A 57,671-nucleotide genomic window follows, 5' to 3' on the forward strand; every position below is an offset into this window, starting at 1 on the left:
CGATAGAAAACCTCAGGACAGTGCCGCTTCTTCCTTCGCCGCCCGCCGATTGTCCAGCCAGCCTTTCATGCGCCGGTACAGCCCCTTCTCGATCCATTCGTAACTCAGCCAGGCGCCCAGCGCGATCACTGGCACGCAGACCGCAAACGCGACGTACGGATTCAGGCGATAACGTTCGCTCGCCAGCCAGCCGCCGTATAACACCAGCACGTGCAGCAGGTAGACCGAGTACGAACAGTCGCCCATGGTTTTCAGCAATTTGCTGCCACGCAAGTACGGTTCCAGTGAAATACACGCCACCACGATCACCGCGCTCGGCAAGCCCCAGTTGATGATGCGGATGTCGGGTGGCAATTGCTTGATCGCCAGCAGCGCGCCGCCGATGGCCAACAGCGGCAACCACAGCCGCTCGGTGATCCAGCCACGGCGATACATGACCCCGACGCCAATACCGAGCAGGAATTCATACACGATGTCGTTGGCGTAGAACCGACTGACCAGCCCTGAACGCCCCAGTACGTCCGTCACCGCAAACAACGCGGCGGCGATGATCAGCGGACGCAAGCGTTGCTGGAACAGGAACACCATCGAAAACAGCACGTAGAACAGCATTTCGTAGTTCAGCGTCCAGCCGACGTTCAGCGTGGGGTACAACCCATAACCGCCGGGGTTTTCCGAAGGGATGAACAACAACGAGAGAATGAAGCTTTGCCAGTCCACCACTTGATGGGGCAACAGTGGATGAGCGACCACCACCAACAGCCCCATCACCAGCGTGTATAGCCAGTACGCCGGGACGATCCGGATGATGCGATTGAGCATGAAGCGCCCGGCGGGAATGTCCTTGTCCACGGTGGACAGGTAGATCACCAGGCCGCTGATGACGAAGAAGATGTCGACGCCCACGGCGCCTTTCTCGGTAAAAAAGCGGCCAATCGGGCCGCTGGGATGGAAGTCGAAAAAAATCTGCATGAAGTGGTGACACACAACGACCCACGCGGCGAGTGCCCGCAGGGCTTGAACCGAAATCAACATCTGCAACCTCTTGCTTACACCGTTTTGACCCACATTCCGGGCCTCAAAAAAGGCCTGGCATCGACGGGCGACTCACAGGGTCCGAGTCGGTGTTTGGCAAAAGGTTCGCGGGGACTGACGGGCTGCATAATGGCTGCAGGCCATGTTCTATAAGGGTTTTCGGGGTTTGACCCGTATAGACAGGAGCGAGCGCTATGTACTGGCAGACACAAATCTTGTGGAAGTCGGCTTGTTGGCGAATGCATTCTGTCAGTTGACTCATTCGTCTCTGATCCAACGCGTTCGCCAGCAAGCCGGCTCCCACAAGGTGACCACGTACAGTCAATAGCTCCGCTTAAAGGTTCTCATACCGATTCATATCCAACACCCCCGCCTCCTGCGGTTCGGTCTCCTGAATGTAGCGGTCCAGATCATGGAAATACATCCAGAACTGCGGGTTGCTACGGCGAACACCCCAACGCTCGACGATTTTCTCGAACGCGTCCTTGTGATCGTGGGCTTTCTCCATCGCATCGACAAACGCGCTGACGTCATTGGCCGGAATGTTGAAGATGAAGTTCGGGTAACTGGTCAGCACGCCCGGATAGATGGTCAGGTTGTCCAGCCCCGGTTCATAGCGGTATGCCTCGCCCAGCAAGAACGCCACGTTGGTGTGGGCACGGTTGCGCAGCATGCTGTAGACGATCCGTCTGCCGTTGCCATCCTGAATCCGCAGCAGAGTGGCCTCCGGCAGTTGATTGATCACTTTCAGCCCCGCCGCCGGGCGCGACACCAGACGACTCAGTGCCTGTTCCACGTCGCTGAACACTGGTCCGATGCCCGGTCTGGAGCAGTAGGCACCCGAGCAACGGTTGATCGGGTCTGGCGCGACGTTGAGGGTCCCGGCGCGCTCGATCAATTTGCGCTGGAAGTCGCGTTCGGGGTCTTTCTCGTCCAGTTTCATGCCGGTCGGCGTGTCGTCGTCGATGGCCTGATAGTCCATCCACATCTTCACCTTGCCGCTGTTCTGGTACCAGCTGCCCAAGATGTCATCCCGCTTGTCGGCCGGCATCAGGCGCAGGAAGTTGACCTCGGCGCCATTGCGGATCAGGTCGAAATACAGACGGGTCTGCACCTGATGCGAGACGTTGCCGTAGACGTCGAAGTTCACCACCAGCTGGTAATAGGTGCGCTCCAGCAGCGGGTAGTCGAACAGCCAGACCGTGGTCGGCAAATCGCCAATCAGCCCTTTGTTGACGGTCGCGCTGTCGAAGTGGCGGAAGATGGTCAGCAAGGCATTGTCGTTGCCCGCCCACAGCGTGGCCCAGCCCGGTGGCGGCATGTGCGCATAGGCGTCGCTGCGCAGGTCTTCATAGGCGTTGCGCTTGTTGCGGTAATCGAGCCATAGGCTCAGCACGCTGCCCACGTCGTCGTTCTGCCCCGGCATCGCCAGCAAGGGCGTGGCCTTGGCGCGGTACGCCGCATCGGTGATGTAGCGGTCGTGGGCCGGCTCCTGGAACAGCGCCCAGAAGTGGTCGCGGATGACGTCGGTGGCAATCTGGCCACGGCATACCGGCCCGCGAATGAAAGTGCGCACGAAGTATTCGGCGTTATCCAGCATGAACTGGTAACGCGCCACTGCCGGGATTTCCTTGAAGGTGTCGAACGGGTTCGCACGGCGCTGCGGGCCGTAGCCCGGCAGTTCGGTGGCATGCCAGTCGCCGCTGTAGAACAGTTGCTTGACCCGCGCCAGCTTGTCCGGCCCCATTGGGTAAGTGATGTGGGTCTTGTGCACGATGACGCCTTGCACTGGCATCAGGCGGTAGTAAAAGGTGGTGCCCGGGTCATCATCGGGGCGGCGGGTGGCGATCAGATCGACCGGCTGGCCACCTGGCGTGCGCGAACGCACCCACTGGAAGAAATGCCCCGGTTCGCCACCGGTGAAATAGATGTGGGCCAGGAACAGGTGCTCATACAGCCAGCGGGCGACCAGGGCCTCGGTCGAGCCGGGACGGTTGAACAGGTTTTCCCACTCGGTGATTTGCGCCGCCTCGCCCGCACTGGGCTGCACCGGGGATTGCTCCACCGGTGCACCTGCCGCCAGCCAGCTTTGCAGGGTGTTGTATTGCGCCTCGGTCAGCCCGGTGACCGCCAGCGGCATGCCTTGGCGCGGGTGCGATGCAGCGTAGCCGTCGAACTCTTGCGGCAGTGGGCACATGTTCTCGCGATTGAGGCCCAGCACGATGTCATCCGGCAGCTTGGCGTTGGGCACCAGCGGGGTGCTGTGACCGAATTCCAGCATGCGGGCCATCAGCGCCGCCTGATTGCTCTGGCCGTCGAGCACCGAATAGAAGCCCTTCTTGCGCCATTCTTCCGGGCCTTCGGCGTCGTAAAAAATCCGCGTCGGGGCGATGGCCTTGCTGCGCTCGCCCTGATACACCGGCACCTTGGACGCCCCGCGCAACACACCCTCGCCACTGCCCAGATTCAACTGGCAGGCCGCATCATTGCAGGCATGGCAGGCCACACACTTCTCGGTGAAGATCGGTTGAATGTCACGGCTGTAGGAAATGGCCGGATGGGGAATGGTGGATGACGCAAAGGGTGACTGCGCGAACGCTGCACCGCAAAAGAAAACAGCCAAGGCTGTGGCGAACACGCGACGCAACATGGAACGGACGTCCTGAAGAGAAAAAACCGGAAACGATTCTACCCGTGGCGAGCGGCCATCAACATGAACAGAATTCATCTAAATCGCGCCACGGTTTAAAAGCGTACAGGTTTGGTATCATTTCGCACCTTTCATCGTCACCTTTTTCGTTTTTCTTCATCCGGGTAGCCCTATGTCAGATCGCAACGCGCGTCTTAAAGCACTTCATCAAGCACTCAAGGAGCGCATCCTGATCCTTGATGGCGGCATGGGCACCATGATCCAGAGCTTTCGTCTGGAGGAAGAAGACTACCGCGGCAAGCGCTTCGCTGACTGGCCGAGCGACCTCAAGGGCAACAACGATTTGCTGGTGCTGACCCGCCCCGACGTGATCGGCGCGATCGAAAAAGAGTACCTGGACGCGGGCGCCGACATTCTCGAAACCAACACCTTCAACGCCACGCAGGTGTCTCAGGCCGACTACGGCATGGAAGCGCTGGTGTACGAACTGAACGTCGAAGGCGCGCGCCTGGCCCGTCAGGTCGCCGACGCCAAGACCTTGGAAACCCCGGATCGTCCGCGCTTCGTCGCGGGCGTACTCGGTCCGACCAGCCGCACCTGCTCGCTGTCGCCTGACGTCAACAACCCCGGCTACCGCAACGTCACCTTCGATGAACTGGTGGAGAACTACACCGAGGCCACCAAGGGCCTGATCGAAGGCGGCGCGGACCTGATTCTCATCGAAACCATCTTCGACACCCTCAACGCCAAGGCGGCGATCTTCGCCGTGCAAGGCGTGTTCGAAGAAATCGGTTTCGAGCTGCCGATCATGATCTCCGGCACCATCACCGACGCCTCGGGCCGCACCCTCTCCGGCCAGACCACCGAAGCATTCTGGAACTCGGTGCGTCACGCCAAGCCGATTTCCGTGGGCCTGAACTGCGCCCTCGGCGCCAGCGAACTGCGTCCGTACCTGGAAGAACTGTCGAACAAAGCCGACACCCAGGTCTCCGCTCACCCGAACGCCGGTTTGCCGAACGAATTCGGTGAGTACGACGAATCTCCAGCAGAGATGGCCAAGGTCGTCGAAGAATTCGCCCAGAGCGGCTTCCTCAACATCGTCGGCGGTTGCTGCGGCACCACCCCTGCGCACATCAAGGCCATCGCCAATGCCGTGGCCAAGTACGCGCCGCGCGCCATTCCGGACATCCCGAAAGCCTGTCGCCTGTCGGGCCTTGAGCCGTTCACCATTGATCGCAGCTCGTTGTTCGTCAACGTCGGCGAGCGCACCAACATCACCGGTTCCGCCAAGTTCGCCCGCCTGATCCGTGAAGACAACTACACCGAAGCGCTGGAAGTCGCCCTGCAACAGGTCGAAGCCGGTGCCCAGGTGATCGACATCAACATGGACGAGGGCATGCTGGATTCGAAGAAGGCGATGATCACCTTCCTCAACCTGATTGCCGGTGAACCGGACATCTCCCGCGTGCCGATCATGATCGACTCCTCGAAATGGGATGTGATCGAAGCCGGCCTCAAGTGCATTCAAGGCAAGGGCATCGTCAACTCGATCAGCATGAAAGAAGGCGTCGAGCAGTTCATCCATCACGCCAAACTGTGCAAGCGCTACGGCGCGGCGGTGGTGGTGATGGCCTTCGACGAAGCCGGTCAGGCCGACACCGAAGCGCGCAAGAAGGAAATCTGCAAACGCTCCTACGACATTTTGGTCGATGAAGTGGGCTTCCCGCCGGAAGACATCATCTTCGACCCGAACATCTTCGCCATCGCGACCGGCATCGAAGAGCACGACAACTACGCCGTTGACTTCATCAATGCCTGTGCTTACATCCGCGACGAACTGCCCTACGCGCTGACCTCCGGCGGCGTGTCCAACGTGTCGTTCTCGTTCCGGGGCAACAACCCGGTGCGTGAAGCGATCCACTCGGTGTTCCTGCTGCACGCGATCCGCAACGGCCTGACGATGGGCATCGTCAACGCCGGTCAGCTGGAAATCTACGACGAGATCCCGGTCAAGCTGCGCGACGCCGTGGAAGACGTGGTGCTCAATCGCACTGACGACGGCACCGAGGTGCTGCTGGCCATCGCCGATGAGTTCAAGGGCGACGGCTCGGTCAAGGAAGCGGAAACCGAAGAGTGGCGCAACTGGGAGGTCAACGAGCGTCTCAAGCACGCGCTGGTCAAGGGCATCACCACCCACATCGTCGAAGACACCGAGGCGTCGCGCCTGACCTTCGCACGCCCGATCGAAGTGATCGAAGGCCCGTTGATGGCGGGCATGAACGTGGTGGGCGACCTGTTCGGCTCGGGCAAGATGTTCCTGCCGCAAGTGGTCAAATCCGCCCGCGTGATGAAACAGGCCGTGGCGCACTTGATTCCGTTCATCGAAGCGGAAAAAGGCGATAAGCCGGAAGCCAAGGGCAAGATCCTCATGGCCACGGTGAAGGGCGACGTGCACGACATCGGCAAGAACATCGTCGGCGTGGTGCTGGGCTGTAACGGCTACGACATCGTCGACCTGGGCGTCATGGTGCCTGCGGAGAAAATCCTGCAAGTGGCCAAGGAAGAGAAATGCGACATCATCGGCCTGTCCGGCCTGATCACCCCGTCGCTGGATGAGATGGTGCACGTGGCCCGCGAAATGCAGCGCCAGGACTTCCACCTGCCGTTGATGATCGGCGGTGCGACCACCTCCAAAGCCCACACGGCGGTGAAGATCGAGCCCAAATACAGCAACGACGCAGTGGTTTACGTCACCGACGCCTCCCGCGCCGTCGGTGTGGCCACGCAACTGCTGTCCAAGGACCTGAAAGCCGGTTTCATCGAGAAAACCCGCGCGGAATACATCGAAGTCCGCGAACGTACCTCAGCCCGCAGCGCCCGAACCGAGCGCTTGAGCTACAGCGCCGCCATCGCCAAGAAGCCGCAATTCGACTGGGCCAGCTATGCGCCGGTCAAACCGACCTTCACGGGCGCCAAAGTGCTGGAAGACATCGACCTGAACGTGCTGGTGGATTACATCGACTGGACGCCGTTCTTCATCTCCTGGGATCTGGCCGGCAAATACCCGCGCATCCTCACCGACGAAGTGGTGGGCGAAGCGGCGACCGTGCTGTTCCAGGACGCTCAGGAAATGCTGCGCAAGCTGATCGACGAAAAACTGATTCGCAGCCGCGCCGTATTTGGCTTCTGGCCGGCCCATCAGGTCGATCACGACGACATTCAACTGCTTGACGACAACGGCCAGCCGCTGGCGAAGCTGCACCACCTGCGCCAGCAGATCATCAAGACTGACGGCAAGCCGAACTTCTCGCTGGCCGACTTCGTGGCGCCGAAAGACAGTGGCGTGACCGACTACGTGGGCGGCTTCATCACCACAGCAGGCATTGGTGCCGAGGAAGTCGCCAAGGCCTATCAGGACAAGGGTGACGACTACAACGCGATCATGGTCAAAGCCTTGGCCGACCGCCTGGCCGAAGCCTGCGCCGAATGGCTGCACCAAGAAGTGCGCAAGACCTACTGGGGTTATGCCAAGGACGAGCACCTGGACAACGAAGCGCTGATCAAGGAGCAATACGTCGGCATCCGCCCTGCCCCCGGCTACCCGGCCTGCCCGGACCATACCGAGAAAGGTGTGCTGTTCGACCTGCTTGATCCGACCCAGGGCGATGGCAAACCCGGCATCAGTGGCGTGTTCCTCACCGAGCACTACGCGATGTTCCCGGCGGCAGCGGTCAGCGGCTGGTACTTCGCCCACCCACAGGCGCAATATTTCGCCGTGGGCAAGGTCGACAAGGACCAGGTGGAAAGCTACAACGCCCGCAAAGGCCAGGAAATGCGCGTGACCGAACGCTGGCTGGCGCCGAATCTGGGGTATGACGAGTAAGTCACGCCGCCGCCCCCTGTAGCCGTAAGGCCGGGCGGCGTTGCGCTTGTCGGCGGTGGCGACTTCATGAACGCCACCGCAGGCGAGCCATGCGGCAACGGCACATGGCCGCTTGCGGCCTGCATCGTTGATGAAAGTCAGGGCAGTTCAGGTTCGATCCGGTCTCGCCCACCCATCTTTGCGGCGTAGACCCCGGAATCGGCGCGCAGTAACAACGCATCGCCACCCTCGCCTTCACGCCAACTGGCAATTCCGAAACTGGCCGTGACCCGACCCACACCATCCACCGGTTCGGCGCGCAAGGCCGCCCACAGCTCGGCGGCCAGCGCGTAGGCCTGATCGCCGTCGGTGTCCGGACACAGGACCATGAACTCTTCGCCACCGAGCCGACAGAACACGTCACTGCGGCGCAGGCGATGACACAACCGCTGACAAATCGCTTGCAGCACGTGATCACCCACGGCGTGGCCCAGCTGGTCATTGATGCACTTGAAGTGATCGATATCGAGCATGACCACCGCGAAGGTCCCGCCGTGTCGCTCCACCCTCAGCATTTCGGTTTGCAGGCGTTCCTGAAAGTAGCGCCGGTTGTAGACCCCGGTCAGCGCGTCGGTCACCGACATCGTGCGCAACTCCTCTTCCACGCGCTTGCGCTCGGTGATGTCCACGCACACCGCCAGATAGCCCACCCACTGGTTGTGCTCGTCCAGCACCGGGCTGACTTGCATGTTGACCCGCAGGTGGCTGCCGTCATGGCGCACGAACGTCCAGTCGTTGGCCTGATGGCTGTGCTCCTCGACCGCCTCGACCAGCATCGCGTCGCAGGTTTCGACCGGCCGCCCGTAGCGCTGACTCAGCTCGCAGACATGTTGCGCCAGCTCCGACGGCAGGTGCAACTGGCGCAACGTCAGGATGCCGCAGACGTCGGCGCTGTCGTAGCCGAGCATCTTTTCGGCGCCGATGTTGAACGTGGTGATCACACCATTGAGATCAGTGGCAATGATTGCCACCTGCGTCGTGGCGTCCAGCACGTTGCTCAACTGACTGTGAGCACTGCGCAGTTGTTGCTCGCGCTGGCGCAGTTGCAGCGTGCGCTGCTCGACCAGCCGAATGGCGCGCTGCCGCTGGCTGATCAGGACATACAACAAGGCGCTGAGCATGAAACTGAGCAGCGCGCCTAGGATCACCACGCTGTCGTTGGACGACGGATTGGCGCCGACGAACACCGCCGTGGGCCGCACCTGCAATTGATAACTGCGACCGGCAAAATTGAGGGTCTTGGTGATGAGCAGATCGCTGTCGACCGGCGCGGCGTCCGATTGATAAAGCGCTTCAGGCTCCTGCGCCGAGGTGATGTCCTGAAGGGTCAGCGCCAGGTTGTCCTGCTCGATGGGCGGCAAGCCTTCGGTCATCATCTTGCGCAGGCTGATCACCGCCATCAAGAAACCCTTCAGCGCACCCGGCTCGGCAATGCCTGCCTGGGCACGCAGAAACACCGGCGTCACCAGCAGCACCCCTTGGCGGTTTTCAGACTCCAGCCCCACCAATTCCATGCGCGGAGACGCGGCCATGCCACCGGATCGCAACGCCCGCTCCAAGGTCGTACGGCGCACGCTTTCAGAATTCACGTCAAACCCCAAGGGCAATGGAACGGTGCTGCGGCTTTGGGTAAAACGCACCGGAAAATACACCGGGCGCACACTCGCCACCGCCAGCCCGCTGTCACCCTTGAGTTCGCGAACGGAATAATCGGCGTGCCCGCCATCACGGGCCTGTCGCTCGAACTGCGCGCGCTCGGCGTCGGCCAGTCTGGGCGCCCAGGAATAGGCTTGCGTGAGGATCAGCAGCGGATGAGCGAAGCCGTTGAATTCTTCTTCGGAGACATCATCGGAATAGACGAAGAACCGGCGCAGGCCGTCCAGGCGACGAATTTGCCCTTCCAGGCGATCCTGAATACGACTGACCCGCTCGGCCGCCAGCAACTCGAAACGCTGACGCAGCTGACGCTGATACACCTCGACATTGGCCAGCGCCAGCAATGCCGTCAGCATCGCGCCTGCGGAAAATACAAGCGCGGCCACCACCCAGGACGAGGTGTCTTCACTGATCAGGCCAAGGATCTTGGCATGGGTCCGGTTAGACGACATAAACAGCACTCAAGGCGCCACAGTGTTGCCGCGACACGTGGCCAGACTTCACTTATAGCCATTCGCCATTAGTTTGCCTAGTGCTACGTGTCGCCCGCTTCAGATGCCGCAGTCAACGGCCGGCTCTGAAGCGGTTTGCTTCTGGCTCAACGCGCGGTGATCTTCCAGGCGCGGTGAATCTTGCCATTGCGGGCGAAGTCCGGATCGATGGTCTGGGCAGTGATTTCCTCGACCGCGTAGCGCTGCGACAGGTTCTCTTCCAACTGGAACTTGCGGAAGTTGTTGGAGAAATACAGCACGCCGCCGCTGGCCAGACGCGCCATGGCCAGGTCGATCAATTGCACCTGATCACGCTGCACGTCGAACACCCCTTCCATGCGCTTGGAGTTGGAGAAGGTCGGCGGGTCGATGAAGATCAGGTCGTACTCGTCGCGGCTGCTTTCCAGCCAAGCCATCACGTCACCCTGTTCCAGACGGTTCTTGTCCGAAAATCCGTTGAGCGACAGGTTGCGACGTGCCCAATCCAGGTAGGTTTTGGACAGGTCGACGCTGGTGGTGCTGCGCGCGCCGCCCTTGGCCGCGTGCACCGAGGCGGTGGCCGTGTAGCAGAACAGGTTGAGGAAGCGCTTGCCTGCCGCTTCACGCTGAATACGCATACGCATTGGGCGGTGATCGAGGAACAGACCGGTATCGAGGTAATCGGTCAGGTTGACCAGCAGCTTGATGCCGCCTTCGCTGACCTCGTTGAACTTGCCCTGAGCGCTCTGACGCTCGTATTGCTTCGTCCCGCTCTGGCGCTCGCGGCGTTTGACGATTACGCGGCTCTTGTCGATGTTCAGCGCCTGGGGGATGGCCGCCAGCGCGTCGAACATGCGGATCGAGGCCTTTTCCGGGTCGACCGACTTGGGCGCTGCATACTCCTGAACATGAACCCAGTCGTGGTAGAGGTCGATGGCCATGGCGTACTCCGGCATGTCGGCATCGTAGACGCGATAGCAATCGATACCTTCGCGCTTGACCCACTTGCCCATGGCCTTGACGTTCTTTTGCAGGCGGTTGGCGAACATCTGCCCGCCTTCGCTCAAACGCGGCTGCTCGACCACCGGGGCCGGGGCTGGCTTGATCGGGTTGCCGTTCTTGTTGAGCTTGCGCTCCTGCGCCACGTCCGGCAGCTGGTCGTAGGCTGCCTGCTCACGCTCGGCCTGACGTTGTTCGGGGGTACGACGCTCGCCGGTCACGAATTGATCCGGTTGCACCTTGATCAGCAGCAGTTTGCACGGCAAGGCGCCGTTCCAGAACGCGTATTGTTTGTGGCTGCGGATGCCCATGCGCTTGCCCAGATCCGGCGCGCCAGTGAACACTGCCGCTTCCCAGTTCAGGCAGGCCTGACGCAGACGCTCGCCCAGGTTCTGATAGAGGTACAACAGGCTCGCTTCATCGCCCAGACGCTCGCCGTATGGCGGGTTGCAGATCACCAGGCCTTTCTGGTTCTGGTCCGGACGCGGCTCGAAGGTCGCGACTTCGCCTTGATAAATCTTGATCCATTCCGACAGCCCCGCGCGCTCGACGTTGTTGCGCCCCGGCTGAATCAGACGCGGATCGGCCTCGTAACCACGAATCCACAGCGGCGGCTTGGCAAGCCCCGCCTCGGCACGGGCCAGTGCTTCATCATGCAGCTTGCGCCACAGCGCCGGTACGTGACCGAGCCAGGCCGAAAAGCCCCAACGCTCGCGCTTGAGGTTCGGCGCGATATCGGCGGCGATCATCGCCGCTTCGACGAGGAACGTGCCCACGCCGCACATCGGGTCAGCCAGCGCCCCGCCTTCGGCAGCGATGCGCGGCCAGCCGGAACGAATGAGTACGGCAGCCGCGAGGTTTTCTTTCAACGGGGCGGCGCCCTGCTGCAAGCGATAGCCGCGCTGGTGCAGGCTGTGGCCGGACAGGTCCAGCGAGAGAATTGCCTCGCCCCGGTCCAGACGCAGATGAACCCGCAGGTCCGGGTTGAGCTTGTCGATGGAGGGTCGCGCCCCGTCAGGGGTGCGCAGCTTGTCGACGATGGCGTCCTTGACTTTCAACGCGCCGAAATGGGTGTTGTCGATCCCCGAGCCATGGCCGCTGAACTCCACGGCCAGGGTGCCGTCCGGTTCCAGATGGTCCGCCCAATCGATGTCGTGTACGCCGTGATACAGGTCCTCGGCATTCTTCATCGGGAAGCGCTTGAGCACCAACAGCACCCGGTTGGCCAGGCGCGACCACAGGCACAGCCGATAGGCGGTTTCCATGTCGGCGCTGCCCCGAATGGTCGAGGTGTGTTCGCGGGTGTCTTCGAGGCCAAGCGCAGTGGCTTCCTCGGCGAGCAGGCCTTCAAGGCCTTTGGGACAGGTGAGGAAGAGTTCGTAGCGGTCCGACATGAGGATTCCAGAGCCTTGGGCTTGTGTGGCGGGACAACGCATTGTCCGGCCCGATTCAAAACAGGCGTCTTTCGTGGAGAACGCCTGCGTGGCACACCGGTTGTGCCTATTCGCCGCAACGATACAAGTCGAAAGCGGCAGTAATGCCTGTCAGAACATTCCGACAGGCACATGGATATTGAAAACTGATATTAAAAAACCACTATTCAGCACGACAACGGCGGTAATAAAAAGTCACATCACTGACCCTTCGTCGTTTTAAATCTGACGTCAATCAGCCATCAGCCGTTCATGAGAACGAGTCGCAAAATGCATGAAGACCCTCGTATCAGGGGCCTTCGCGAAAAAATTACACTCGAAACGCTTCAACGCTTATGGTCTTAAAGTTCCACCGGTTACGTTCTTATGACAAAACGGTCATTCACACCGTCCGGTGCATTGGTTAGAAATCATCTCAGGCCACCGACGCAACGACGGTGGTACACGCCCGCGACGCCGGCAGCGGGCACCGAAACGGCAGAAGATTTCTGCCCGACCTCAACCTGAGGTCTCCAAGGACATAACAGTCAACAGACGAGGGCAACACCCTATGAGAAGACTTAAGCGTGATCCGTTGGAAAGAGCTTTTTCGCGCGGATATCAATACGGCGTAACTGGAAAATCCCGTGAGCTTTGCCCATTTACTCTACCGTCGGTACGTCAAGCCTGGATCAACGGCTGGCGAGAAGGACGCGGCGACAACTGGGACGGTATGACCGGCACTGCGGGTATCCACAGACTCAACGAACTTCACGCGGTCGGCTGACACACCACAACACAGGTAACCCGACTCAATAAGGTTTCTTACGAGAATTTACAAACAGATTCGCTTCACCACCGCACCATGCACGTCCCATCCGGACGGCGGGCAAGCGCCCAAAGAGGGGTTCCATTCCGGAACCCCTCTTTTTATTCGAGCGCCTTACCGGCCCATCGCCGCAATGGCATCGACCGACTCGCGAATCAGCGCCGGCCCCTTGTAGATAAAGCCCGAATACACCTGCACCAGACTGGCGCCGGCCGCGATCTTCTCGGCAGCGTGCTTGCCTTCGGTGATCCCGCCTGCGGCGATGATCGGCAATTTGCCGCCCAACTCTCCCGCCAGGACCTTGACGATGTGGGTGCTCTTCTCGCGCACCGGCGCACCCGACAGGCCGCCCGCCTCGTCGCCATGGGGCAGGCCTTCGACGCCTTCGCGGCTCAGGGTGGTGTTGGTGGCGATTACCGCGTCCATGCCCGATTCGAGCAGGGCGCTGGCCACCAGCGCCGTTTCTTCGTCGCTCATGTCCGGCGCGATCTTGATCGCCAGCGGTACGCGCTTGCCGTGAGTGTGGGTCAGGGCTTCCTGACGCACGCGCAGGGCTTCGAGCAATTGCTTGAGCGAATCACCGAATTGCAGGCTGCGCAGGCCCGGCGTGTTCGGCGAGCTGACGTTGACGGTGACATAGCTGGCGTGGGCGTAGACCTTGTCCAGACAAATGAGGTAGTCGTCCACGGCGCGCTCGACCGGCGTGTCGAAGTTCTTGCCGATGTTGATGCCCAGTACACCGTCATACTTGGCGGCCTGCACGCGGCTGACCAGATTGTCGACGCCCAGGTTGTTGAAGCCCATGCGGTTGATGATGCCCTCGACGTGAGGCAGACGGAAAATCCGTGGTTTTGGATTGCCCGGCTGTGGGCGTGGGGTCACGGTGCCAATCTCGACGAAGCCAAAACCCAACTGGGCAAAGCCGTCGATGGCCGCGCCGTTCTTGTCCAGACCGGCCGCCAACCCCACCGGGTTGGGAAACTGCAGGCCCATGACTGTCACCGGCAAGCGCGCAGGCGCTTTGGTGAACAGGCTGTTGAGGCCCAGCCGACCACCCGCACCGATCAAGTCGATGGACAAATCGTGGGAGGTTTCCGGGGAGAGTTTGAACAGTAACTGGCGGGCCAGGTTATACATGGGCGGGCGCGGCTCGTTTGAGGCTGAAGTCAGCGGCGGATTATAGACGGGGGCAAGGGTGGAGCGCGAGGCATGTCGTGAAGTTTGCGCGAATGCACCGCTTCACTGGCATATGGCTTGCTTGAGTCAAGGTATAGCGTGCGGTCCAACGGCGGATCGCACCCGACAATGACGTCGTCACCGTCCTGGTCTGTACCCGGAGGGTTGCGGCGTTTTTTTATGGAAGGCCCAGTGCTTCGCACACGCCTTCATGCGGAACAACAACCATGAATGACAGCCTCAACACCTCACTGGCCTGGGTCAACGGCAGCGATGCGCCGGAACTGAGCAGTATCGATGTCGGCTTCATGCCGCTGACGGACAGCGCGTCTCTGATCGTCGCCGCCACCCAAGGCTTTTCTCAGCCTTATGGCCTGAACATCCAATTGCGTCGGCAAACCTCCTGGAGCAGCCTGCGCGACAACCTGGTCAATGGCGAACTGCACGCGGCGCACAGCCTGTACGGTCTGGTCTACGCCGCCCAACTGGGCCTAGGCGTGGCGGCCAAAGACATGGCCGTGCTCATGGGCCTGAACCAGAATGGCCAGAGCATCAACCTCTCCGCTGCACTGCAAGCGGCAGGTGTGGTCACTCCTGAAGCACTGGATCGATGCACGCACCAAAGCGGGACAAAACTGACGTTCGCCCAGACCCTGCCCACTGGCAACCACGCCATGTGGCTGTATTACTGGCTCGCGAGCCAGGGCATTCACCCGCTTCAGGACGTCAACAGCGTGGTCGTGCCGCCGCCGAAAATGGTCGAACACCTTGAGGCCGGACGTATCGACGGCTATTGCGTCGGCGAACCATGGGGCGCCCGGGCCGTCAATCAACGATTGGGCTTCACCCTGGCCACCAGCCAGACCATCTGGCCCGACCACCCGGAAAAAGTGCTGGGTTGTAGCCTGGAATTCGTCCAGCAATACCCCAATACCGCGCGGGCACTGGTGATGGCGGTCCTCGATGCCAGCCGTTTCATTGAAGAGAACCTCGACAACCGCCGCAGTGCCGCGCAGATGCTCGGCGGCAGTGAGTACGTCAACGCGCCAGTGGAGGACATCGAGGGCCGTCTGCTGGGACAGTACACCGACGGTTTGGGCCATCATTGGCAGGATCACCACGGGGTCAGCTTCCACCGTAACGGCGAGGTGAACATGCCGTACCTGTCCGACGGTATGTGGTTCATGACCCAGTTCCGTCGCTGGGGCCTGTTGCGCGAAGACCCGAACTATCACGCCATCGCACGTCAGGTGCAGCAACTCGATCTTTACCGCCAGGCCGCCGAAGCACTGAACATCAAGGTGCCTGCTTCGCCCATGCGCAGCAGCCAGTTGATCGACGGCAAGGTGTGGGACGGCAGTGACCCGGTGGGCTATGCCCACGGCTTCAAACTGCATGCGCTGGCCGACGCCGCGCCTGACATCAACCAAGGCTGAGGGGCGGGATATGTTGCGCATCCTGCTGATCAACGACACGCCGAAAAAAGTCGGCCGCCTCAAAGCTGCGCTGATTGAAGCGGGTTTCGAGGTGATCGACGAGTCCGGGCTGATCATCGACCTGCCCCAGCGGGTGCAGGCCGTGCGCCCGGACGTCATCCTCATCGACACCGAATCCCCTGGCCGCGACGTGATGGAACAGGTGGTGCTGGTCACCCGTGACCAACCCCGACCGATCGTGATGTTTACCGACGAGCATGATCCCGGCGTGATGCGCCAGGCGATCAAGTCCGGGGTCAGCGCCTACATCGTCGAAGGCATTCACGCACAGCGCTTACAGCCCATTCTCGACGTGGCCATGGCGCGTTTTGAAAGCGATCAGGACCTGCGCGCGCAACTGCACGCCCGGGATCAGCAACTGGCCGAACGCAAACGCATCGAGACGGCCAAGGGCCTGCTGATGAAAATGAAGAACTGCAACGAAGAAGAGGCCTACACCCTGATGCGCAGACAGGCCATGAGTCGTCAGCAAAAGCTGATTCAGGTGGCCGAGCAGATTATTGCGATGAATGAGTTGTTGGGCTGACCGCTCGTTAGCCCTGGCTTTTGATTCTGGGCAAGCGCCGCGCTCACGGCCTTCGGCCAGAAGCATAAACATGGACCTTCTGGCCCAGCTTTTGCTTATTCTGCTTATTGCAACACACAGGTAGCCAACGGCGGTTACCCCACTCACGACAAAGACGTCGCTCACCCTTTTTGCCCTGCGCGAATCGGGTGGCGACGTCTTTTCGTTTTGGCCCCGAAACGGGCCGGGTGGAGCGCCGTGGGCCGCTCCACCTGCAAGACCTGACCCGTGGAGGTACAAGCGGCTTCAGCGACTTGGCCACCGACAACGATTTCCTGCAGATGAGGTGCGACATGAATACGAGTTTCTGGAAGGCCGGCCACAAACCCACGCTCTTTGCAGCGTTCCTTTATTTCGACCTGAGCTTCATGGTCTGGTACTTGCTCGGCCCGCTGGCGGTGCAGATTGCCAGCGACCTGCACCTGACCACCCAACAGCGCGGCCTGATGGTGGCTACGCCGATCCTGGCCGGGGCCTTTCTGCGCTTTTTGATGGGCATGCTGGCGGATCAACTGTCGCCCAAGACGGCAGGCATCATCGGCCAGATCATCGTCATTGTCGCCCTGTTCAGCGCCTGGCAACTGGGCATTCACAGCTATGAGCAGGCCCTGCTGCTGGGTGTATTCCTCGGCATGGCAGGCGCTTCGTTCGCCGTCGCCCTGCCGCTGGCCTCGCAATGGTACCCGCCGCAACACCAGGGCAAAGCCATGGGCATCGCGGGGGCCGGCAACTCAGGCACCGTATTCGCCGCATTGATCGCACCCGTACTGGCCGCCAGCTTCGGTTGGGGCAACGTGTTCGGCTTTGCGGTCGCGCCGCTGGTGATCACCCTGATCGCCTTTTCTCTGATGGCCCGTAACGCACCAGAACGCCCAAAAGCCAAATCCATGGGCGACTACTTCAAGGCACTGGGGGACCGGGACAGCTGGTGGTTCATGTTTTTCTACAGCGTCACGTTCGGCGGGTTTATCGGCCTGGCCAGCGCCCTGCCCGGCTATTTCAATGATCAGTACGGCCTAAGCCCGGTCACGGCGGGTTACTACACCGCCGCCTGTGTGTTCGGCGGCAGTCTGATGCGTCCTTTGGGCGGCGCACTGGCGGATCGTTTTGGCGGCATCCGCACATTGTCGGGCATGTATGCCGTCGCTGCCGTCTGTATCGCAGCCGTTGGCTTCAACCTGCCCAGTTCATGGGCGGCGCTGGCACTGTTCGTTGCAGCCATGCTCGGTCTCGGGGCCGGCAATGGCGCCGTGTTCCAGTTGGTGCCACAGCGCTTTCGCAAGGAAATCGGCGTGATGACCGGTCTGATCGGCATGGCAGGCGGCATCGGCGGCTTCCTTCTCGCGGCGGGCTTGGGCGCAATCAAGCAAAATACCGGCGATTATCAGTTGGGGTTGTGGCTGTTCGCTTTGCTCGGCGTGCTGGCCTGGTTCGGCTTGATGAACGTCAAACGTCGCTGGAGAACCACGTGGGGTTCGGCAGCGGTCACCGCAGCCCGTGTCTGATCCGGCTTTCATGAACGTCCCCGTTTCGCAGAACGCGCCGCTGTTACAGCTGCGCTTCGCCGAACACAGCGCCAGCGGACCGAGGGCGGACAATCAGGACGCCACGCGATTGGTCACCCCTGCCCCCGCTCTGGCGGCCAGCAAAGGTTACCTGTTCGCACTGGCGGACGGCGTTAGCCAATGCGCGGATGGCGGTCTGGCGTCACGGGCGACAGTGCAGGCCCTGGCGCTCGACTATTACTCGACGCCAGAGACCTGGGGCATTGCCCAGGCGCTGGACCGCTTGCTGTCGGCGCAGAATCGCTGGCTGCAAGCCAACAACCTGTTGACCACCCTCAGCACGGTAGTCTTGCGCGGATGCCGCTTTACCCTCGCCCACATTGGCGACTGCCGTGTGTACCGATGGCTGGACGGCGATTTGCAACGCATCAGCGAGGATCATGTCTGGGACCAGCCCGACATGCAGCACGTCCTCAAACGTGCACTGGGGCTGGATCAACATGTGGTCATGGATTATGTCGACGGCCAACTGCGTGAAGGCGAACGCCTTCTGCTGGTCAGCGATGGCGTCTGGGCCACATTGGGTGACGAGCGAATCCGCTCGGTCCTCCACGAGCAGAATGATCTGGACAGCGCGGTGCGCGCGCTGGTCTCAGCAGCCCATCTGTCGGGCAGCCGGGACAACGCAACCGCCCTGCTGATTGAAGTCGAGCACTTGGGCGCCGATGGGCTGGGCGACACACTGGCCCAATTGCAACAATGGCCGACCCCGCCTGCACTCAAGGCAGGCCAGCCGTTCGAAGGCTGGCAGGTCGAGGCGAGACTGGGCGACTCACGGCAATCGCGGATGTACAGGGTGCATGACGCTCACGGGCAACCCTGGCGACTCAAGACCCTGCCCGAGGCGCGGCAGGATGACCCTGCAGCAGGTTCGGCGCTGCTGATGGAAGAATGGTTTCTGCGTCGGGTCAGCGGGCGATTCTTTCCCGAAACCCACCCGCTGCCTGAACGTCAGCATCTTTACTACGTGATGCGCGAGTATCCAGGCCAGACGCTGGCACAGGTCTTTGCTCAGGGCGGTCCGATGGCGCTGAATCCTTGGTTGAGCCTGGCGCGCGACCTGATCGGCGCCATTGGCCTGCTGCACCGACGTAACATCGTGCACCGTGACATCAAGCCAGAAAATGTGCTGATCGAGGAAGACGGCGGGTTGCGGGTGCTGGATTTCGGTCTGGCATTCTGTCCCGGCCTGTCGTCCGACACCCCGGGGGATGTCCCCGGAACACCGAGCTATATCGCGCCGGAAGCCTTCGAAGGTGCAAGCCCCTCCCCGGCGCTGGACCTGTATGCCGCCAGCGCGACCCTGTATTTCTTGCTGTGCGGGCATTACCCCTACGGCGAAATCGAAGCCTTCCAGCATCGGCGCTATGCCAACCCGATCCCCGCGAGCCGCTATCGGCCGGACATGCCCGAATGGCTGGATCGACACCTGCAACAGGCTTTGCATGCCAATCCTGCAAAGCGCTTCGAGACCGCCGAAGAGTGGTTGCTGCAACTGCAGCAGGGCGAGCTGGCGACACTGAACACACGCCCCAAACCTTTGCTGGAGCGCGAACCCCTCAGGGTGTGGCGCGCGATTGCAGTGCTCTCTCTGGCGATCAATCTGTTGTTATGGATCTGGTTATTCAAGCACTGAAACGGCGTCGTTTAATCACATCCAACCGTATAAATCCCGCTCCACTCCCAATCTGCACCCTCACGGCGCACCGTGAAAAAGAAAAACCCGGCCTGGGCCGGGTTTTTCGCAAAGCGTGGGCTAATTACTTAGCTTGGGCTTCGACTTGTGCTTCTACGCGACGGTTAACAGCGCGGCCAGCTTCAGTAGCGTTGTCAGCCACTGGGCGGGTTTCGCCGTAGCCAACCGAGTTCACGCGGTTAGCGCCAACACCGTACTGGTTAACCAGAACTTGTTTAACGGCGTTTGCACGACGCTCGGACAGTTTCTGGTTGTAAGCGTCAGGACCGACGGAGTCAGTGTGACCTTCAACAGTGGTGGTGGTTTGTGGGTACTGCTTCATGAAGTCAGCCAGGTTTTTAATGTCGCCGTAGCTGCTTGGCTTGACGACCGACTTGTCGAAGTCGAATTTCACGTCCAGCTCAACACGAACGACTTCAGCAACAGCTGGGCAGCCGTTGGCGTCAACAGTGACGTTAGCCGGGGTGTCCGGGCACTTGTCGACGTTGTCGCACACGCCGTCGTTGTCGCTGTCGGAGCACACTTCAGCCACAGGAGCTGGAGCTGCTTCAACTTTCTTCGAACCGCCGCCGAAGTTCACACCGATACCGACGCTTGGTGCCCACTCGGTGTCACCTTGGTCGATGTTGTACTGAGCTTCAACGCCAGCACGGGCGTAGAAGTTATCGGTGAAGTACAGCTTGGCACCAGCGCCCAGGTTGGCGAAGGTGGAGCGGTTACGGCCGCCACGGTCGTTTTGACCGATGCTTTGGTCAGAGAAACCAGCCGAAACGTACGGACGCAGCATGTCGCCCGGGTTGTTGAAGTGGTACAGAGCGTCCAGAGCAGTGTTGGCGCCCTTGATGTTACGGCCGCTGTCGCTGCGAACGTTGTGCACTTCGTCGTAACCCAGACGCAATTCAACGTCGTCGGTCAGGAAGTAGCCAACAGAACCGCCGAACAGGTTGCCGTTATTTTTAAAATCACGAGCGCTGTCGAACTGTTCTTTCTTGGCAAAGCCTTCGATTTCGACTGCGCCTTGGCCTTGTGCCAGCGCGCCGAACGAAGTTGCGGCAACAATAGTACCAATGGCCAAGCCCAAGGTGTTTTTCAGTTTCATCCGTTAAATCCCCATCTGGTGATTGTGAAGCAGTCTCCCTAATCGAGAGACAACTCATCGGCAAGTCTATCAGAACTTGCCTGCCCGTTAGAGATATTTGCTCCGAGTTAAGTTTCGGTAACGCCTGCAAATTTCTCACGTAGTTTATCGAGTGCCCGTTTGTAGCGCATTTTCGTGGCACTCAGGCCCATGTGCATTATGTCTGCGATCTCCTGAAATTCCAGTTCGGCGACGAATCGCAGCACCAGAATCTCCCTGTCAATCGGGTTCACGTGCACCAGCCAGCGATCGAGTCCGCCCTTCTCTTCAGGCTTTGGCGTCTTCTCTTCCGACGCTTCCTCAAGAGGGTCAAGACTCAAAGCATCCATCAAGCGACGCTTTCGCCTCTCCTTTCGATACTGCGTGATGCATTCGTTGTAGGTGATGCTGTAGAGCCAGGTCTTGAATTTCGATTTCCCCTCGAAATTCTTCAAGCCATACAACACCTTAAGCATCACCTCCTGACAGACATCGTCAGCATCGCGATCGTTCCCTAAATAGCGTGCGCAGACATTAAAAAGTGTCCGCTGGTAGCGCCGCATCAGCTCCTCGTAGGCCCGAGTCACGTGAAACAACTCGGCGTGCGCGCGCGCCACCAGCTCCTCATCAGAGAGCTCGCGGGGGTCGTAACGCAGTGAGTGCGATTGGGGTTTGTTCAAAACAGAGTGTGCCGACAGTCAGTTCAATATCCGCCACATCCCGGCTTCACCGGGATTTTGCGGCGGCATACATTATCAGATTTGCCGGTTCAGCGGCTGCTGACGCGCTGTTCGAGCAGGATCCGGTTCGACAAGCTCACCAGTTCTCCCTCATCGGTCAGCAGCGTGGTTTTCACCGTGCCAATCTCTTCGATCTGCCCTTCGACCTCTCCAACCCGCACTTGTTGCCCTACGTGGTACAACTCCCGTACATAAATACCCGCCAGAATCTGACTCGCGATTTCGCGACTTCCCAGACCCATGGCCAGCGCAACCGCCAGACCAACGGTAATCAAACCGATGACGATGACGTGGTTCAGCAAGTCGGTTTTCACCTCCAATTGGCTGATCGCCACCGAAATGCTGATGATGATGACCAGCCACTGGGCCACACGCCCCAGGCCTGCTGCGTAATCAAGACCTACGCCTTCGGCTGCGCCACGCACGACACCATTGGCCACCTGAGCCAGCAGAACACCAACCAGCAGAACCAATGCTGCGCCGAAGACCTTCGGCAAGTACAACGCCAGCATGTCCAGGGTCGCGGAGACCCGTTCAAGGCCGAGGGATTCTGCCGCTGACACCAGGAAAATCAAGAGCACAAACCAATACACAATCTTTCCGATCAGGGTCGAGATGGGCACTTGAATGCCTGCGCGACTGATCAGTTTAGTCAGCCCGGTGCCGCCCATCAGACGGTCCAGACCCAGTTTTGCCAACAACTTGGACAACAGCGTATCGAGCAGCTTGGCGACCACGAAACCCAACAGAACAACCACCAGGGCCCCGAACAGGTTCGGGATGAAGTTCGCCACTTTGGTCCACAACGCAGTCATTGCGGTGACCAGACTCTGTGTCCAGAGATCCAATTCCATATTCAATCAGCCTTGTCTTGAGCACTGGAAACATCAGTGCCGGCAATCGTCGCCTTACGACGGGAAACAGGTGAAACGTGAGCCGAGCCGTTGTTCACGGCGATCATCAGGCCCTGCACACAGCGACCGAACAAGCTGAACAGGTCACCGGCACCGACCTGGCGGTTCGCCGTTTTCAGGACGCGCCCCAAAACCGCGTCGTCGTCCCGGCTGGAGGACGACGAATTGAGCATGTCTCGCAGTGATTCTTCAAACGGGTCGTGCATGGGCACCTCACGTGATGTCACTGAAAGACGCCAACGTTTGTGCACGAGTCACACAACACCTCTGAGAAACGCCACTTTTTTACCCATTACATCCACCGCAGGCGCTTGAAGAGCCAGATTTGCCCGGCGGCGAGCGCGATCATCAAGCCACACGCCAGCATGAAGCCATGGGTATTGTCCGCGCCCGGAATGCCCCCGACATTGATCCCGAGCAACCCGGTAATGAAGCTCATCGGTAGGAAGATCCCGGTGATGATCCCAAAGCGATACATGGTTCGGTTCATGCGCTCATTGAGGCGTCGGTCTTCGGCCTCAAGCACCAGTCCCACGCGCTCACGCGTCAGTTCCAGCTCTTCCAGATATCGCGTCAGGCTGTTGTTCAGCTCGTTCCAGTAATCCGCATCGTCCTCGACGAACCAGGGCATTTTGCTGCGGCTTAACTGCGCATAGATGTCTCGTTGCGGCGCAAGAAATCTGCGCATGCCGGCTGCCCGTCGGCGGATATGCACCATATTGCCATGCTCAGGCAGATACCGTTCGTCGGCATCTATGCGTTCTTCCATGTCGTCGGCCAGTTCCGTTAGCTCAGTAACAACGGCCTGGACCTTGTCGGTGAGTAACTGAGCCAGATAAACCAGCAATTCTGAGGCGGTTTTCGGCCCTCTGCCCTCAGTGAGCAGCCCGATCAACTCGTCAGTGGCACGCAGTGAGCGCAGACGCAGCGAAATCACCCGCTGGGCCTCGGCGAAAATCCGCACCGAGACCATGTCTTCCGGCTCGGCCCCCGGATTGAGGTTGACCCCGCGCAAAAACAGCAGCAGCTCGTTATCCGGTAATGGCAACAGTCGTGGCCGGGTGTTTTCTTCCAGCATCAGGTCGCAGACGAATTCGCTCAGCCCACTGGACCTGCGCAACCACGTCTGCGTTTGAGGATGGCTGCGATCCCAGTGCAGCCACACGCTTTCATGCGGCGCCAGTTGCAGCGTATCCAGATCAGTGCGAGCGATCGCGCGCGCCCCACCTTTTCCATCCAGCACCAGGGCGTGCACCAGGCCCCACTGCGCATTCGAATCATCAACCATTCACTTTCCTTGCTGTCCCGTACGGCGAAAACGCCGGTTACTCCGGCATTTTCAGGGGGCTTGGGGAGACAATGATGCCGTTGTTATCGGCATACACATACTCACCCGGTCGGAACGTCACACCACCGAAGCTGACCACGACATTCAGGTCGCCCAGTCCACGCTTGTCAGTTTTGAGTGGATGACTGGCCAATGCCTGCACACCGAGGTCGGTCTGTGCCAGGACATCGACATCACGCACACAGCCGTAGATCACCATGCCTTCCCAACCGTTTTTGGCCGCTTTTTCCGCCAGCATGTCGCCCAGCAATGCACGACGCAGCGAACCACCGCCGTCGACCACAAGGACCTTGCCTTTGCCATTCTGCTCGGCTTGTTCGCGCACCAGCGAGTTGTCCTCGAAACATTTGAGGGTGACGATTTCTCCCCCGAACGAATCACGACCACCAAAGTTGCTGAACATCGGCTCGACCACCTGAATCAGCTCAGGGTAGGCGTCGCACAGATCCGGCGTGATGTAATGCATGGTGAACTCCTGTCAGTGAGGCTGTTGCCCAAGGAAAACCCGCTTTCGGCAGGCTCGGATCGCTCGCACGTCTGACCGCGCAGCGCATCACAATGCTTCCTTATATAGAACAAAAACCTGACCGACGAGTATTGGAAGCCTCCCCGACCGTCGATCGCTCGACCGGTGCTAGCTTAGCCCCGCGCAACCGACAGAGGAACGCCTGAACAGTCACGGACTCAGGAAGTTGCCAACATGTTCAGCGTTGATTCAGGCTGCACGGTGAGCATTCGCCGCTTGAGCCAGTCTTCGACACGCGGCCAGACCTGCGCTTGAGCGGCCTTGCTGACCAGCATTTGCACATGACCGAAGTCTTCGGTGAACCCTTGCTCACGCCCCAGCAGCAAAAATTCCTTTTCTTCAGCACCGATCTGTTCGAACAGCTCACGGCAGGCCCATTCCGGATCTTGCTGATCGCCCACAGCGGCAACGCACAGCGTCGGCACGTCGACATGGCGCAAGCCCGACCACCAGTCTTCCTTCTTGTCACCAAAACGGCCGAACAACCCGTGCCAGCGCATGTTTTCCAGAACGATCCCCATGGGCTCATCCTCGGGACCACGCTTGAAGCGCGCCCCGGAAACGTGGTCAAAGCGCTTGAGGATCAGGCGCGTGCTCCACGTCAACGGCGGCACTTTCAGAGGCCAGTAGGTGCGAGTGACCTGACTGCCAAACATCGCAACAGAGGCCGCCTGTTTCGTCGTCAGGTAATGACCGCCCAGCGCCGCCGCCAGAGTCGTGCCGCCCAGGGAATGGCCGATCCAGTGAGGCGTTTGCCCGGTCTGCTCAATGACAAAATCCGCAATGGCGGGCAAGTCGTAGCGCGCGTAGTCGGCCACACGATTGTGACGATAGGCCTCGTTGCGCGCCGACAGGCCATGGCCACGCATTTCGGGAATCCACACGTCGAACCCGGTGCGAGCCAGCCAGGCGCCCAGACCGATACCTTTCGGGGAATACCAGAAGCGGCGGTTGGCAAAACTGCCATGCAAAAGAATCACCGGCACGCCCCGGACATCCGGCGTCGCCACCAGGCCCAGCCGGGTCACGGCCAGCTCGACGGTGAAATCCAGGCTGTTGCCGGGCTTGAGACGGTACACGTCCTCGATCAGATCGCCGCGTCGTTCGGCGCTGATCAAGGCCACAGGAAAGAGGTTGCTGCTGCTCTGCATATCGCTTTTGTTTGACTCAAAATGGTTCATGACCCGAGATAACCACGTCAGGTCTGTCCCGGTGCTGAACTATTTGTCTGAATTTATCTGAACATTTGGCATAAAAAAGGGCGGAATCATTGAGACCGCCCTTTTCAAGAGAATCGGCCCGCCGAAACGGGCCAGCATCTTACTCGATTGTGTTACGCAACGAGAATCACTTTGGCGCATCCTGCTCGGACAGGAAGAACCAGGTCTCCAGCACCGAGTCTGGGTTGAGTGAAACACTCTCGATGCCCTGTTCCATCAGCCAGCGCGCCAGATCCGGGTGGTCCGACGGGCCCTGTCCGCAGATGCCGATGTACTTACCGGCCTTGTTACAAGCCTGAATGGCGTTGGACAGCAGCTTCTTGACCGCCGGATTACGCTCATCGAACAGGTGCGCAATGATGCCGGAATCCCGGTCCAGACCGAGCGTCAGTTGGGTCAGGTCGTTGGAACCGATGGAGAAGCCGTCGAAGAATTCGAGGAATTCATCGGCCAACAAGGCGTTGGACGGCAGTTCGCACATCATGATCACGCGCAGACCATTGTCGCCACGGGCCAGACCGTTTTCGGCCAACAGATCGACGACCTGACTCGCCTCGCCCAAGGTGCGGACGAAAGGCACCATGATCTCGACGTTGGTCAGCCCCATCTCGTTGCGCACGCGCTTGAGCGCACGGCACTCCAGCTCGAAGCAGTCACGGAAGTTCTCGCTGATGTAACGCGACGCACCACGGAAGCCCAGCATCGGGTTTTCTTCTTCCGGCTCGTACAGCTTGCCGCCGATCAGGTTGGCGTATTCGTTGGACTTGAAGTCCGACAGGCGCACGATGACCTTTTTCGGGTAGAAAGCCGCCGCCAGGGTGCTGATGCCTTCCACCAGTTTGTCGACGTAGAAACCGACCGGGTCGTTGTAACCGGCGATGCGCTTGTCGACGCTTTCCTTGATATCCAGCGGCAGGTTCGGGTAGTTCAGCAGTGCTTTGGGGTGCACGCCGATCATGCGGTTGATGATGAACTCCAGACGCGCCAGACCGATACCGGCGTTGGGCAACTGGGCAAAATCGAATGCGCGATCCGGGTTACCGACGTTCATCATGATCTTGAACGGCAGCTCCGGCATGGCATCGACGGAGTTCTGCTTGACGTCGAAGCCCAGCTCGCCTTCGAAGATGTAGCCGGTGTCGCCTTCGGCACAGGAAACGGTCACGCCCTGGCCGTCTTTCAACAGCTCAGTGGCATTGCCGCAACCGACCACCGCCGGAATACCCAGCTCACGGGCGATGATCGCTGCGTGGCAGGTACGGCCGCCACGGTTGGTGACGATGGCGCTGGCGCGCTTCATCACCGGTTCCCAGTCCGGGTCGGTCATGTCGGAGACCAGCACGTCGCCGGCCTGAACCTTGTCCATCTCGGACACGTCCTTGATGATGCGCACCTTGCCCGCGCCGATGCGCTGACCGATGGCACGGCCTTCGGCCAGTACGGTGCCCTTCTCTTTCAGCAGGTAGCGCTCCATGACGTTAGCCGAGCTGCGGCTCTTCACGGTTTCAGGACGGGCCTGAACGATGTAAAGCTTGCCGTCGTCACCGTCCTTGGCCCACTCGATGTCCATCGGGCACTGATAGTGCTTCTCGATAATCATCGCCTGACGCGCCAGGTTGCTGACCTCTTCGTCGGAGAGGCAGAAACGCGCGCGGTCAGCGGCTTCGACGTCGATGACCTTGACCGACTTACCGGCCTTGGCTTCGTCGCCGTAGATCATCTTGATGGCTTTGCTGCCCAGGTTGCGACGCAGAATCGCAGGGCGACCAGCTTCGAGGGTGTTTTTGTGGACGTAGAACTCGTCCGGGTTCACCGCGCCTTGAACGACGGTTTCACCCAGGCCGTAAGCGCCGGTGATGAACACCACGTCACGGAAGCCCGACTCGGTGTCCAGGGTGAACATCACGCCTGCAGTGCCCGTCTCGGAACGGACCATGCGCTGAACACCAGCAGACAGGGCCACCAGCTTGTGGTCGAAACCCTGGTGTACGCGGTAGGAAATGGCGCGATCGTTGAACAACGAGGCGAAGACTTCTTTCGCCGCGCGGATCACGTTGTCGACGCCGCGAATGTTGAGGAAGGTTTCCTGCTGACCGGCGAACGACGCGTCGGGCAGGTCTTCTGCGGTGGCGGAAGAACGCACGGCCACGGCGATATCCGGGTTACCTGCCGACAGCGCAGCGAATGCCGTCCGGATTTCGGTGTTGAGCCGCTCGGGGAACTCGGCCTCCATGATCCACTGACGAATCTGCGCGCCCGTCTTGGCCAGCGCGTTGACGTCGTCGACATCCAGGGCATCGAGCGCTTTGTGAATCTGATCGTTAAGACCACTCTGCTCAAGAAAATCACGATAGGCCTGAGCTGTAGTGGCGAAGCCTCCGGGGACGGAAACGCCTGCGCCCGCCAGATTGCTGATCATCTCGCCGAGGGATGCGTTCTTGCCCCCCACATGCTCAACATCATGTTTGCCGAGCTTATCGAGGGAAACTACGTACTCTACCAAGGTGATCTCTCCACTAACCGGTTTGTTGTTGGGAAAAGCGTTGGCGCTGGAATCACAGGAAAAGCGGATTCTGCGCACGTGTGGTCTGGATCTTGAAGTCTGACGCGTAAAACTCGTTAGAATGCGGCCAGTCATGGCACGCAAGCGCGCCTATGATATCCAAGAATCGTCACCAGCTTAAGGCCCAAGGCGCAAATGAAACGATCCGCTTTCTTTATCTCCGACGGCACCGGCATCACTGCCGAAACCCTTGGCCAGAGCCTGCTAGCGCAGTTTGAAAACATAACCTTCAACAAGTTCACGAGGCCCTACATCGACAGCGTCGAGAAAGCCCGTGCCATGGTCGCGCAAATCAACAAGGCCGCCGAGAAGGACGAAGTGCGTCCGATCATCTTCGACACCATCGTCAATCAGGACATCCGCGAGATTCTGGCGACATCCGACGGTTTCATGATCGATATCTTCTCGACCTTTCTGGCCCCGCTGGAACAGGAGCTTAGTTCACACTCCTCCTACTCGGTGGGCAAATCCCACTCCATCGGTCACAACTCCAATTACATGGAGCGGATCGAAGCGGTGAACTTCGCACTGGACAACGACGACGGCGCCCGCACCCACTATTACGACAAGGCCGACATCATTCTGGTGGGTGTTTCGCGCTGCGGGAAGACGCCTACCTGTCTATACATGGCGATGCAATTCGGGATTCGCGCGGCCAACTACCCGCTGACCGAGGACGACATGGAGCGTCTGCAATTGCCGGCCGCGCTCAAACAACATCGGGCGAAGTTGTTCGGTTTGACGATTGACCCGGATCGCTTGACGGCCATACGTCATGAGCGCAAGCCGAACAGTCGTTACTCCAGCTTTGCGCAGTGTGAATTCGAAGTGAGAGAAGTGGAAAATCTGTTCCGCCGCGAGAACATTCCGCACATTAATTCCACACATTTTTCGGTCGAGGAGATCTCGGCGAAAGTGTTGGTGGAGAAAGGGGTTGAGCGGCGGTTCAAGTAATCTGCCAACTGCATCGCTATGCTCTCTTTAGCAGTCCGGCTTACCGGCGGTGGCGTCTCCACAATCGCTGCCGACGGCAAGACGGACTGCTACAGAGGTACGTGTGATATCAAAAAGAATCGCCCGGCACGCGCACCCAACCCTCCATCAACACCCGCGCACTGCGGCTCATGATGGCTTTCTTGACTTGCCATTCGCCTTCGACCAGAGCCGCTTCGGCGCCCACGCGCAGAGTGCCCGAGGGGTGCCCAAAGCGTACCGCGCTGCGTTCTCCGCCACCCGCCGCCAGATTGACCAGCGTCCCCGGAATCGCCGCCGCCGTGCCAATTGCCACAGCGGCAGTGCCCATCATCGCGTGGTGCAGTTTGCCCATGGACATCGCGCGGACCAGTAGATCGACGTCGTCCACTGACACGCGTTTGCCGCTGGACGATACGTACTCGCCGGGTTTTGCGACAAAAGCGACCTTCGGCGTGTGCTGACGCTTGGCGGCCTCATCGACATGAGCGATCAGGCCCATACGCACGGCACCATAGGCGCGGATCGTTTCAAAGCGGCTCAAGGCTGCCGGATCACCGTTGATGGCGTCCTGCAATTCGGTGCCGGTGTAGCCGATGTCGCTGGCATTGACGAAAATCGTCGGGATACCGGCGTTGATCATTGTTGCCTTGAAGGTCCCGATACCCGGCACCTCAAGGTTGTCCACGAGATTGCCAGTGGGGAACATGGAGCCGCCTGCGCCCTCCTCTTCTGCGGCCGGGTCCATGAACTCAAGCTGGACTTCGGCCGCCGGAAAGGTCACGCCATCCAGTTCGAAATCGCCGGTCTCCTGCACTGCACCGTTCGTGATCGGCACGTGGGCGATGATGGTCTTGCCGATGTTGGCTTGCCAGATGCGTACCACGGCTACGCCGTTTTGCGGGACACGTGCCTCATCGACCAGCCCATTGCTGATCGCGAACGGCCCGACAGCGGCTGACAGGTTGCCGCAGTTGCCACTCCAATCGACGAACGGCTTATCGATGGAGACCTGGCCAAACAGGTAGTCGACGTCGTGGTCGGCCTTGATGCTTTTCGACAGGATCACCGTTTTGCTCGTGCTGGATGTGGCGCCACCCATGCCGTCGATCTGCTTGGCATAAGGATCGGGGCTGCCGATCACCCGCAGCAACAGGGCATCGCGGGCCGGGCCAGGGACCTGCGCCGCTTCAGGCAGATCCTGAAGGCGAAAAAACACACCCTTGCTGGTGCCCCCACGCATGTAGGCGGCGGGGATTTTGATTTGTGCTGTGTGGGCCATGAAATAGATTTCCTTAAATGATGCGTGGCCGCATGAAAGATTCTGCGTTGACTGGTCAATTGCATTCGCCACCAAGGCGGCTCCGACAGTAGTTGCGTCGAATCCGGATTTTTCGTCCACACCGAACCTGTGGGAGCTGGCTTGCTGGCGAATGCGGTCTTTCAGTCAATCAGCCAGTTGCCGATCCACCGCATTCCCCAGTAAGCCAGCTCCGACACGGATGGCATTCAAAATCACAGACATACGCCGTACGACAGATTCCCCCTCAAGCCACAGCGGACGATTCGAGGAAGTCTTGAGCGAAGCGCTGCAACACGCCGCCCGCTTCATAGATCGACACTTCTTCGCCCGTGTCCAACCGGCAGGTCACCGGCACCTCCAGGCGCTGACCATCCCTTCGCTGAATCACCAGTGTCAGCGTGGCGCGGGGGGTGCGTTCGCCGATCACGTCAAACGTTTCAGTGCCATCGATACCCAGCGTGGTGCGATTAGTGCCCGGCTTGAACTCCAGCGGCAACACGCCCATCCCCACCAGATTCGTCCGATGAATGCGTTCGAAGCCTTCAGCGACGATGGCCTCGACCCCTGCCAACCGCACGCCCTTGGCCGCCCAGTCTCGCGACGAACCTTGGCCGTAATCCGCACCGGCCACGATGATCAGCGGCTGTTTGCGGTCCATGTACGTCTCGATGGCCTCCCACATCCGGGTCACCTTGCCTTCCGGCTCAATCCGCGCCAGCGAACCCTGTTTGACCTTGCCGTTCTCCTGAACCATTTCATTGAACAGCTTCGGGTTGGCGAAGGTAGCGCGCTGGGCCGTCAGGTGATCGCCCCTATGGGTTGCGTAGGAGTTGAAGTCCTCTTCCGGCAGGCCCATTTTCGCCAGGTACTCGCCCGCCGCGCTGTCGAGCATGATCGCGTTGGACGGCGAGAGGTGGTCGGTGGTGATGTTGTCTGGCAATACCGCCAGAGGGCGCATGCCTTTGAGCGTGCGCTCGCCCGCCAGTGCGCCTTCCCAATACGGCGGACGACGAATGTAGGTACTCATCGGGCGCCAATCGTACAACGGCTCGACCTTCGGACCGGTGTCGTCATGCACCGCGAACATCGGGATGTACACCTGCCGGAACTGCTCGGGTTTGACCGACGCCTTGACCACTGCGTCGATTTCTTCGTCGCTGGGCCAGATGTCCTTCAGGCGGATTTCTTCGCCATTGGCGCCAATGCCCAGCACATCTTTCTCGATGTCGAAACGGATAGTGCCCGCGATGGCGTAGGCCACCACCAGCGGTGGCGAGGCGAGAAACGCCTGTTTGGCGTAGGGGTGAATCCGCCCGTCGAAGTTGCGGTTGCCCGACAATACAGCGGTGGCGTAAAGATCACGATCGATGATTTCCTGCTGAATCACCGGGTCCAGCGCCCCGGACATGCCATTGCAGGTGGTGCACGCGAACGCCACCACGCCGAAGCCCAGTTGTTCCAGTTCGTGAGTCAGCCCGGCTTCGTCGAGGTAAAGCGCCACCGCTTTGGAACCCGGTGCCAGCGAGGATTTCACCCACGGTTTGCGCGTCAGTCCGAGCCGATTGGCATTGCGCGCGATCAACCCCGCTGCGATCACGTTTCGCGGGTTGCTGGTATTGGTGCAACTGGTGATGGCGGCGATGATGACCGCACCGTCCGGCATTTGACCGGGGGTTTGCTCCCATGCGCTGGCAATACCCTTGGCTGCCAGATCCGAAGTCGCCACCCGGGCGTGCGGGTTGGAAGGCCCGGCCATATTGCGCACCACGCTGGACAGGTCGAAGCTCAGCACCCGTTCATATTCCACATCCGCGAGGCCGTCGGCCCATAGCCCGGTGTGTCTGGCGTAGGTTTCCACCAATTTCACCTGCTGATCGTCACGACCGGTCAGGGTCAGGTAATCGATGGTCTGCTGATCGATGGAGAACATCGCCGCCGTCGCGCCGTATTCCGGAGCCATGTTGGAAATGGTCGCGCGGTCACCGAGGGTCAACGCACGAGCGCCTTCGCCGTAAAACTCAAGATAAGCGCCGACAACCTTCTGTTTGCGCAGGTACTCGGTCAATGCCAACACGACGTCGGTGGCCGTGATACCCGCTTGCGGGCGGCCCGACAGTTCAACGCCGACGATGTCCGGCAGGCGCATCCATGACGCCCGGCCAAGCATGACGTTTTCCGCTTCCAGCCCGCCAACGCCAATGGCGATCACGCCCAGTGCGTCGACGTGTGGGGTGTGGCTGTCAGTGCCCACCAGCGTGTCAGGAAACGCCACGCCATTGAGGGTCTGAATGACTGGCGACATCCGCTCCAGGTTGATCTGGTGCATGATGCCGTTGCCCGGCGGGATCACCTCGACGTTCTTGAACGCCTGCTTGGTCCAGTTAATGAAGTGGAAGCGATCTTCGTTGCGCCGGTCCTCGATGGCGCGGTTCTTGGCGAAGGCATCCGGGTCGTAACCGCCACACTCCACGGCCAGCGAATGGTCGACAATCAATTGCACCGGCACCACCGGATTGACCTGCGCCGGGTCTCCGCCCATGCCAGCGATGGCATCACGCAAGCCTGCCAGGTCCACCAGCGCGGTCTGGCCGAGAATGTCGTGACAGACCACACGGGCAGGAAACCACGGAAAATCGAGGTCACGCTTGCGTTCGATCAATTGGGTCAGCGAAGCCTTGAGGGTCGCCGGATCGCAGCGGCGCACCAGGTTTTCAGCCAGTACGCGTGAGGTGTACGGCAAGGTGGCGTACGCGCCCGGCTTGATGGCATCGACGGCCTCACGGGCGTCGAAATAATCCAGAGACGTGCCAGGCAATGGCTTGCGGTATTCAGTGTTCATCGTCAGAACTCGGTCACGGTTGGTTCAAAAAAAGCCGGGGCCTGAAGCCCCTCTCTCGTAGGAGCGCGCCTGCCCGCGATTGCGTTCTGCCTGATACAGAAGTGTTGAATGACACCACGCAATCGAGGGCAAGGTGGAACGCCACCCCGGACGCTCCTACAAGCGGCCGTCACCCCGGTCCTACTCAGCGTTGCTCGATTGGCACGAACTTGCGCTGTTCAACGCCGATGTACTCGGCGCTCGGGCGGATGATACGGTTGTTGGCACGCTGTTCGAACACGTGAGAGGCCCAGCCGGTCAGGCGCGAGCAAACAAAAATCGGCGTGAACAGCTTGGTCGGAATGCCCATGAAGTGGTACGCCGAGGCATGGTAGAAGTCCGCGTTAGGAAACAGTTTCTTCTGCTCCCACATCGTCTTGTCGATGGCCTCGGAGACCGGGAACAGCACCGTGTCGCCCACTTCGTCAGCCAGTTTCTTCGACCAGCCCTTGATCACCTCATTGCGCGGGTCGTTGTCCTTATAGATCGCGTGGCCAAAGCCCATGATCTTGTCCTTGTGCTCCAGCATCCCCAGGGTGCCTTTCACGGCCTCTTCGGCAGACGAGAACTTCTCGATCATGTCCATCGCCGCCTCGTTGGCACCGCCGTGCAGCGGACCGCGCAGGCTGCCGATGGCGGCCGTGATGCAGGAAAACAAGTCCGACAGGGTCGAGGCGCACACCCGAGCGGTGAAGGTTGAAGCGTTGAATTCGTGCTCGGCGTAGAGGATCAGCGAAACGTCCATGACCTTGCGGTGCAGTTCACTTGGAGTCTTGTCCAGCAGCAGTTTAAGGAAGTGACCACCGATGGAAGCCTCGTCGGTGACGCAGTCGATGCGTTTGCCGTCGTGGCTGAAGCGATACCAGTAGCACATGATGGCCGGGAACGCCGCCAGCAGGCGGTCGGTGGAATCGCGTTGCTGGTCAAAACTGGTTTCAGGTTCCAGGTTGCCGAGCATCGAGCAGCCGGTGCGCATCACGTCCATCGGGTGCGCTTCGGCAGGGATGCGTTCCAGCACTTCCTTCAGGGCTTGCGGCAGGTCGCGCAGGCCCTGGAGTTTTTTCAGGTAAGCGTCCAGTTGCGCTTGCGTCGGCAATTCACCGTACAGCAACAGGTAAGCGACCTCTTCAAAGCGCGCGTCGGCAGCCAGCTCGCGCACGTCATAACCACGGTACGTCAACCCGGCACCGGCCTGGCCCACGGTCGACAAGGCAGTCTGTCCGGCGACCTGACCCCGAAGGCCTGCGCCGCTCAATACTTTTCCTTCAGCCATTGCTCTCTCCAATCTTGTAGTTTTTGGGGTATCGGCAATTCGTTAAGACCCACGCATACATCAGAACGGTGGCGATCCTGTGGGAGCGAATTCATTCGCGAGAGGCCGGTACATACGACATCGATTCCATAGATGTACCACCGCATCGTCGGAGTGCCGCCCAGAATGAATTCGCTCCCACGGGGTTCGGTTATCACCCCATGATCCGGCGTGAATTTCAGCCCTTCTTCTGCGCAAACAGCGCATCCAGTTTCTGTTCGAAAGCGTGGTAATCGATGCGTTCATACAACTCCATGCGGGTCTGCATGGTGTCGACTACGTTCTTTTGCGTGCCGTCACGGCGAATCGCGGTGTAGACGTTTTCCGCCGCCTTGTTCATCGCGCGGAAGGCCGACAGCGGATAAAGCACCATCGCCACTTCGGCCGAAGCCAGTTCATCGGTGGTGAACAACGGCGTGGAGCCGAATTCCGTGATATTGGCCAGAATCGGTGCTTTCACCCGCGAGGCGAACAGCTTGTACATTTGCAGTTCAGTGATGGCTTCAGGGAAGACCATGTCCGCGCCTGCCTCGATACAGGCCGCCGCGCGGTCCAGCGCCGACTCCAGCCCTTCGACGGCCAGCGCGTCGGTGCGCGCCATGATCACGAAGCTGTCATCGGTGCGCGCATCGACGGCAGCCTTGATGCGGTCGACCATTTCCTGCTGCGAAACGATTTCCTTACCCGGACGATGGCCACAGCGCTTGGCGCCCACCTGGTCTTCGATGTGCATGGCCGCAGCACCGAACTTGATCATCGACTTGACGGTGCGTGCCACGTTGAATGCCGAAGCACCGAACCCGGTGTCCACGTCCACCAACAGCGGCAGATCGCACACATCGGTGATGCGGCGCACGTCGGTCAACACGTCGTCCAGCCCGGTGATGCCAAGATCCGGCACCCCCAGCGACCCCGCCGCCACACCGCCGCCAGACAGATAAATCGCCTTGAAACCGGCGCGCTGGGCGAGTAGCGCGTGGTTGGCGTTAATGGTGCCGACCACTTGCAGCGGATGCTCGCTGGCCACGGCGTCACGGAAGCGTTGGCCGGGAGTCGTTCTTGAAGTCATTGTTCACCTCGGTCAGAAGCACTTTGATAGCGCTGTTCGATGTTGCGTTTAGACGCGCCGATGTGGCGACGCATCAGCAGTTCCGCCAGCTCGCCGTCACGGTCGGCAATGGCGTCGAGAATACGATGGTGCTCGGTAAAGGCCTGACGTGGCCGATTCGGCGTGGTGGAGAACTGGATGCGGTACATGCGCACCAGTTGGTACAGCTCGCCACAGAGCATTTGGGTCAGCGTGCTGTTGCGTGCGCCCTGAATGATCCGGTAGTGGAAATCGAAGTCCCCTTCCTGCTGGTAGTAACCGACCCCGGCCTGAAACGCCGAGTCACGTTCGTGGGTATCCAGCACGTTGCGCAGTTCGTTGATTTCTTCGACGGTCATGCGCTCGGCGGCCAGGCGGCAGGCCATGCCTTCCAGCGACTCGCGAATTTCATAGAGTTCCACCAGCTCTGCATGACTCAGCGACACCACCCGCGCGCCAACATGGGGAACGCGCACCAACAGGCGCTGCCCTTCCAGCCGGTGGATCGCCTCACGCAACGGCCCACGACTGATGCCATAGGTGCGCGCCAGTTCAGGCTCGGAAATCTTGCTGCCAGGGGCGATCTCGCCTTTGACGATGGCAGCCTGAATGCGGCGGAACACGTTCTCGGACAACGTTTCCGAATCAACTGGAGCTGTGGGTGCAATCTCTGCGGCATCCAACATTGTCGACACCTTTCGCTTTGATATTCGTAAAGCTAGCGAAGGAAAGGCACTTTCGTCAAAGACATTTTCAAGACTGTCGACAATCGTCTAATAACCTCTCGGCATGAGACGTTTTCCTACGCATCAAGTCGGCACCACCGTTCGCTGGCGCCATAAAACCTTCATGCTAGAATGCCGACCGAATTTGCCTGCCCAGGCAGGCCCTTAAGGAAGTCCATATTGGTCTTGGCTCTTGGCGCGAACCAGATCCCCAAGCTGACGTCAAAGCCGCTCCTTGTATTCATTCACCACGCCAGGACCTATGAGCCGTCATCCCCTTTTCTGCCTTTTGTGCCTGTATTTGCCGGGCCTGTTCTTCAGCGATCTGTGCACGGCTGCGGGCAAGACCGTGTACGGCCTGAACGAGTACGCCGATCTGGCCGGGATCGATCTGCAAGTGGCGGCCAAACTCGACACCGGGGCCAAAACCGCCTCGCTCAGCGCCCGCGACATCAAGCGTTTCAAGCGCGATGGCGAATCCTGGGTGCGCTTTTACCTGGCCATCGACGATGCCCACGAACACCCTATCGAGCGGCCGCTGTCACGGGTCAGCAAGATCAAGCGCCGGGCGGGCGACGTCGACCCGGACGACGAAAAGAAATACACCTCACGACCGGTGATCAGCCTTGACGTGTGCATGGGCACGGTTTCTCGCACCATCGAAGTGAACTTGACCGACCGAAGTGCATTCCAATACCCACTTTTGATTGGCTCCGAAGCCCTCAAGCACTTCGACGCACTGGTCGATCCAAGCCTTAAATATGCTGCAGGCAAACCGGCCTGCATCACCGATGCTCAAACCGCAGAGTAACCAAATGCGCTCTCTCACCCTCCATCTGAAAATCCTGATCGCCACCCTGGTGACCCTGGGCATCGCGATCACGGCCTATCAGATACTGGTACTCGGCATCCCGGTGACCGAAGACGAAACAGACGACTTGTGGAACATCGACGCCAAGGTCGAGTTCGTCGCCAACCCGAAAGACTCGGTCAAGGTGCAGATGTACGTGCCACCGCTCTCGCGGGACTACATCAGCCTCAATGAAAGCTTCATTTCCAACAACTATGGCGTGAACGTCAACCGCGCGGACGGCAACCGCAAGGTCACCTGGTCCGCTCGCCGCGCCACCGGCAATCAGACGCTGTACTACCGTCTGGTACTGACCAAGCGCTACAGCGCCGAAAAAGCCAAGGTCAAAGGCCCGATCTTCCGCGACAGCATCGCGGTCGAAGGCCCGGAAAAAATTGCCGCCGACGCCCTGCTCGCCCCCATTCGCCAGCACTCGGCGGACGTCGAGACCTTCGTCAGCGAAGCCATCCGACGTGTCAACAATCTGAGCGACGATAACGTCAAACTGCTGCTGGCGGGCGATCCTTCAGTGCAAAACAAGGCGCGGGTGACCGAAATACTGCTGTCCATCGCCCACGTGCCCGTGGAAAAGGTGCACACCATCCGTCTGGTCGCCGACCAGCCCCAGACCCCGGAGCTGTGGCTGCGCAGCTTCAATGGCAAGGACTGGCTGTATTTCAACCCGGAAACCGGTGAAGCCGGACTGCCTCAGGACCGTCTGTTGTGGTGGATCGGCGACGACAACCTCATCACCGTCGAAGGCGGCAAGAAGGCCATGGTCAGTTTCAGCCTGAACAACAGCGAGATGAATGCCATCCGCCTGGCCAAGCTGACGGACGAGAACACCGACGCCGATTTCCTTGAATACTCGCTGTACGGCCTGCCGCTACAGACCCAGCAGACCTTCATGATCATGGTGATGATCCCCATCGGCGTGCTGGTGATCCTGATCCTGCGCAACCTTGTCGGCCTGCAAACACTGGGCACCTTCACCCCGGTGTTGATCGCGCTGGCCTTCCGCGAAACACAGCTGGGTTTCGGCATCGTGCTGTTCACCATCATCACGGCGCTGGGCCTCTCGCTGCGTTCCTACCTTGAGCACCTGAAACTGCAGATGCTGCCGCGCCTGTCGGTAGTGCTGACCTTCGTGGTGGTGTTGATCGCCGCCATCAGCCTGTTCAGCCATAAACTCGGCCTGGAGCGCGGGCTGTCGGTGGCGCTGTTCCCGATGGTGATCCTGACCATGACCATCGAACGCCTGTCGATCACCTGGGAAGAGCGCGGCGGCGGTCATGCCATGAAAGTGGCCATCGGCACGCTGTTCGCCGCGTCGCTGGCGCACATCATCATGACCGTCCCGGAGCTGATCTACTTCGTGTTCACCTTCCCGGCCATTCTGCTGATCCTGGTGGGCTTCATGCTGGCCATGGGACGTTATCGCGGCTATCGCCTGACCGAGCTGGTGCGTTTCAAGGCCTTCCTCAAGGAAGACGCCGAACGGGAAAGCGCTCGATGATCGGCTGGTGGAAAACCTGGAAAGCGCTGGAAGCCAAGGGGATCATGGGCATCAACCGGCGTAATGCCGACTACGTGCTCAAGTACAACAAGCGCAGCCTGTACCCTATCGTGGATGACAAGATCATCACCAAGGAACGAGCCATCGCGGCGGGGATTCACGTCCCCGAAATGTACGGAATCATCTCCACCGAGAAGGAAATCGAGAAACTCGACGACATCATCGGCGGACGCAGCGACTTCGTGATCAAACCCGCTCAGGGCGCGGGTGGCGACGGTATTCTGGTGATCGCCGACCGCTTCGAAGAGCGCTTTCGCACGATTTCCGGGCGTATCATCAGCCATGACGAGATCGAGCATCAGATTTCCAGCATCCTCACCGGCCTGTACTCCCTGGGTGGGCACCGCGACCGGGCGTTGATCGAGTATCGGGTGACCCCCGACCAGATTTTCAAAAGCATCAGTTATGAAGGCGTACCCGACATCCGCGTGATCGTGCTGATGGGCTATCCGGTGATGGCCATGCTGCGTCTGCCGACCCGTCAGTCGGGTGGCAAGGCCAACCTTCACCAAGGCGCCATCGGCGTGGGCGTGGATCTGGCCACCGGCCTGACCTTGCGTGGCACCTGGCTGAACAACATCATCAGCAAACACCCGGACACCACCAACGCGGTGGACGGGGTGCAACTGCCCAACTGGGACGGCTTCATGAAGCTGGCCGCCGAATGCTACGAGCTATGTGGGCTGGGTTACATCGGCGTGGACATGGTGCTGGATCAGGATCGTGGCCCGCTGATCCTCGAACTCAACGCCCGCCCCGGCCTGAACATCCAGATCGCCAACGACTGCGGCCTGACGCATCGCACCCAGGCCGTTGAGAGTCGATTGGAGGAACTGGCTGCCGAAGGCCGTCATGACAGCCCGGAAGAACGGGTGAAGTTCGTGCAAGAGTTGTTCGGGCATGTTTAAGCAGGTATTCCGCGAACCTGCGCCAAACCCTGCGGGCGAACTCATGTTGATCGTGCCCATGCTCCGCGTGGGCATGCAGCCTCGGACGCTCCGCGTCCAGTGACGCGGAGCGTCACACGATTCATTCCCACGCAGAGCATGGGAACGATCAACATATCGAAAAAACCCTGCGTTCAACCATAGAATCTCCCACAGGTGATCATCGACTCACCTGTGTCGCACTCGGCAACAAGCGGCGCACAATCGCCGAATTCCGACATCCCCCTAGGAGTCAGGCCACCGGGGGACTACAATCGCCGTCCGCGCCACGACTGACCGTTTTCGCATGCCTATCTGCTCTATACACCCGATCGCCTATCACGCTGACCCGACCGGGTATTTTTCCCTGATTCGCCAGGCACCCGGAGCCGTGCTGCTGGACAGCGGCCGCCCGGAGGCGGACCGGGGTCGGTTTGACATCCTCAGTGCATGGCCTGTGAAAACGTTCGTTCCCGCTGCCAGCGAGTCAGGCTCCACCTTCCTGAGCCGCCTGCGCGCAAGCCTTGCGAATCTGGGCACCGCAACGTTACCGAACGATAGCCCCCTGCCATTCGCAGGCGGATTGATGGGGTATCTGGCCTACGATTTCGGCCGTTTGCTGGAGCCGTTACCCAGTCACGCTGCCGATGACCTGCACCTGCCTTCGGCCCGCCTCGGGCTCTACAACTGGGCGCTGATCAGCGACCACCAGCACTGCACCTCGCAGTTGGTCTTTCACCCTTCATTGGCCAGCGATGAACGCCAGCGCCTGATCACGCTGTTCGCGCAAACGCCCGCGACCGTCGACACCGCGTTCGCCCTCACCCAACCCTTTGCCGCCGACACCAGCGCCGAACAGTATCGTCAGGCCATCGAACGCATCCACGCCTACATCCAGGCCGGTGATTGCTATCAAGTGAACTTCGCTCAACGCTTTCGCGCCCGTTACAGCGGCGAGCCTTGGGCCGCGTACCAAGCGCTGCGCGTCGCCTGCCCTACACCCTTCGCGGGCTATCTGACCCTGCCCGATGGCGACGCGATAGTGAGCCTGTCCCCCGAGCGCTTTATCAAAGTCAGCCAGCGCCAGGTGGAAACCCGCCCGATCAAGGGCACTCGCCCTCGCGGTCAGAACGCCGCCGAGGACACCGCCTACGCGAACGAATTGCTGGCCAGCAAAAAGGATCGCGCCGAGAACCTGATGATCGTCGACCTGCTGCGCAACGACCTGGGCCGCACGTGCCGGATCGGTTCAGTGCGCGTTCCCGAGCTGTTCAGCCTAGAGAGCTACCCCAACGTCCACCACCTGGTCAGCGCCGTGACCGGTGAGCTGGCCGAAGGGAAAGACGCGCTGGACCTCATTGGCGGCAGCTTCCCCGGTGGTTCGATCACGGGTGCGCCGAAAATCCGCTCGATGCAGATTATTGACGAGTTGGAACCGACCCGTCGTGCTCTGTATTGCGGCTCGTTGTTGTACCTGGACGTGCGCGGCGAAATGGACAGCTCCATCGCCATCCGCAGCCTGCTTGCTCAAAGAGGACAAATCGCTTGCTGGGGTGGCGGCGGCATCGTCGCCGATTCGGATTGGGAGGCGGAGTATCAGGAATCCATTACCAAGGTGCGGGTGTTGCTGCGCACGCTTGAGGCGTTATAACAAGATCGCGAGTGCAGCCCGCGCGCAAACGCAGGTTTCAGGCAAATCGACGACGGATTTTGTTACCATCTGCGCCATTACGAGCGCCTAAGCGCCACTCTTGATTAGGAAGCCGCCTGATGAGTCATCCGTTCGATGTCGCCGAAATCGCTGCGACTTATGCCAACAAGTCCGCTCAGGACATTCTCAAATTCGCCTTCCAGCACTTTGGCGACGAACTGTGGCTCTCCTTCAGTGGCGCCGAAGACGTGGTGCTGGTGGACATGGCGTGGAAGATCAACAAGAGCGTCAAGGTATTCAGCCTCGACACCGGCCGCTTGCACCCGGAAACCTACCGTTTCATCGACCAGGTCCGCGAGCAATACAAGATCGCCATCGACATCGTCTCCCCCGATCGCGAGAAGCTTGAGCCGTTCGTGAAGGAAAAAGGCCTGTTCAGTTTCTACAAGGACGGCCATGGCGAGTGCTGCGGGGTGCGCAAAATCGAACCCCTGCGCCGCAAATTGGTGGACGTGAAGGCCTGGGCCACCGGCCAGCGTCGCGACCAGAGTCCCGGCACCCGCAACAGCGTGGCCGTGGTGGAGATCGATGGCGCGTTTTCGACACCTGAGCGCCCGCTGTATAAATTCAACCCGCTGGCCCAGATGAGCAGCGCGGACATCTGGAATTACATCCGCATGCTGGAGCTGCCTTACAACAGCCTGCACGAACGGGGTTTCATCAGCATCGGCTGCGAGCCGTGCACCCGCCCTGTCCTGCCCAACCAGCACGAGCGCGAAGGCCGTTGGTGGTGGGAAGAAGCCACGCAGAAGGAATGCGGGCTGCATGCGGGGAATCTCATCTCCAAAGCCTGACGGCCAAGTCCCCCCCTTTGTAGCAGTCCGGCTTGTCGGCGGCAGCGATCTCAAGAACGCCACCGCCAACAAGCCGGACTGCTACAGCAATCGGGTGCATTCAGTCACACCAGCATCGCTCGGCCTATACAGCTACGCGCCGAGATCAATGCTCCGGCAGCACCACGCCCTCGAAGAGTTCTTCCAGCTCCTGCTTGTTATGGCACTGAATGGCCTTGGCCATGACGTCGCGAGTCAGGTGCGGGGCGAACTTCTCGATGAAGTCGCACATGAAGCCGCGCAGGAACGTGCCGCGACGGAAGCCGATCTTGGTTACGCTGGCCTCGAACAGTTCACTGGCGTCAAGCACCACCAAGTCGCTGTCCAGCGTCGGGTCCACCGCCATTTTCGCAACGATGCCCACCCCCAGCCCCAGGCGAACATACGTCTTGATGACGTCTGCGTCCGCGGCGGTGAACACCACTTTGGGCGTGAGGCCGCGATGGCTGAAAGCTTCGTCGAGTTTGGAACGGCCCGTGAAGCCGAACACGTAGGTCACGATCGGGTATTCGGCGAGGATTTCCAGGGTCAGCTTGGGCAGCTTGGTCAGCGGGTGCCCCTGCGGCACGACCACGCAGCGGTTCCATGTGTAGCACGGCATCATCACCAAATCGCCGAACAGCTCCAGCGCTTCGGTGGCGATGGCGAAATCCACGGTGCCGTCGGCGGCCATTTCGGCGATCTGCATCGGCGAGCCCTGGTGCATGTGCAGCGCCACGTCCGGGTATTGCTTGATGAAATTGCTGATCACTGGCGGCAGCGCATAACGCGCCTGGGTGTGCGTGGTGGCGATCGACAAGGTGCCTTTTTTCTCGTTGGAGAACTCTTGAGCGATCTGTTTGATGCTCTCGACCTTGCGCAGAATCTCGCCCGCCGTGGTGATGATCCGCTCCCCCGCAGGCGTAACGCGGGTCAGGTGCTTGCCACTGCGTGCAAACACCTCCACGCCCAGTTCGTCTTCAAGCAAACGGATCTGTTTGCTGATGCCCGGCTGCGAGGTGTACAGGCTCTGCGCCGTCGCCGAAACGTTGAGGTCGTGGTGCGCCACTTCCCAAATGTAGCGCAATTGTTGAAGCTTCATATGTATCCCTCAAAGCCGGTAGACGCCACGGGCATCAGCAACGGTATATAACTGGATTAATGGTCTGAAAGGCAAAGCTAGAACTTTTTATCATTTTTATTCGGTAATGGCACGCTGCTTTTAGCATCTGTCCCCATTTTTCCCCTGCACCCTTAGCGCCCGAATCGGTATTGCAGCATCGGCACCATGTACACCGGGACTTCCGAAAGCTGCAAAACCCGCGCAGCCGTACGACCAATCGGGGTGTCACCTTCAGCCCCATGACTGTGGCTGCCCACCACCAGCAAATCGACTTCCAGCCGTTGCGCCTGCTCCAGAATCACGTTGGAGGGGTCCCCCTGCACCACGCGTACACTGCGAATCAGCTCAAGGTCCTGATTGTCCTCCCCCAACTCATCACGAAAACCTGCCAACACCCTTGATTCGATGCCCTCGATCACGGTGTTGACGCCCTCACTGTGCAGCTCGCGTAACACATCCTCGGCCAGATAGCTTTGCAGGACCGACTCGGCGAACAGCCCCATAGGCTCCACGACGTGAATCACGTGCAGTTCGGCGTTGAACGTTCTGGCGAGCGCCAGCGCATGTTGCAAGACAAACGGTGCATAAAGGCCGAGGTCCGTGGCGTACAGCATCGAGCGAATCATGTGACCTCCAGGCGACCCATGACAGGCGCAGACATCATGAGCGTAGCAGTGCGCAGACGATTCAGCCGGTTTGATACAGCTTTCCGGTCTAACGGTTCACGGTTTTAGCTCATTGCTGATGCCGTGAGGCACATGGCCGGTGGCGACGACCTCGCGAGCTTTCTCGCAATGGCCAGGCTGATCGTCAAAAAACACGTCTGCGGCGAACGCTTCCAAAAACGCGGCTTTGTCCAGACCGCCCAGAAACAATGATTCGTCCAGCCGAATGTCCCATTCGCGCAAGGTGCGAATCACCCTCTCATGGGCCGGAGCAGAGCGCGCCGTCACCAGCGCGGTACGAATCGGACACGCCTCTTCCGGGAACTCCCGCTGCAACAGGTTCAACGCGGCGAGAAACGGCTTGAACGGGCCACCGGGCAAAGGCTGCCGCGCCGCCTCACGCTCGCTGGCCTGAAAGGCCTCAAGGCCGCCCGTCTGGTAGATCCGCTCCGACTCATCGGAGAACAGCACCGCGTCGCCGTCGAACGCGATACGCAATTCGGCACTGGCCGCTCGCCGGGCACCACCAGACAGGATGGTCGCAGCGGCAAATCCGGCGTCCAGTGCGCTGCGCACGTCTTCGGCGTGGGTGGAGAGAAACAGATGACTGCCAAAGGCTGCCAGATAGGGAAAAGGGCTGCGACCGCCCACAAATGCGGCGCGAGAAATGTCCAGCCCGTAGTGCTGAATCGAGTTGAAGACACGCAGCCCGGTGTCGGCACTGTTGCGTGAAACCAGCACCACCTCGACGCGTGATGCCTTGAGACTGGCATTGAGGCTCAGCAGCTTCTCGACCAGCAGGAACGCATCCCCTGGCTCCAGCACCTCGTCTTCGTGGTCAATCTGGTACTTGCGGTAGGCCGCAACCCCGTCGGCCATGTAGATGGCGTGGCTTTCTCGCAGGTCGAACAGCGCCCGTGAAGAAATCGCCAGCACCAGCTTATTGCTGGCGGTTTTCAGGGTCAGGTCGTTGGCCATCGGTGATTTCCCTTTCCGGCGTCAGGTACAGCGCAGTGCTCAACGGTTGGCGCGATCAATGAACGCCAGACTCTGGAACAGGGCGCGAATCTTCGGCATGTCGCAGCCTCCTGCCAACGCTGCCGCCAGCGGACGGACGTAGATCGCGTCCAGCTCCAAAGGCCGTTTCTCGACGAAATCGTGGTACATGCTGGGCCGATAGTCCGGCATCTTTTCGGTGATATTGAACAGATGCTGCGCATAGCCTTCCGGCAGTTCATGACCACAGGCCTCGGCACCTCGCACCACTTCAGCCATCAGCCCCTGAATCAGATCGCGGCTGTCGGGGTCAGCCATCAGCGGTGTGGTGCTGGCGCCGAGCAAGACCGACAGGCCGTTGTAAGGCACGTTCCACACCAGTTTCTGCCAGCGCGCTTTATCAAGGTTGTCCATCGCCACCGAATCGATCCCCGCCGCATGGAACAACGCAGCGCCCTCTTCGACAATCGCCAGACTGGCCGCCGCATCGGCTGCCGGGCCGCTGTAATAACCAATATTGACGGCGCCCAGCGCCTGATGGGTGATCTGCCCCGGCCCGGTGCGATGAACACAGATAAAGCACAGACCGCCCAGCAAATGCAGCGAATCAGGCAGTAACGCGCGCAGCTCTTCCTCCACACCCAGCCCGTTTTGCAGGTTCAGCACTCTGGCGCCCGGCGCAGCGGCCTGAGCAATGGCGGGGGCTATGCCGTTGTTGCCGGTGGTCTTGGCACCGACCAACAGCCAGTCGCAGGGGGGCATGTCGGCCGCCGAGGAATAGGCCTGAACGTTATCGAGGGTCAACAAGCCATGGACATGACTGTCGATGCGCAAACCCTGCTGTGAAACGGTGCTGAACTCGCTGCGCAGCAGAAAATGCACGTCATAGCCTGCGCGGGCCAGCATCAGGCCATAAAAGCCACCGATGGCGCCGGTGCCGATAATGCCGATGCGCGGTTGTTTAGGGGTTTCGCTCATGGATTCCTCATCAGTGACTGCAAGCAAGGTTCAGGGCAGATCGTCCGGGGCACGGCGCAGGGCCTGATTCAAGCCCTCATTGATAGCGTCTGCGGACAACTTGCTGCGCAACGGGCCATGGAACTGACCGTCACGGATCACGAACAACGACGGCAGATGGAAGACACTGTAACGCTGCACCGCACCGCCGTTCTCTTCGGCATCGATCCAGCACAAACGCTCGACCGGCAACCCCAGCTCCGGCAAATGATGGCGCGCCCAGCGGCAGCTGGAGCAACCCACGCTGGTAAAGATGAGCAGCGATGTGCCCGGCAGCGCCAGCAATTGCTGATCGACATCGAAATCCGTCAGTTGCAGTTGATCCACGCCGATCTCCCCAAGGTCTGGCACACACTATATCCGCAGATAGGCGCCGGTTTCCAAACTTCAGGCTGCCTCAGACATCCTTGAGGACCTGCACCCCGCCCCGTTGGGGGGACGAAAGCCACGTTTGCCCATTGTGGAAGTACGGGTTAACGCGCTAAGGTTCCGCTCCCCGCTGCCCTAACCCTGCTGGACCCCGACCTGAATTGGCGGCCAGCAACGTGACCTGATGAGTAACACGATGGCTGATTTACCGATTGACGACCTTAACGTCTCTTCTAACGAGACCCTGATCACTCCGGACCAGCTCAAGCGCGAAATTCCCCTCACCGCTGCCGCCCAGGCCACCGTGAGCAAGGGCCGCGAAGCGATCCGCAACATCCTTGATGGCAAGGACCACCGCCTGTTCATCGTGATCGGCCCGTGCTCGATCCACGACATCAAGGCCGCTCACGAATACGCGGAACGCCTGAAGGCACTGTCTGCCGAGCTGTCCGACACGCTGTATCTGGTCATGCGCGTGTACTTCGAGAAACCGCGCACCACTGTAGGCTGGAAAGGCCTGATCAACGACCCGTATCTGGACGATTCCTTCAAGATCCAGGACGGTCTGCACATCGGTCGCCAGTTGTTGCTGGATCTGGCCGAAAAAGGCCTGCCGACGGCGACCGAAGCACTGGACCCGATCTCTCCGCAATACCTTCAGGATCTGATCAGTTGGTCGGCCATTGGCGCACGCACCACAGAATCCCAGACCCACCGCGAAATGGCCTCGGGCCTTTCTTCGGCGGTCGGCTTCAAGAACGGTACCGACGGCGGCCTGACCGTAGCGATCAACGCCCTGCAATCAGTGTCCAGTCCTCATCGCTTCTTGGGCATCAACCAGGAAGGTGGCGTGTCCATCGTCACCACCAAAGGCAACGCCTACGGTCACGTGGTGTTGCGCGGCGGCAATGGCAAGCCGAACTATGATTCGGTCAGCGTCGCCCTGTGCGAACAGGCGCTGGCCAAGGCCAAGGTCAAGCCGAACATCATGGTCGACGCCAGCCACGCCAACTCCAACAAGGATCCGGCCCTACAACCGCTGGTCATGGAGAACGTCGCTAATCAAATCCTGGAAGGCAACGAGTCGATCATTGGCCTGATGGTCGAAAGCCACCTGAAATGGGGTGCGCAGTCGATTCCCAAGGATCTGGCCGATCTGGAATACGGCGTGTCGATCACCGACGCCTGCATCGACTGGGAAACCACCGAGAAGACCTTGCGCAGCATGCATGCCAAGCTCAAGGACGTGTTGCCCAAGCGCAAGCGCGGTTGATAGGGCCGGTTTGAAAACGACAACGCCGAGCATCTGCTCGGCGTTTTTCATTTCAGCGATGGAACAATCAGATCTTGGCGGCCTGGCGCTGGTGACGCTCCATGTAGCGCTCCACGTAGGAGCACGATGGAATCACGGTGTAGCCGTTGCTTTCAGCGAAATCGAGAGCCACTTCGGTGAGGGCCGCAGCGATGCCCCGCCCACGCAAGGCATTGGGAACGAATGTGCGATAGATGTCCAGGGTCTGCTTGCCCAGGTCCATGTAGGTCAGATAAGCACGATGACCGTCGATGTTGATTTCGAACTGGTGACCGGCCTTGTCATGGTGAATGGAAAACGCCTCGCTCATCACTACTCCTAGCGGGTCTTGGAATTGGACCCCTACCTTACCGATGTTTTCCCGGCGAAGGAACTGCAACGCCACCCCGTGCCTGATTTGGACACGGAGAAGGCCTCTGCTTCTCCCGCAAATGAGCACCTGCAAATAGTAGGCGCCATTTCCGGATCTGCTCAAGTGAATCAAGGTTAAATGCGCTGCCGCACATCTGACCGCTCTGTCCCGTTGAACCTGTCATCGCCGACGAATGTCCATTGAGACGCCGTCGGCTTGGCAAAGTCACTTAAAGCACAGCCGAACAAGCATCATCGCCGATCTTCGTCTATAAACAGAAAGCTGCAGTGTGGTTCATCCCGTGCAGGCGCAGCGGTGCAAAGGATGCGGTCAATGCGTTGCCTGGTGTTGAAAGCGTGCGCTTGCACTGAGCCTGCTCCCGACTCATTGGCAGACGTATTTGCCTGAGAGGGCTAGCTTTTCTCTGAAGAAAAAGCGTGAGGATTCGCACGGAACGCTTTCAAAGCAAAGAATTTTATGCGGTTCTTGCGCTTAGTCCGTTTACTTACTACAAACAATGGGTACTATGTACGCCGGTCATTTTCTCATTTTCGAGAGATGATTAACTTGAAAGAAGTCCTTTAAGGGGAACACGATGAACAACGTTCTGAAATTCTCTGCTCTGGCCCTGGCCGCCGTTCTGGCTACCGGTTGCAGCAGCGCATCCAAAGAAACCGAAGCTCGTCTGACTGCTACTGAAGACGCAGCTGCTCGTGCACAAGCTCGTGCTGACGAAGCCTACCGCAAGGCTGATGAAGCTCTGGCTGCTGCTCAGAAAGCTCAGCAAACTGCCGACGAAGCCAACGAGCGTGCTCTGCGCATGCTGGACAAGGCTAGCCGCAAGTAATAATCCCTCGGGGTTATTCATAAGCCGGTCCGATTTCGGACCGGCTTTTTTATTGCCTGCGTTTTGATGGACACCGATTCGGGGCAATAAAAAACCCGCTCGCAGCGCACTATTTCAAGCGCACAGCGAGCGGGTCTACCTCATGGAGCGATACGTTACTGCAGCGTCATCTGGGTCGCGGGCGCTGCCGGAGCGGCCACGCCAGGCACTGCGATCTCGACCGGCATGCCATCTTCAGCGGCGACGACGTCACGCACTTCATCCCAGTTGATGCGCAGGCTGCTGGCCAAGTCTTCGCGCTTGAGCAGCGCGTTGATCACGGCGGTGTGCTTGTCGACCACCGACGGGTTGCCGCTTTCATCCAGCGGTGTGTGAGCTTCCAGATAGACCTTGCCGCCACTGACACCGAATTTGTACGGCTCGTTGATGATGCGAACAGTGGTCCCCACCGGCACCATGTCGGCCATTTCCAGCACGTTATTGTTGTACATGCGGAAGCAACCGTGGCTGGTGCGCATGCCGATACCAAACTTCTTGTTCGAACCATGGATCAGGTAGCCCGGCAGGCCCAGCCCGAATTTGAACGGCCCCAGCGGGTTGTCGGGACCGGCTGGCACCACGTTGGGCAGAATGTCGCCATCAGCGGCGTGCTCAGCCTTGACCGATGCCGGTGGCGTCCAGGTCGGGTTAGGCGTCTTGGCGGTCACCTTGGTCGTGGAGATCGGCGAACCCCAGCCCTCGCGACCGATACCCAGCGGGAAGGTATAAACGACGTTCTTGCCTTTGGGGTAGTAATACAGACGGTACTCGGCCAGGTTGATTACGATGCCTTCGCGCGGGCCCGGCGGCAGAATGAAACGCGTCGGCAGGATCACCTGAGTACCGGCGCCTGGCAACCAGGCGTCGACGCCGGGGTTCGCTGCGATCATTTCCAGATAGCCCAGATCGTATTGGGTGCCCAGGTCAGCGAAGGTGTCTTCGTACTTGGCGGTGACAGTCTGGACCTGACCGATGATGTCTTCGCCGGGCGGCGGCAACGGAAACTCCAGAGCAGAAACAGGGCCGGCCGCACACAGTGCAGCGAGCGACAGACAGCGGGCGAAAGCTGGAATGCGCGACAACATCCGGGGAAATCCTTGGGTAAGCGAAAGGCAGGAATTAGCGCGATTGTACACGCCTGCCAGCGCCTTCGGGAGTAGGCGCGACGGCTTACGCCCCTGCGTCGATTTCCGGCCAGATCGGGTGCATGCCGCGACGTTGTGCGTCGATGATCGCGCGGCACAGCGGGCACAGCCGGTCATCCTGATAGATCGCCTGTTCAACCCCGGACCAGCGCGGTTGGGCGGGCAACAGCGTGCCGCAGAGCGTGCGGTCCGCAGAACCGGCTAGTTCCAGTTGCCGAGCGACCAGATGCACACGCACTTCCTGGCACGCGAACAGGTCCAGCTGCTCATCGGGCTCAATCAGTTGGTAGGCAAAAAGGGACCAGGCAGGGCGGCGCATCGAGGGGTTTCCAGAGAGGGGGCGCAACATTAGCGGAAAGGCGGCGTCTCGGAAAGAGCCGCAGCCCTTTAATTTTCAGGGTTTGGGTGTTTTTTTCAGGTTGGCTTTAGATCAGAGTAGCGATTCAAAACCGAACCTATAACAACCCCTTCAACACGGGCCAAACATTATCCAACAACCGCGGCTGCGCATTCGCTGCCGGGTGCAACCCATCCGCCTGCGTCAACTCAGGCACCCCTCCGACGCCTTCCAGCATGAAGGGCACCAGCGCCACCTTCTTTTCAGCCGCCAGATTGCCGTACACCGCTTTGAACGCGTCGGTATAACGCGCGCCGTAATTGGGCGGAATCTGCATTCCCAGCAGCAACACCTTCGCCCCAGCGGCGCGGGAGCTGTCAATCATCGATGCAAGATTTTGTTGCAATTGGGCGGGCGGCTGCCCACGCAGGCCATCATTACCCCCCAGTTCGAGGATCACCAGGTCCGGTTTGTGCGCTGCAAGCAGCGCAGGCAAACGTGCCAGGCCTCCGGCGCTGGTGTCGCCGCTGACCGACGCGTTGACCACTTTATCGGTGTAGCCCTGCTCTGCCATGCGCTTTTCCAGCAAGCTGACCCAACCCACCCGGGTATCCAGGCCGAAAGCCGCGCTGATACTATCCCCAACAATCAGCACCGTGCCTGCCATCGCTCCTTGAGACAACAGCAGCAACCCCAGGCCAGTACTTAATAACCACGCACGCATCGGATTCTCCATGAGCGAAAGTATTCTCAGTGCCCGGAACCTCAGCAAAGTGGTTCCCAGCACCGAAGGCGACCTGACCATCCTGCACGAACTCTCGGTGGAACTGAACAAGGGCGACACACTGGCCATCGTCGGCGCCTCCGGTTCCGGCAAGTCCACGTTGCTGGGATTGCTGGCCGGGCTGGACTTGCCCAGCGCGGGTTCAGTCACATTGTCGGGGCGCAATCTGAGCGAGCTGGATGAAGACCAGCGCGCCCGCGTCCGCGCCGAGCACGTGGGCTTCGTATTCCAGTCGTTCCAGTTGCTGGACAGCCTCAATGCGCTGGAAAACGTCATGCTGCCCATGGAGCTTGAGGGCCGTAAAGACGCCCGGGAAGAGGCCCGTCATTTGCTGGAGCGGGTCGGACTGGGCAAGCGCCTGACTCACACCCCAAAACAATTGTCCGGTGGCGAACAACAGCGCGTGGCGATTGCCCGTGCCTTTGCCGCCGACCCCGACGTGCTGTTCGCCGACGAACCCACCGGCAACCTCGACAGCCATACGGGCGAGCGCATCAGTGACCTGCTTTTCGAACTCAATCAGGAACGTAATACCACCCTGGTGCTGGTGACCCACGATGAGCGTCTGGCCCATCGCTGCCGCCGTTTGATTCGTCTTGAAGGTGGCCGCCTGGTCACCCCCATGGAGCCTTGATGGCACGTCTGCCCTTCGCTCGCCTGCTGAGCCTGGCCGCCCGCCAGTTGCTGCGCGACGCCCGCGCCGGAGAGCTGCGGGTGCTGTTTTTCGCGCTGGTGGTTGCGGTCGCCGCGAGCACTGCCATCGGTTACTTCGGGTCACGGCTGAACAGCGCCATGCTGCTGCGCGCTACCGAGTTTCTTGGCGCCGACCTGATTCTCAGCGGCTCGACCCCGGCCAAGCCTGAGCAGATCGAGGCGGGGACGGCGCTCAAGCTCGATCACTCGCGCATCGTGATCTTCTCCAGCGTGGTCGCCACCGACAACGGCATCCAACTGGCCAGCGTCAAGGCGGTCGACGCGGCCTACCCGCTGCGTGGCGAGCTGAAAAGCGCTGCAGCGCCCTACCAGCCCGAAACCAGTGGCGGCGAGCCTGGCCCCGGCGAGGCCTGGGCGGAAACCCGCGTACTGGTAGCCCTGAACCTCAAGGTCGGCGACAGCATCGACGTCGGCTCGACCACCCTGAAACTCACCCGCGTATTGACCTACGAGCCTGATCGCGCCGGTAATTTCTACAGCCTGACACCACGCGTGATGATCAACATGGCCGATCTTGAGGCCACCAAAGTCGTGCAACCGGGTAGCCGGGTCTCGTTCCGTGACCTGTGGCGCGGCACGCCGGACAATCTGGCCGCCTACCGCAAGGCCATCGAGCCGGATCTGGCGCCCAATCAAAAGATCGACGACGCCCGCGATGGCAATCAGCAAATTGGCGGCGCACTGGGCAAGGCCGAGCGTTACCTGAACATGGCCAGTCTGGTGGCCGTCCTGCTCGCCGGGGTGGCTGTGGCACTCTCGGCAGCGCGATTCGCGGTACGGCGTTTCGATGCCAGCGCCCTGTTGCGCTGTCTGGGCCTGTCACGCAACGAAGCGCTGGTGCTGTTCAGTCTGCAGTTGGCAATGCTCGGTATTGCAGCGAGCGTCACCGGCGCCCTGCTCGGCTGGTTCGCTCAGTTGGGCCTGTTCTACCTGCTGGAAAGCCTGCTGCCTGCGGCTGTCCCGCCTGGCGGCTGGCTCCCGGCACTGGCTGGCATCGGTACAGGGTTGGTGGCGCTGGCAGGATTTGCCCTGCCGCCATTGGCCGCGCTGGGCCGAGTACCGCCCTTGCGCGTGTTGCGCCGTGACATGCTGCCAATACCGGCGAGTACCTGGCTGGTCTACGGCGCTGCATTGTTGGCGCTAGGGCTGATCATGTGGCGTTTGAGTCTGGATCTGGTGCTGACTTTCGCCCTGCTCGGTGGCGGCCTGGTCGCGGCCACCGTGCTCGGTGGCATTCTGCTGCTGGCGCTGCAAAGCCTGCGTCGATTGCTGGCCGGGGCTTCGCTGCCGTGGCGCCTGGGTCTTGGGCAACTGTTGCGCCATCCCATGGCCGCTGCCGGGCAATCACTGGCGTTTGGCCTGATTCTGCTCTCCATGGGGCTGATCGCGCTGCTGCGCGGAGAATTGCTCGACACCTGGCAAAACCAGTTGCCCAAGGACGCACCGAATTATTTTGCCCTGAACATCCTGCCCACCGAGCGCGACCACTTCGCCCAGCGCATGAGCGAACTGTCCACCCACAGTGCCCCGCTGTACCCCATGATTCCGGGGCGGCTGATGAGCATCAACGGCGAGCCCGTGAGTAAATTCGTGACCAAGGACTCTCGTGGAGAAAACGCCACCCAGCGCGACCTCAACCTGACCTGGTCGGCCCACCTGCCCGAGGGTAACAGCATCACCGAAGGCCAATGGTGGAGCGACCAGCCGCCTGCCGCTGACGCGACTCCCGGCGTGTCGGTGGAAACCAAACTGGCGAAGAGCCTGAACATGAAGCTGGGCGACACCCTGAGTTTCGTGATCGGCGGCGCCAACCATGAGGTCAAGGTGACCAGCCTGCGGGACATCAACTGGGACACCTTCCAGCCGAACTTTTTCATGATTTTCCAGCCCGGCACGTTGCAGGACGTCCCGACGACTTACCTGACCAGCTTCTACCTGGCACCGGGGCACGATCAACAGATCGTCGAGCTGTCCCGCGCGTTCCCGGCGGTGACCATCCTTCAGGTGGAGGCCTTGCTGGAGCAACTGCGCAGCATCCTCGATCAAGTCACGCTGGCGGTTCAGTACGTGCTTCTCTTCGTATTGGCTGCCGGGTTGGCGGTGCTGTTTTCGGGCTTGCAGGCGACACTGGACGAACGCATTCGTCAGGGCGCACTCCTGCGAGCGCTGGGCGCCAACCGGGCTTTGCTGACCAAAGCGCGAAGGATCGAGTTTGGCCTGCTGGGGGCGGTCAGCGGCGTGTTGGCGGCGCTGGGCTGTGAGCTGGTGAGCTTTGCCCTGTACCGCTACGCGTTCAATCTGGAGTGGTCGCCACACCCGTGGCTGTTGCTGCTGCCGCTGATTGGCGCAGCATTGGTAGGTGGCGCGGGCGTGTTTGGCACTCGCCGGGCACTGAATGCAAGCCCACTGACGGTGCTGCGAGAAGGCTAGGGGTGAGCAGGCATCGCCGGAAAAAGGGCTTTCGGCGATGCCTCAATCAGCGACCTGATACTCGATCTTCGTCACCCACCACAGTTTTTCCCCGGCGGGCACGCGTACCGTCACCTCGTCGTCCACTTGCTTTTTGAGCAACGCACGAGCCATGGGCGAGTCGATGGAAATGTAATCCATGCGCCCGTAAATCTCGTCATAACCGACGATGCGAAAGCGCTTGGTCTCGCCTTCTTCGTCTTCGATTTCGACCCACGCACCGAAGAACACCCGCCCCTCCTGCTCAGGCGAGTACGCCACCACGCGCATGTCTTCCAGACGCTTGCGCAGGTAGCGAATGCGCCGGTCGATTTCCCGCAGCAGTTTCTTGTTGTACTGGTAGTCCGCGTTCTCACTGCGATCGCCTAGGGAGGCGGCCCAGGCCACTTTTTGCGTAATCTCCGGGCGATGTTCGCGCCACAGGTAATCCAGCTCTTTCTTCAGTGCTGCGTGGCCTTCGGTGGTGATGATTTTGGTGCTTGACTCGAACATCCGCAGCTTCCAGTTCACGGTGAGGCACAGGCCCGACTGAAGCGCCGGACCTGAAGGTGGCGCCCACTAAACTACACCGCCGCCCGGACGGCAACCCGTTGCCGGAAGAATCGTCGCGCTACAGCGTCGACGCCTCGCGCTCATGAGCGCGGCAGGTAGATCGACACCGTCGTGCCTTCGCCCACCACGGACTGAATTCGGACCTGCCCGCCTGACTGCTGAGCAAATCCATAAATCATCGACAGGCCGAGCCCCGTGCCTTTGCCAATGGGTTTGGGGGTGAAGAATGGCTCAAAGGCAAGGGCGATCACCTCAGGCGGCACGCCGCCGCCCGTATCGCTGACGCTCAGCCATCATCCAACGACCGCCCCCCATCACTCCGTGGTGCGTTGATGATGACTGGCGACAAATTGCCGGAAACGCTCCGTGGGCAGGCCTTCGAACAATTCATCGGGCGTACCCTGGGCGTCAATGAGTCCCTGCGCCATGAACACCACCCGGTTCGACACATGCCGGGCAAAGCCCATTTCGTGGGTGACCACCAGCATGGTTCGACCCTCTTCGGCCAACGAACGCATGACCCGCAAGACTTCGCCCACCAGCTCGGGGTCCAGCGCCGACGTGGGTTCGTCGAACAGCATCACTTGCGGGTTCATGGCCAGGGCGCGGGCGATGGCAACACGTTGCTGCTGACCACCGGACAGGTGCGCCGGGTAATAGTCACGACGGTCGTAGAGGCCAACCTTGTGCAGCAGTTGCTCGGCCTCTTCCACACATTCGGCCTTGGAGCGTTTCAGCACACGCATGGGGCCTTCGATGATGTTTTGCAGCACGGTCATGTGTGACCACAAATTGAAACTCTGAAACACCATGCCTAATTTGCTGCGCATCGCTTCGACCTGGCGCGTATTGCTCGGCAGCAAGCGCCCGTTGGCGTGATGCTTCATTTCGATGACTTCGCCATCCAGTACGATGCGCCCCTCGTCCGGCGATTCCAGCAGGTTGATGCAGCGCAGAAAGGTGCTTTTGCCCGACCCACTGGCGCCCAGGATCGAGATCACGTCGCCTCGGTGTGCCTCCAGCGAAATGCCCTTGAGTACCTGCACCGAACCGAAGGATTTACAGATATTGCTGACCGACAGCGCGGCCTGGCCTGGTTGATTCATGACTGTCTCCGCTGCATTCAAAGGGATGAAGGCGTTTCAGGGGCCGGATGGGCGACACGCTGCGCCGGGCGCTCGCGCAGGTGCGGCGAAAGCTGGTACTCGACCCATGCCATGAAGCGCACGATCAGGAAGTTGAGCACCAGATAAATCAACGCCGCGCAGAGGAACACCTCCATGGTGCGGTAGGTGCGTTGAATGATTTGCTGGGCGATGCCGGTGACGTCCCACACGGTAACAAGGCTGGCGATGGCCGTGGATTTGACCATCAACACCGCCTCGGTCGAATACGCGGGCAACGCCTGACGCAACGTGACCGGCGCGATGATCCGGCGCAGCAGCGTCCAGCGGCTCATGCCCACTGCCCGCCCGGCTTCGATCTGGCCGTGGGGGACGCTTTGCAGGCCGCCGCGAATGATTTCAGCGGAGTAACCCGCTGTGCACATGGCCAATGCAACGACAGCGCAGCCGTATGGCGAACGCAGGATTTCCCACATGAAGCTGCTGCGGATGGCCGTGAACTGACCCAGCCCGTAATAGATGAGGAACATCTGGATCAGCAACGGTGTGCCGCGAAACAGCCAGATGTAGAAACGTGCCGGGTAGCTAAGAAACGGCCAACGACTCACGCGCATAGCAGCGATGCCGATCGCCAGCAGCAGACCGATGCAGAGGCTGGAGAAAAACAGGCTCAAGGTGGTGGGCAGTGCCGCCAGCAGTTTGAGCATGGTGTCGCTGAGAAAGGCAAAATCGATCATGGGCGTTCCCCTCTCAGGCGTTCGGCGAGCGGCGCTGGGTGCGCTGCACGCGGCTTTCGGCAATGTTGAACAGGCGACCGGACAACCCGGTGAGTATCAGGTAGCAGGCGCCGCCGACGATGTAGAACGTGAAGTATTGCCGGGTGGAACCGGCCGCGACTTGGCTGGCGCGCATCAGCTCGACCAGGCCGATCACCGAGATCAGCGCCGAGTCCTTGAGGGTCATCTGCCAGACGTTACCCAGGCCCGGTAAGGCGTAGCGCCAGATTTGCGGGATCAGCACGCGACGAATTCGCATGCGCCTGGTCATGCCGATCGCCAGCGCAGCCTCCAGCTCGCCTTTGACGATCGCCAGATAAGCGCCGCGATAGACCTCTGCCTGATAGGAACCGGAAATCAGCCCCACCGCCAGCGCGCCCACCAGAAACGGTGGCGTATCGACGAAGCCTTCGCCGCCGAACCAGTGGTTGATCGCCCCCAGCACGGTGGCGCCACCGAAGTAGAATAGGTAGATCACCAGCAGCTCGGGAATCCCGCGAAACAGAATCGAGTAAGCATCGCCCAGATAACGCACCCCGCGACGTTTTGACAGCTTGGCCGCTGCCACGGCGCTCCCGGCCACCGCCCCCACCACCAGAGCCGACAGGGTCAGCAGCACCGTCATGCCCGCCGCCTTGAGCAAGGCTGCGCCCCACCCGTTGTTTCCGAAGCTGAGCAGTTGCAAGAGATCCATAGCGTTTTCCCGCCGCAAGCTGTGAAACGTCCGGCGCCTGACGGCACCACCCTACCCATACGTACTTGTCTGTACAAGCATATGCAATTTGATTGCCAGATCGTTTTTGAAATCTGAGAGGGCATCCGGAGAACCCTCTGTTCAGGCGATCCGCGCCAGTTAAGGTTCAATGGAATACCCGTGTAAGGTCGCGCTTGGATAGTTGTAGGACGCATCGCTTTGGGGCGGTGGGAAACATCCGACCCCATAGACGTGCGTTGCGCCGTAACAATCGCTCAGGCGTCGGTCAAGAGCGCAATGAGGCT

General features: G+C 60.2%; 48 protein-coding genes and 1 pseudogene (1 of these 49 only partly in view). 16 read left to right on the forward strand and 33 right to left on the reverse strand.

Going from position 1 to position 57,671, the window contains the following annotated elements:
- Nucleotides 1-12: 12 nt before the first annotated feature.
- A complete protein-coding gene (locus ACI2KB_RS22705; RefSeq protein ID WP_404638172.1) occupies nucleotides 13-1,035 on the reverse strand; it encodes an acyltransferase family protein in 1,023 nt (340 codons plus the stop codon).
- 334 nt (nucleotides 1,036-1,369) lie between these two features.
- Nucleotides 1,370-3,685, reverse strand: coding sequence for a fatty acid cis/trans isomerase (locus ACI2KB_RS22710; protein ID WP_404638174.1), 2,316 nt, complete (start codon nucleotides 3,683-3,685; stop codon nucleotides 1,370-1,372).
- A gap of 172 nt (nucleotides 3,686-3,857) precedes the next feature.
- Here ACI2KB_RS22710 and metH point away from each other — a divergent pair, with 172 nt between their 5' ends.
- Nucleotides 3,858-7,568 (forward strand): methionine synthase, encoded by a 3,711-nt coding sequence (metH, locus tag ACI2KB_RS22715; protein ID WP_404638176.1) that lies wholly within the window; start codon nucleotides 3,858-3,860, stop codon nucleotides 7,566-7,568.
- Between the two features lie 137 nt (nucleotides 7,569-7,705).
- Here metH and ACI2KB_RS22720 read toward each other — a convergent pair whose 3' ends face one another.
- Nucleotides 7,706-9,715, reverse strand: a complete 2,010-nt coding sequence (locus tag ACI2KB_RS22720; RefSeq protein WP_404638178.1) for a diguanylate cyclase — start codon at nucleotides 9,713-9,715, stop codon at nucleotides 7,706-7,708.
- Nucleotides 9,716-9,861: 146 nt separating this feature from the next.
- Nucleotides 9,862-12,126 carry a bifunctional 23S rRNA (guanine(2069)-N(7))-methyltransferase RlmK/23S rRNA (guanine(2445)-N(2))-methyltransferase RlmL gene (gene rlmKL, locus ACI2KB_RS22725; RefSeq protein ID WP_404638180.1) on the reverse strand — a complete coding sequence of 755 codons (2,265 nt, stop codon included), beginning with the start codon at nucleotides 12,124-12,126 and terminating at the stop codon, nucleotides 9,862-9,864.
- Nucleotides 12,127-12,715: 589 nt separating this feature from the next.
- Here rlmKL and rmf point away from each other — a divergent pair.
- On the forward strand, nucleotides 12,716-12,931 hold the full coding sequence (gene rmf, locus ACI2KB_RS22730; RefSeq protein ID WP_010223328.1) for a ribosome modulation factor: 216 nt from the start codon (nucleotides 12,716-12,718) through the stop codon (nucleotides 12,929-12,931).
- Between the two features lie 156 nt (nucleotides 12,932-13,087).
- Here the strand turns inward: rmf and ACI2KB_RS22735 are convergent, their stop codons facing one another.
- A complete protein-coding gene (locus ACI2KB_RS22735) occupies nucleotides 13,088-14,110 on the reverse strand; it encodes a quinone-dependent dihydroorotate dehydrogenase (protein ID WP_404638182.1) in 1,023 nt (340 codons plus the stop codon).
- Between the two features lie 266 nt (nucleotides 14,111-14,376).
- On the opposite strand from ACI2KB_RS22735, the gene ACI2KB_RS22740 reads away from it, so the two are divergent.
- The 4 genes from ACI2KB_RS22740 to ACI2KB_RS22755 all read left to right on the forward strand — a co-directional run bounded on the left by ACI2KB_RS22740 (nucleotide 14,377) and on the right by ACI2KB_RS22755 (nucleotide 19,411).
- Entirely contained in the window at nucleotides 14,377-15,585 is a 1,209-nt protein-coding gene (locus ACI2KB_RS22740; protein ID WP_404638184.1) for a CmpA/NrtA family ABC transporter substrate-binding protein, read from the forward strand.
- 10 nt (nucleotides 15,586-15,595) lie between these two features.
- A complete protein-coding gene (locus ACI2KB_RS22745; RefSeq protein WP_404638186.1) occupies nucleotides 15,596-16,171 on the forward strand; it encodes an ANTAR domain-containing response regulator in 576 nt (191 codons plus the stop codon).
- A 332-nt stretch (nucleotides 16,172-16,503) separates the two neighbouring features.
- The gene (locus ACI2KB_RS22750) at nucleotides 16,504-17,715 is read left to right on the forward strand and encodes a nitrate/nitrite transporter (protein WP_404638188.1); all 1,212 of its coding nucleotides are present in this window, start codon (nucleotides 16,504-16,506) and stop codon (nucleotides 17,713-17,715) included.
- 10 nt (nucleotides 17,716-17,725) lie between these two features.
- Nucleotides 17,726-19,411 (forward strand): protein kinase, encoded by a 1,686-nt coding sequence (locus tag ACI2KB_RS22755; RefSeq protein ID WP_404638190.1) that lies wholly within the window; start codon nucleotides 17,726-17,728, stop codon nucleotides 19,409-19,411.
- A 124-nt stretch (nucleotides 19,412-19,535) separates the two neighbouring features.
- Here the strand turns inward: ACI2KB_RS22755 and ACI2KB_RS22760 are convergent, their stop codons facing one another.
- The 8 genes from ACI2KB_RS22760 to ppsA form a co-directional block, all read right to left on the reverse strand.
- On the reverse strand, nucleotides 19,536-20,570 hold the full coding sequence (locus ACI2KB_RS22760; RefSeq protein WP_404638192.1) for an OmpA family protein: 1,035 nt from the start codon (nucleotides 20,568-20,570) through the stop codon (nucleotides 19,536-19,538).
- A 107-nt stretch (nucleotides 20,571-20,677) separates the two neighbouring features.
- A complete protein-coding gene (sigX, locus tag ACI2KB_RS22765) occupies nucleotides 20,678-21,268 on the reverse strand; it encodes an RNA polymerase sigma factor SigX (RefSeq protein ID WP_404638194.1) in 591 nt (196 codons plus the stop codon).
- 89 nt (nucleotides 21,269-21,357) lie between these two features.
- A complete protein-coding gene (locus ACI2KB_RS22770; protein ID WP_404638196.1) occupies nucleotides 21,358-22,182 on the reverse strand; it encodes a mechanosensitive ion channel domain-containing protein in 825 nt (274 codons plus the stop codon).
- Between the two features lie 2 nt (nucleotides 22,183-22,184).
- Nucleotides 22,185-22,448: a CrfX protein gene (locus tag ACI2KB_RS22775; RefSeq protein WP_404638198.1), complete on the reverse strand. Its 264-nt coding sequence runs from the start codon at nucleotides 22,446-22,448 to the stop codon at nucleotides 22,185-22,187.
- Nucleotides 22,449-22,534: 86 nt separating this feature from the next.
- Entirely contained in the window at nucleotides 22,535-23,530 is a 996-nt protein-coding gene (locus tag ACI2KB_RS22780; RefSeq protein WP_404638199.1) for a zinc transporter ZntB, read from the reverse strand.
- Nucleotides 23,531-23,567: 37 nt separating this feature from the next.
- Complete coding sequence (gene rraA, locus ACI2KB_RS22785) at nucleotides 23,568-24,056, reverse strand: ribonuclease E activity regulator RraA (protein WP_404638201.1); 489 nt, start codon at nucleotides 24,054-24,056, stop codon at nucleotides 23,568-23,570.
- A gap of 218 nt (nucleotides 24,057-24,274) precedes the next feature.
- Nucleotides 24,275-25,267 carry an alpha/beta fold hydrolase gene (locus ACI2KB_RS22790; protein WP_404638203.1) on the reverse strand — a complete coding sequence of 331 codons (993 nt, stop codon included), beginning with the start codon at nucleotides 25,265-25,267 and terminating at the stop codon, nucleotides 24,275-24,277.
- Nucleotides 25,268-25,463: 196 nt separating this feature from the next.
- The gene (gene ppsA, locus ACI2KB_RS22795; protein WP_404638205.1) at nucleotides 25,464-27,839 is read right to left on the reverse strand and encodes a phosphoenolpyruvate synthase; all 2,376 of its coding nucleotides are present in this window, start codon (nucleotides 27,837-27,839) and stop codon (nucleotides 25,464-25,466) included.
- Nucleotides 27,840-28,034: 195 nt separating this feature from the next.
- Here ppsA and ACI2KB_RS22800 point away from each other — a divergent pair, with 195 nt between their 5' ends.
- A complete protein-coding gene (locus tag ACI2KB_RS22800) occupies nucleotides 28,035-28,853 on the forward strand; it encodes a pyruvate, water dikinase regulatory protein (protein WP_108238036.1) in 819 nt (272 codons plus the stop codon).
- A gap of 109 nt (nucleotides 28,854-28,962) precedes the next feature.
- Here the strand turns inward: ACI2KB_RS22800 and prpF are convergent, their stop codons facing one another.
- The 5 genes from prpF to ACI2KB_RS22825 form a co-directional block, all read right to left on the reverse strand.
- The gene (gene prpF / locus ACI2KB_RS22805) at nucleotides 28,963-30,153 is read right to left on the reverse strand and encodes a 2-methylaconitate cis-trans isomerase PrpF (protein ID WP_404638207.1); all 1,191 of its coding nucleotides are present in this window, start codon (nucleotides 30,151-30,153) and stop codon (nucleotides 28,963-28,965) included.
- Between the two features lie 265 nt (nucleotides 30,154-30,418).
- Nucleotides 30,419-33,013, reverse strand: a complete 2,595-nt coding sequence (acnD, locus tag ACI2KB_RS22810; RefSeq protein ID WP_404638209.1) for a Fe/S-dependent 2-methylisocitrate dehydratase AcnD — start codon at nucleotides 33,011-33,013, stop codon at nucleotides 30,419-30,421.
- Nucleotides 33,014-33,197: 184 nt separating this feature from the next.
- Complete coding sequence (prpC, locus tag ACI2KB_RS22815; RefSeq protein WP_404638211.1) at nucleotides 33,198-34,325, reverse strand: 2-methylcitrate synthase; 1,128 nt, start codon at nucleotides 34,323-34,325, stop codon at nucleotides 33,198-33,200.
- A 217-nt stretch (nucleotides 34,326-34,542) separates the two neighbouring features.
- The gene (prpB, locus tag ACI2KB_RS22820; protein WP_404638213.1) at nucleotides 34,543-35,433 is read right to left on the reverse strand and encodes a methylisocitrate lyase; all 891 of its coding nucleotides are present in this window, start codon (nucleotides 35,431-35,433) and stop codon (nucleotides 34,543-34,545) included.
- Complete coding sequence (locus ACI2KB_RS22825) at nucleotides 35,430-36,137, reverse strand: GntR family transcriptional regulator (protein WP_404638215.1); 708 nt, start codon at nucleotides 36,135-36,137, stop codon at nucleotides 35,430-35,432. Before ACI2KB_RS22825 ends, prpB begins: the two co-directional genes overlap by 4 nt.
- 301 nt (nucleotides 36,138-36,438) lie before the next feature.
- Between ACI2KB_RS22825 and ACI2KB_RS22830 the strand changes: the two genes are divergently transcribed.
- From ACI2KB_RS22830 to ACI2KB_RS22850, 5 genes are all read left to right on the forward strand, one after another.
- Complete coding sequence (locus ACI2KB_RS22830; protein ID WP_404638217.1) at nucleotides 36,439-36,987, forward strand: ATP-dependent zinc protease; 549 nt, start codon at nucleotides 36,439-36,441, stop codon at nucleotides 36,985-36,987.
- Nucleotides 36,988-36,991: 4 nt separating this feature from the next.
- On the forward strand, nucleotides 36,992-38,542 hold the full coding sequence (locus tag ACI2KB_RS22835; RefSeq protein ID WP_404638219.1) for an inactive transglutaminase family protein: 1,551 nt from the start codon (nucleotides 36,992-36,994) through the stop codon (nucleotides 38,540-38,542).
- Nucleotides 38,542-39,510, forward strand: a complete 969-nt coding sequence (locus tag ACI2KB_RS22840) for an alpha-L-glutamate ligase-like protein (RefSeq protein WP_404638381.1) — start codon at nucleotides 38,542-38,544, stop codon at nucleotides 39,508-39,510. The genes ACI2KB_RS22835 and ACI2KB_RS22840 overlap by 1 nt, the downstream gene beginning before the upstream one ends.
- 325 nt (nucleotides 39,511-39,835) lie before the next feature.
- Entirely contained in the window at nucleotides 39,836-41,179 is a 1,344-nt protein-coding gene (gene pabB, locus ACI2KB_RS22845; RefSeq protein ID WP_404638221.1) for an aminodeoxychorismate synthase component I, read from the forward strand.
- Between the two features lie 119 nt (nucleotides 41,180-41,298).
- Nucleotides 41,299-42,033 (forward strand): phosphoadenylyl-sulfate reductase, encoded by a 735-nt coding sequence (locus tag ACI2KB_RS22850; RefSeq protein WP_404638223.1) that lies wholly within the window; start codon nucleotides 41,299-41,301, stop codon nucleotides 42,031-42,033.
- A gap of 145 nt (nucleotides 42,034-42,178) precedes the next feature.
- On the opposite strand, the gene cysB is transcribed toward ACI2KB_RS22850, so the two are convergent.
- The 5 genes from cysB to ACI2KB_RS22875 all read right to left on the reverse strand — a co-directional run bounded on the left by cysB (nucleotide 42,179) and on the right by ACI2KB_RS22875 (nucleotide 46,203).
- Complete coding sequence (cysB, locus tag ACI2KB_RS22855) at nucleotides 42,179-43,153, reverse strand: HTH-type transcriptional regulator CysB (protein ID WP_404638225.1); 975 nt, start codon at nucleotides 43,151-43,153, stop codon at nucleotides 42,179-42,181.
- Between the two features lie 152 nt (nucleotides 43,154-43,305).
- The gene (locus ACI2KB_RS22860) at nucleotides 43,306-43,800 is read right to left on the reverse strand and encodes a universal stress protein (protein ID WP_404638227.1); all 495 of its coding nucleotides are present in this window, start codon (nucleotides 43,798-43,800) and stop codon (nucleotides 43,306-43,308) included.
- 96 nt (nucleotides 43,801-43,896) lie between these two features.
- Nucleotides 43,897-44,817, reverse strand: a complete 921-nt coding sequence (locus ACI2KB_RS22865) for a 5'-nucleotidase (protein WP_404638229.1) — start codon at nucleotides 44,815-44,817, stop codon at nucleotides 43,897-43,899.
- A gap of 39 nt (nucleotides 44,818-44,856) precedes the next feature.
- Nucleotides 44,857-45,813 carry a putative 2-dehydropantoate 2-reductase gene (locus tag ACI2KB_RS22870; protein WP_404638231.1) on the reverse strand — a complete coding sequence of 319 codons (957 nt, stop codon included), beginning with the start codon at nucleotides 45,811-45,813 and terminating at the stop codon, nucleotides 44,857-44,859.
- Nucleotides 45,814-45,843: 30 nt separating this feature from the next.
- Nucleotides 45,844-46,203: a thioredoxin family protein gene (locus ACI2KB_RS22875; protein WP_404638233.1), complete on the reverse strand. Its 360-nt coding sequence runs from the start codon at nucleotides 46,201-46,203 to the stop codon at nucleotides 45,844-45,846.
- A gap of 214 nt (nucleotides 46,204-46,417) precedes the next feature.
- Between ACI2KB_RS22875 and ACI2KB_RS22880 the strand changes: the two genes are divergently transcribed.
- Complete coding sequence (locus ACI2KB_RS22880) at nucleotides 46,418-47,494, forward strand: 3-deoxy-7-phosphoheptulonate synthase (RefSeq protein WP_404638235.1); 1,077 nt, start codon at nucleotides 46,418-46,420, stop codon at nucleotides 47,492-47,494.
- A 67-nt stretch (nucleotides 47,495-47,561) separates the two neighbouring features.
- On the opposite strand, the gene ACI2KB_RS22885 is transcribed toward ACI2KB_RS22880, so the two are convergent.
- Nucleotides 47,562-47,843 (reverse strand): GNAT family N-acetyltransferase, encoded by a 282-nt coding sequence (locus tag ACI2KB_RS22885; protein WP_404638237.1) that lies wholly within the window; start codon nucleotides 47,841-47,843, stop codon nucleotides 47,562-47,564.
- A gap of 637 nt (nucleotides 47,844-48,480) precedes the next feature.
- Here ACI2KB_RS22885 and oprI point away from each other — a divergent pair.
- Complete coding sequence (oprI, locus tag ACI2KB_RS22890; protein ID WP_025113130.1) at nucleotides 48,481-48,732, forward strand: outer membrane lipoprotei OprI; 252 nt, start codon at nucleotides 48,481-48,483, stop codon at nucleotides 48,730-48,732.
- 155 nt (nucleotides 48,733-48,887) lie between these two features.
- On the opposite strand, the gene ACI2KB_RS22895 is transcribed toward oprI, so the two are convergent.
- From ACI2KB_RS22895 to ACI2KB_RS22905, 3 genes are all read right to left on the reverse strand, one after another.
- Nucleotides 48,888-49,856 (reverse strand): L,D-transpeptidase family protein, encoded by a 969-nt coding sequence (locus ACI2KB_RS22895; protein ID WP_404638239.1) that lies wholly within the window; start codon nucleotides 49,854-49,856, stop codon nucleotides 48,888-48,890.
- Nucleotides 49,857-49,941: 85 nt separating this feature from the next.
- Nucleotides 49,942-50,235, reverse strand: coding sequence for a hypothetical protein (locus tag ACI2KB_RS22900; protein WP_404638241.1), 294 nt, complete (start codon nucleotides 50,233-50,235; stop codon nucleotides 49,942-49,944).
- A 136-nt stretch (nucleotides 50,236-50,371) separates the two neighbouring features.
- Complete coding sequence (locus ACI2KB_RS22905; RefSeq protein ID WP_404638243.1) at nucleotides 50,372-50,977, reverse strand: arylesterase; 606 nt, start codon at nucleotides 50,975-50,977, stop codon at nucleotides 50,372-50,374.
- A 10-nt stretch (nucleotides 50,978-50,987) separates the two neighbouring features.
- Between ACI2KB_RS22905 and ACI2KB_RS22910 the strand changes: the two genes are divergently transcribed.
- Nucleotides 50,988-51,671 (forward strand): ABC transporter ATP-binding protein, encoded by a 684-nt coding sequence (locus ACI2KB_RS22910; RefSeq protein WP_404638245.1) that lies wholly within the window; start codon nucleotides 50,988-50,990, stop codon nucleotides 51,669-51,671.
- Nucleotides 51,671-54,181, forward strand: a complete 2,511-nt coding sequence (locus ACI2KB_RS22915; RefSeq protein ID WP_404638247.1) for an ABC transporter permease — start codon at nucleotides 51,671-51,673, stop codon at nucleotides 54,179-54,181. Before ACI2KB_RS22910 ends, ACI2KB_RS22915 begins: the two co-directional genes overlap by 1 nt.
- 42 nt (nucleotides 54,182-54,223) lie before the next feature.
- Here the strand turns inward: ACI2KB_RS22915 and greB are convergent, their stop codons facing one another.
- The 6 genes and pseudogenes from greB to ACI2KB_RS22945 all read right to left on the reverse strand — a co-directional run.
- Nucleotides 54,224-54,712 (reverse strand): transcription elongation factor GreB, encoded by a 489-nt coding sequence (gene greB, locus ACI2KB_RS22920; RefSeq protein ID WP_404638249.1) that lies wholly within the window; start codon nucleotides 54,710-54,712, stop codon nucleotides 54,224-54,226.
- A gap of 146 nt (nucleotides 54,713-54,858) precedes the next feature.
- A pseudogene (locus ACI2KB_RS22925) lies at nucleotides 54,859-55,062 on the reverse strand (ATP-binding protein); the annotation flags it as partial.
- 24 nt (nucleotides 55,063-55,086) lie between these two features.
- Nucleotides 55,087-55,878, reverse strand: coding sequence for an ABC transporter ATP-binding protein (locus tag ACI2KB_RS22930; protein ID WP_404638251.1), 792 nt, complete (start codon nucleotides 55,876-55,878; stop codon nucleotides 55,087-55,089).
- Between the two features lie 17 nt (nucleotides 55,879-55,895).
- Nucleotides 55,896-56,633, reverse strand: a complete 738-nt coding sequence (locus tag ACI2KB_RS22935; protein WP_404638253.1) for an ABC transporter permease — start codon at nucleotides 56,631-56,633, stop codon at nucleotides 55,896-55,898.
- Between the two features lie 13 nt (nucleotides 56,634-56,646).
- Nucleotides 56,647-57,366 carry an ABC transporter permease gene (locus ACI2KB_RS22940; protein WP_404638255.1) on the reverse strand — a complete coding sequence of 240 codons (720 nt, stop codon included), beginning with the start codon at nucleotides 57,364-57,366 and terminating at the stop codon, nucleotides 56,647-56,649.
- Between the two features lie 275 nt (nucleotides 57,367-57,641).
- Nucleotides 57,642-57,671, reverse strand: partial view of a LysR substrate-binding domain-containing protein gene (locus ACI2KB_RS22945; protein ID WP_404638257.1) — the final stretch only. Its footprint extends 867 nt past the window's final position; only the last 30 of its 897 coding nucleotides appear in the window; the start codon falls outside the window, past its right edge; the stop codon is at nucleotides 57,642-57,644.

It is taken from the genome of Pseudomonas sp. NPDC088444 (assembly GCF_044900175.1).
Taxonomy (GTDB): Bacteria; Pseudomonadota; Gammaproteobacteria; order Pseudomonadales; family Pseudomonadaceae; genus Aquipseudomonas.

Bases quoted from the DNA above. Each gene is read 5' to 3' on its own strand.
- prpF (WP_404638207.1), bottom strand. From the start codon at position 30,153: ATGGCCCACACAGCACAAATCAAAATCCCCGCCGCCTACATGCGTGGG.
- ACI2KB_RS22910 (WP_404638245.1), top strand. From the start codon at position 50,988: ATGAGCGAAAGTATTCTCAGTGCCCGGAACCTCAGCAAAGTGGTTCCC.
- ACI2KB_RS22895 (WP_404638239.1), bottom strand. From the start codon at position 49,856: ATGTTGTCGCGCATTCCAGCTTTCGCCCGCTGTCTGTCGCTCGCTGCA.
- ACI2KB_RS22755 (WP_404638190.1), top strand. From the start codon at position 17,726: ATGAACGTCCCCGTTTCGCAGAACGCGCCGCTGTTACAGCTGCGCTTC.
- ACI2KB_RS22710 (WP_404638174.1), bottom strand. From the start codon at position 3,685: ATGTTGCGTCGCGTGTTCGCCACAGCCTTGGCTGTTTTCTTTTGCGGT.
- prpB (WP_404638213.1), bottom strand. From the start codon at position 35,433: ATGACTTCAAGAACGACTCCCGGCCAACGCTTCCGTGACGCCGTGGCC.
- ACI2KB_RS22860 (WP_404638227.1), bottom strand. From the start codon at position 43,800: ATGATTCGCTCGATGCTGTACGCCACGGACCTCGGCCTTTATGCACCG.
- ACI2KB_RS22865 (WP_404638229.1), bottom strand. From the start codon at position 44,817: ATGGCCAACGACCTGACCCTGAAAACCGCCAGCAATAAGCTGGTGCTG.
- ACI2KB_RS22705 (WP_404638172.1), bottom strand. From the start codon at position 1,035: ATGTTGATTTCGGTTCAAGCCCTGCGGGCACTCGCCGCGTGGGTCGTT.
- ACI2KB_RS22780 (WP_404638199.1), bottom strand. From the start codon at position 23,530: ATGGTTGATGATTCGAATGCGCAGTGGGGCCTGGTGCACGCCCTGGTG.
- acnD (WP_404638209.1), bottom strand. From the start codon at position 33,013: ATGAACACTGAATACCGCAAGCCATTGCCTGGCACGTCTCTGGATTAT.
- ACI2KB_RS22835 (WP_404638219.1), top strand. From the start codon at position 36,992: ATGCGCTCTCTCACCCTCCATCTGAAAATCCTGATCGCCACCCTGGTG.
- greB (WP_404638249.1), bottom strand. From the start codon at position 54,712: ATGTTCGAGTCAAGCACCAAAATCATCACCACCGAAGGCCACGCAGCA.
- ACI2KB_RS22790 (WP_404638203.1), bottom strand. From the start codon at position 25,267: ATGCAGAGCAGCAGCAACCTCTTTCCTGTGGCCTTGATCAGCGCCGAA.
- cysB (WP_404638225.1), bottom strand. From the start codon at position 43,153: ATGAAGCTTCAACAATTGCGCTACATTTGGGAAGTGGCGCACCACGAC.
- ACI2KB_RS22880 (WP_404638235.1), top strand. From the start codon at position 46,418: ATGGCTGATTTACCGATTGACGACCTTAACGTCTCTTCTAACGAGACC.
- ACI2KB_RS22770 (WP_404638196.1), bottom strand. From the start codon at position 22,182: ATGGAATTGGATCTCTGGACACAGAGTCTGGTCACCGCAATGACTGCG.
- ACI2KB_RS22775 (WP_404638198.1), bottom strand. From the start codon at position 22,448: ATGCACGACCCGTTTGAAGAATCACTGCGAGACATGCTCAATTCGTCG.
- rmf (WP_010223328.1), top strand. From the start codon at position 12,716: ATGAGAAGACTTAAGCGTGATCCGTTGGAAAGAGCTTTTTCGCGCGGA.
- oprI (WP_025113130.1), top strand. From the start codon at position 48,481: ATGAACAACGTTCTGAAATTCTCTGCTCTGGCCCTGGCCGCCGTTCTG.
- ACI2KB_RS22735 (WP_404638182.1), bottom strand. From the start codon at position 14,110: ATGTATAACCTGGCCCGCCAGTTACTGTTCAAACTCTCCCCGGAAACC.
- ACI2KB_RS22825 (WP_404638215.1), bottom strand. From the start codon at position 36,137: ATGTTGGATGCCGCAGAGATTGCACCCACAGCTCCAGTTGATTCGGAA.
- ACI2KB_RS22870 (WP_404638231.1), bottom strand. From the start codon at position 45,813: ATGAGCGAAACCCCTAAACAACCGCGCATCGGCATTATCGGCACCGGC.
- ACI2KB_RS22740 (WP_404638184.1), top strand. From the start codon at position 14,377: ATGAATGACAGCCTCAACACCTCACTGGCCTGGGTCAACGGCAGCGAT.
- ACI2KB_RS22915 (WP_404638247.1), top strand. From the start codon at position 51,671: ATGGCACGTCTGCCCTTCGCTCGCCTGCTGAGCCTGGCCGCCCGCCAG.
- ACI2KB_RS22930 (WP_404638251.1), bottom strand. From the start codon at position 55,878: ATGAATCAACCAGGCCAGGCCGCGCTGTCGGTCAGCAATATCTGTAAA.
- prpC (WP_404638211.1), bottom strand. From the start codon at position 34,325: ATGGCTGAAGGAAAAGTATTGAGCGGCGCAGGCCTTCGGGGTCAGGTC.
- ACI2KB_RS22750 (WP_404638188.1), top strand. From the start codon at position 16,504: ATGAATACGAGTTTCTGGAAGGCCGGCCACAAACCCACGCTCTTTGCA.
- ACI2KB_RS22745 (WP_404638186.1), top strand. From the start codon at position 15,596: ATGTTGCGCATCCTGCTGATCAACGACACGCCGAAAAAAGTCGGCCGC.
- ACI2KB_RS22935 (WP_404638253.1), bottom strand. From the start codon at position 56,633: ATGATCGATTTTGCCTTTCTCAGCGACACCATGCTCAAACTGCTGGCG.
- rlmKL (WP_404638180.1), bottom strand. From the start codon at position 12,126: ATGTCGGACCGCTACGAACTCTTCCTCACCTGTCCCAAAGGCCTTGAA.
- ACI2KB_RS22800 (WP_108238036.1), top strand. From the start codon at position 28,035: ATGAAACGATCCGCTTTCTTTATCTCCGACGGCACCGGCATCACTGCC.
- rraA (WP_404638201.1), bottom strand. From the start codon at position 24,056: ATGCATTACATCACGCCGGATCTGTGCGACGCCTACCCTGAGCTGATT.
- ACI2KB_RS22885 (WP_404638237.1), bottom strand. From the start codon at position 47,843: ATGAGCGAGGCGTTTTCCATTCACCATGACAAGGCCGGTCACCAGTTC.
- ACI2KB_RS22760 (WP_404638192.1), bottom strand. From the start codon at position 20,570: ATGAAACTGAAAAACACCTTGGGCTTGGCCATTGGTACTATTGTTGCC.
- ACI2KB_RS22905 (WP_404638243.1), bottom strand. From the start codon at position 50,977: ATGCGTGCGTGGTTATTAAGTACTGGCCTGGGGTTGCTGCTGTTGTCT.
- ACI2KB_RS22850 (WP_404638223.1), top strand. From the start codon at position 41,299: ATGAGTCATCCGTTCGATGTCGCCGAAATCGCTGCGACTTATGCCAAC.
- ACI2KB_RS22940 (WP_404638255.1), bottom strand. From the start codon at position 57,366: ATGGATCTCTTGCAACTGCTCAGCTTCGGAAACAACGGGTGGGGCGCA.
- ACI2KB_RS22720 (WP_404638178.1), bottom strand. From the start codon at position 9,715: ATGTCGTCTAACCGGACCCATGCCAAGATCCTTGGCCTGATCAGTGAA.
- metH (WP_404638176.1), top strand. From the start codon at position 3,858: ATGTCAGATCGCAACGCGCGTCTTAAAGCACTTCATCAAGCACTCAAG.
- ACI2KB_RS22830 (WP_404638217.1), top strand. From the start codon at position 36,439: ATGAGCCGTCATCCCCTTTTCTGCCTTTTGTGCCTGTATTTGCCGGGC.
- ACI2KB_RS22900 (WP_404638241.1), bottom strand. From the start codon at position 50,235: ATGCGCCGCCCTGCCTGGTCCCTTTTTGCCTACCAACTGATTGAGCCC.
- pabB (WP_404638221.1), top strand. From the start codon at position 39,836: ATGCCTATCTGCTCTATACACCCGATCGCCTATCACGCTGACCCGACC.